This is a genomic window from Enterococcus wangshanyuanii, assembly GCF_002197645.1.
Lineage (GTDB): Bacteria > Bacillota > Bacilli > Lactobacillales > Enterococcaceae > Enterococcus_L > Enterococcus_L wangshanyuanii.
In genome coordinates, this window is record NZ_CP021876.1 from 57,672 (window position 1) to 115,342 (window position 57,671).

A 57,671-nucleotide genomic window follows, 5' to 3' on the forward strand; every position below is an offset into this window, starting at 1 on the left:
TGTGCTGAATACTATTTGTGAGATCAACGGGTATGAAAATTTTGTTTCGTTAGAAGAACAAAAATCATTTGCACTTGCCGAGTCAGAGAAGTTTGTATCTGATCGAAACCACCGAAAAATCATTCAACAATTAGAGCAAGCAAAAGCGAACGGAACTAGTGAATGAGTAAGAAGACGGCAGGGCTAATTATGACTGGGGTGTTCGTTATGCCACATGCGGACACGTATGACGAATACATTGATTACATGGGCAGGTCTGAAGCTGTACGAAATGAAAATTTTAATAAGTTCAATGCGTTCGAAGATGTCGATGGTGTTAACGTGATTGATGGTGCAGGAGAAAGTCAATTTGAGCGATACACTGATTACATGTCTAATCCGGAAAAAACAAAGTCACTATTCAACCAGCGATACGATCGTATGCCAATTGAAGATGTGCAGTACACAAAAAAATATTTCATGGAAGGGCAAGATAATGGTTCACCTTTATGGCAACTTGTCTTTAGCTTTCGTAATGAGTGGTTAGAGGAACAAGGGTTGATGGATCGATCGAAACATGAAGTGAATGAAGCAAAGATTTATGATGCTACTCGTCTTGCTATGAAGCAGTTGATGGATAAAGCGGAACTCAATGCAGAATGGTTAGGCAGTATTCATTTCAACACGAAACATATTCACGTTCATGTTGGTATGGTCGAAAGAAATCCAAGTCGTGAATGGATCTACTACAAGGATGAAAAGAATCCTGAAAATACTGGTTGGCAGTTCAAAGGGAAATTGAAAATCAATCATATTAATTCTGCGAAAAGCAAGTTCGTCAATGAATTATTGAACATGCAGAATGAACTCATAAAGGTAGACGAGCAGATGAAGAACTTAACGACTACTGCAAAAGCAAACGTGCCAAAACTCAAAGAACAACTCTTTCGTCAATCAATCCATGAGTTACAGCTGAAGCTACCAGCGAACAAACGACGGTGGACTTATGGTTATGCCAAAGGACAAAAATTTAAGGCAGAGATTGATCGTGTAGTAACACTATACTTGAACACCTACGCGAAAGAAGAACTAGAATCATTTATTCAACGTGTCCAACCAATCAGTGCTACCTATGAAGAAGCATATGGGAATCCAAAAAATGAACCAACCTATCTAGAAAATAAATTGTATGGAAAAAATGGATTGTATCATACGTTGGGGAATATAGTTCTAAATGAATTGAAAGAACTTTCCCGTCAACAAAACAAACAACAGTCACAAGAACGTTTTACATTAGAGGATCTAAAACAGTTAGAAAAAGAAGAACAATGTGTTCGAAGTGATCTGCCAAGTCCAGAGGATTTGTTTGAAGCAGATGACGTTGATGAATACGAATACTACATGACAAATCTACTACAGGGGGAACCGCCCGAAGTGCAAGATGAATTTATCTCTGATGAACTTTATCAAGCATTGAATCAATACGAATCGTTGGTGCTGGAAGAACCCCTTATGAAAGGTGTGTTAGATAAATTGAAAGCAGATCTTCTTGCAAGAACACCAACCAATGAGGAGATCAGAGAGAAACTATTTGCACTTGATGAAGAAGAAAAACGTTCAATAGAAAAACGTGGTGTTGTTGTTCGTGAAGAGGGGCATGCGGAACCTGTTCAGTTGGTAAAAAATGAAACGATCAAAGGCTATCTTGCAATTCCTGGCTCTTCGGCTGACGTAGTGATTGTCGGTCAGGAAAAAAGCAACTCTGAATCAGCTAGGAAGGAACAAAAAGAAGAACATAATATTAATTCATTTTCTCGAAAAAATAGAGAAGGGATTCTGGAACAAAATCCTAACGCTACGTTTATTTATGGAGAAAATCAATGGCGCCTTGCAGGTAAAAATATCATTGAATCTGAACGATCACGTCCGATAATTATTTATGCTCCAGTATTTGAGGGAGAAGGGGAACAAAAACGATTGACTGGATTCAATCCTGTACCGATGTATGATGTTTCGCAAACGAAAAATGCAGAAAAGAAGACGTTTGTTTATAGCAATCAGGAAGGAGTTCAGATTGAAAAAAATCCATATGTTAGGGGAGGACAAGGTGGAGGTGGGTATTCAGATCCACATGCATTCGATCGTCAATTAAAACAAATGATGAATAAACTAGAAAACGCAACACAGAGATACTTGAATGAAAAAGCATTCAAAGAAATGGAATATCAACAAACTTTATCATAAGGAGGATAATCTTGTAATGTCTAGTGAGTTCTCAAAAAATAGAGAAGAATTAAAACCAAAATATTCGCATTGTGAAAGATGCGGAGAAGTCTTGAAGGAATTTGAAATCACTCAAAATTATTGTATAGATTGCTATGAAATTTTAGCGTAAGAATGGGAAGATCGACTGCTGGATAAGCACACTAGAAAATAAATTAGGATTGAAAAAAATTAAAAAAAGTTATCTATTTTCATTGACTTCCCTCACGATAGGGGTTACAATATAATTAACCCTTAGGAGAGGGAAAACAGTGAGGTGAATAGTTTGGAAAATGACAATCAAGTAAGTAATGTATGTATTTCAATTCTAGGTGAATACAAAGGAAACTTGGCAACGATTCAGAAAGAGACGATTCAATCATTCAAACGATTGACAAGTGATGTTGAGCGTTTAAAAGCACTGCATGATGATAATTACGATCTAGTAGGTGAACGATACAATACACTTCCACGTTTCAGTGAAGAAAGAATGCTTATCGATACTATGACATTATACTTAAGTTATTTGGATGATATGGTTGATGAGTTAAAAAAAGATGCACCTGATTTGCTCGAACAAATCAAGTGCACAGAACGTAACAAAAACCAGTGAGGGTTTTGCTACTGAATAAACTATACCAAATTATTCAGTAGCAAACAATAATGTTTGCTTCATGAAGTAGATAAGGAGCAATAAAAATGACAGGATTAGAAAAATTGGGTTTGATGACATGGTCGGAAGCAAGTGAACGTTGGGGATTCAACAAAACATATTTAAAAGACAAGAATAAATCAAAAGGATCAACTATTTTTCTTGAAAATACAACTTGTAAAGTTGGAAATGAAAAGGCAATTAATCTGATTACTCGTGAAGGTATGGAGTATATAACAGGTATGACGGAAGATGAAGCGAAAAAACGAAAGAAGGAAAAAGAGGATGAAAAAAAAGAATGAGGTCGCATTAACATATTCAAAAAGACCTGATAAACCTTTAGCAGTATATGATGAAGGTAACAAAGGAAAAGAGATTGCATGGATTTATATTGATGGTGAAATCCACTATATTGAAACAGTTTCGGAAGAAGTGGCAACTGCGGTAAAGGATCTTGCCAACCGATGGAAAAATACGGCGCTATTGGAATCATGGAAAAAGTTACACAATGAAGATTATTTTATAACAAGGTCTGATGGAAAAACGTATCTTAGTCGTTCGTTTTATGGATTGGAACCTGAAATTGGCACTCCAATAGAAGATGTTTATTCTTGGTTTGATAGTGAATTTACTGATGGTGGATTAGAAGGATTGTTGCATGTAATGGAAACAATGGAGCGTTATTCTCCACTTATGAAATTGATTTATTGCTAAGAAAGATGAAAGGAGCATTTACAATGACAGAAGCAAAAAATATTTATACAGTGGTGAGAACGAATGATGCAGGAGATGTTGGTGTTACAAATTTCGAGGACAAAAGAGAAGCTGTAATCCATTGCATAGATGGAATAAAGACAGAAGTTTTAGAATTATTTGATAGGGAAGAAGACTATGATTTTGGTATATCAGGTGATTCATTTTGGGTAGGAATTGAAGATAAGGGTACAACGGCTACATTAGATATTGTAACAAATCAAATAAATTAATTTTTTAAAAGGAGGTTTTCTTATGATAGTACCAGTAATAACCAATAGTGAGGTGAAAAATCAAGCATTGCGTAAAATGCTTGATGAAATGAACAAAAGTCATTCAGCCAACGAAGATATGATTCATAATTGGCTATGCAATCAAGATGACGACCAGTTGTTTTCAGGAATTGTAAAAGAAGGAAAATCGATAAATAAGGCATTTAAGTATTGTAGAAATCAAGCGCAAAAATTAAAAGAAGATAATTGCGCTATGGTTGATGATTCCACTGTCTTTGGATGGGTGAGAGACTATTTTCTTTTAGAAGAGGATCACAAAGCACAGGCTTCAGAAACCTCGAAAATTAGGAAAAAAAGTGAAGGAACAAAAAGTAATGTCAAGACAAATAAAAGCGAAGGGGTACAGATGGATCTGTTTGATTGCTTATGAAAAAATCAGAATGGTATATAGAAAATGCATTAAAACCAAGAAAAACTTTTTTCGATTGGTGTTACTCACAAATTCACACGTTTAAATGGTCGAATAAACAGCAAACGATTTTAGCTTCAGATAGAAAAAACTGTGAAGTAATCGAAAAGAGATTGACTAAACGAACGAACCTTACATTTTTTGATAAGTTCTATGCGTTCTGTGTGGTGTTAGTCACTGCTAAAAGAGTAGAAATACAAACGTATTGTTTTTGGTCGAATATAGAAAACGGGAAACAGAAAATCAAAATGGAATTATCTAATTTAGAACGTTTTTCTAATGATGAATATATTCAGATCGGCAAATGGTGGAATGAATATACTACTGGATTGACTCCTATATTACCTATGGGTGGTGCATACACTGGCGTTACTAATTATGAGGATGATTGGAAAGAAAGAATTCAAACAATTTCAGAACTCCGATATATTGATTTTAGCCAAGCACAATATTTTGACCGTCATGATATAGGACATGTTTATAAATACCGTAAAGAAATTGAGTTTCTTCAGAAAATAAAAGCTACAACTATTGCTAGTCAGCTTATGCGTGATCATGAAATAGACTATCGGGTATTTAATCAAAATTGGCTGAAAGCCAACAAGTCTATTTTGAAAAATTCGTCGTTGACCTTTGATGAATTTGAGTTAGAAAGGAGAATTCGCAATCGTAACGGAAAAGTTGTGCAGGGAATAGACCAATACCTTTCATATAAAGATATTAAGCATATTCCAAAAGGTGTCGGAATCGTGAAATTTCAAAATTGGGTAATAAAGAAGGCTATTGACTTCCAGTACTACCATGACTACATTACAATGTTATCTGATATCGGTAAAAAGGCAGACACACTGAAAACGATCATACCGGATGACTTACGTGAAGCGCATGATGAAGCATTAAAAGTCTATCTAATATTAGAGCCTGACATTAAGAAACGTAAAAAAGCATTGAAAGATGCCAAAGAGCGACGGAGATTAGAAAAAGAAGAAAGAGAGAATGAAATCCAATTCAAGAGACGATTACGACAGATCAGAAAATATGAAACGATTATTGATGGTTACGCATTTGTCGTTCCAAAAAAATTAGAAGACATTGTGAATGAAGGGAAGATGTTATCACATTGTGTGGGGAATAGTCGGTACTTATCCGAGCATAGAGACGGAGAAACTACAATCGTTTTTGTTAGGAAAGAACAAGAAAAAGAACGGCCATTATGTACCTTAGAATATAAGGATGGACAAATTGCGCAACTACAAGGATATAAAAATCAAGAAGAAAATGTCCCAGAAGGAGTGAAAAAGGCTTCAGATAAATGGTTAGAGTGGGTCAAACAAAAAAACTCGCCCAATAAAAATCGAGCAAGTCAAAGCAACAAAATAGCCTGACCGCTAAAATTGTTACTTATCAAAGTATACAAAGAAAAACCGTATTAGTAAATAATTTAAAAAAAGAAATAAGTATATGATGTTCTTCTAGCCGAAGGATCATGTACTTATTTCTTTTTTTAAAAAGTATTTTGAGCTGCTCGAACAGTTCAAAGGATTAGAACGTGCCAAAAACCAGTGAGGGTCTTGCTAAGCAACACGATAAGTCATTGATTAATAGAAAAAAGTAAAGACTGGACACGAACTGAAAATTATTTTAAAAGGAGGGGCGAAGAAAACAGTTGCAAAAATGAAAAGATTATGTGAAACTAACATATATAAAAGGATATGATAAGGTGAATCAAATGAGTGAAATTATTACTTTTTTTGAAAAATATTTTTGCTTATTTAATGTGGAATACTTTAAAGGAGCATTACCAGAAACAGTAATAACAGTACAAAGTACACCGAAAAGTTATGGTCACGCAAGTGTTCGCAAAATATGGATCAATGAATCAAGACAATATTATGAACTTAACATGAGCGCAGATCACCTTGATCGATTTGTTGGGAACGTTCTAGCAACACTTTTACATGAGATGGTTCATATTTACTGTAGAGAAAATCATATTTCAGAAGTTAGTAGGGAAGGAACTTATCACAACAAATATTTTAAAAAGGAGTGTGAGTCTAGAGATCTTGCGGTTGAAAAATTAGGACAATATGGGTGGGCTAAAACTGATCCTACTGAGTCATTTATTCAATTTCTTACAGAAAATGGCTTGCTTAATGAAATATCACTAGTCCGAAAGACCTCTACTCCACAGTTGACCAAAGAAAAAAAGAAACAAAGCAGTAGAAAGTATAGTTGTCCAGTCTGTACTAAAACTGTAAGAGCAACTTCAGTAGTAAATATTATTTGTGGAGATTGTTTTGAGACTTATACGTGTGAAATTGAAAGTTAACTTCAAAAAAACTGGAGGATAAAATATTGGCAAATAATGATACAATGAAAGAACTGTACAAGCGAACAGCGAATACAATTACTAGTAATGCAATAGAATGGAAAAAATTTTTAAAATTGACTGGGGCACTACACCGATATTCTTATATTGATAAGTTGATGATATTTGATCAGAATCCAGCTGTAACACAAGTTGCTACTGCGCAAGAATGGAATAAAATTGGGCGTTTAATTAAGCCAGATGGTGAGGGAATTACTCTTTTTGAAGATCAGAGTGATCTATTTAAACTTAAACAAGTCTATGATATTGAACATACTTATGGGGATGATAAAAATTTACCTGATTGGTCTGCAACAGAAGATGTCGCACTAAAAACGATACAAAAGATGTATGAACAAACTTTTGACACAGATATTGCGGTCAATTCAATGAGTACGGCACTTATTGAGTTAATCGATCATGGTGTCTTTCATTATGCACAACAAGAACAAACGATGATTGTGAAAGATCATTTGGAACTTATAGAAGAATCTATTAGTTATGCGATGGGGCAAAAAGCAACGTGGCTAAAACAGTTTACAGATGATGACTTACTAGAGAAAATTTCAACTGTTCGTCCTGGTATTGAATTGAATACGATCGGGTTTGTAACGAACAAGGTGACAGAAAGTTTATTAAATCATTTGCACGCAATCAAATTAGAACTAAGCTTAAAGGAGGAAAAGCAAAATGACAAACAAAAATATTCAGTTCTCGAACAACAAGAAATACGATCAACCACTTCAGGATTACGGAAGGATAGCCAAAGAATACCTAAAAGAGAAACAACCAGTTCGGTACACAACCTTAGTGATGGAGGGAACGTTGATGGAGTATCTTCACAAAATAGAGGATCAGTCAATCGATCACGAGATACAGCTGGAGAAACAAATACTAAACCAACGCCCATATCCAAAAACAGAAAATCCATTAGTGAAAGAAGCACACTTGAAAGTAATTCAAAGTCTAGCGAGAGAGCAAGTGACAGCGGAAATGCTGAAGATGATCGACAACAACTAAATAAAAAGCAAGAGAAGGTAGATGATGATAAAAATCTGCCTTCTCTTTTTGATTATGCAACCCGTGAGGATAAATCAGACAAAATCTATATGAACGAAATTGAAAAAAAGAAATATTTTTTGAGTGTATTAGCAAAAGGAACAAATATCGAAAATGGTAAATTTAGGATCTTTGATATGTACCAAAGAGAAATGAGTACCAAAAAACGAATATCTTTTTTGAAAAAGGAATATGGGGTAGGTGGATATGCTGAATCAAATCAACCTCATGTGTCCTTTGATAGCAAAGGAATAGCAATTAATTTTCCTGATAAGAAAGAATTGTATTCATGGGAAATAATTGAATCGTCATTGCAGCAATTGATCTATGAAGATGAGTATTTATCTGCAGATGAGAAAAAAGGCTTTTCTGTATATCTTGAAGAACTGCCAGTTTCTTTGAAAGATTTAAAAGAAATAGTTAAAGCAGGACCTCTTAAAATAAATGGTAAAGAAACGATCGCTGACTACTTCTTGGAAGAATCCAATCTAGAAAAACGTGCAGAAATGATTTCCAAACTTTATGGAACAGGAGGATTTCTTTCGAGTAAGACCCGATGTACAGTAGAATTTAATTTAGACTCAATGAGTATACAACCAAAAGGTAGACCGTCACCTTATTTTGTTCCGTGGTCTGTAATAGCTAAGCAGATTGAGTTATTGATACAAGATGGATCATATTTAAATAAAAGAAAATTTATTCAAGAAAATCGTCAAGAGATATCCCTATTTGATATTTATGATAGTAACGTTACACAAGATGAATGGAAAAACTCGCTAGTTCATAAATTGAAATCTAAGCCATTTTCAATAGAGTATTTGCATTTGATTTTAGAAGATCTGTCACTGACACTACCGCTAAAAGAACTCGGAACAGAGAATCATGATGAAGTGATTGAGTTTCTTGTACAAGAAAAATTCGCAACCTCAACTAATACAGACGCGAAGGTGAATTTCTCTCAAGAGGGACTAACAATAAAAATTACGCGTGTTGATGATACTCATTTTTTTAATTGGGATAAAATTGCAAAAGAAATGGTATATATTTTACCTTTCAAAGAAACTGATCTGATTCAACAAATAGAAAAAGAAGGTAAGGGAGAGGATATTGAATCTTCTCTTTTTGATTTTTCGTATGAAACTGATAATGGAACAGGTTCAGAAAAAGAACACTCCAATCCAATTTCAAATTATTACAATCAAGAACTGATACAGTATAAGGACAAAAAAAGAGAAAAATGTCGAGAAAATATTCAAGCTATTTCAACATTAAAAAAAATAGAACAGGGTGAGATCCAGTTAACTAAAGAAAGCCAGAAAATATTGGCTAAGTACTCAGGTTGGGGAGGGATTCAAGAAGTATTTGATGAGCGCAACAAATCATGGGCAGATGAATATAATCAACTGAAGTCTGTTTTAACAACTGAAGAATATGATCAAGCTCGTAAATCTGTACTGACTGCATTTTATACACCACCTGAGATTATTCACGAGATGTATCATGTATTAGAATCAATTGGCGATTATAGTGGAAAAAGTATATTAGATGCTGGTATGGGTACAGGAAATTTCTTTATGAACATACCAGATACCTTAAAAACTACAAAAAAAATTGGAGTTGAACTAGATTCCATAACTGGTCGGATAGCGACATGTCTGTTTCCTGAAGCAGAGATTCACAAAAAAGGGTATGAGAAAGTAGAATTAGCTGAAAAAATAGATGTTGTGATTGGGAATATTCCGTTTAATGATATTCGAGTACAGGATAAAAAATATGATAAATACAATTTCGCTATTCATGATTATTTTTTAGCAAAATCTATTGATCTATTAAAAGAAAATGGAATTTTAATGGTGATTACTTCTAGTTCTTCAATGGATAAACGTAATAGTAAAGCGAGGGACTATCTAGCAAAAAGAGCCAAATTTATTGGTGGTGTCAGGTTGCCTAAAACAGCATTTAAGCAATCAGCTGGAACAGAAGTTGTATCAGATATTCTTATCTTTCAAAAGAAATCATATAAAGAAATGATGCAGGAGTACGAAGCACCATATTGGGTAAATGCAATAGATCACCCTGAATATCAAGGATTATGGATGAATAACTATTTTGTACAAAACCCAGATCATATTCTTGGTCAGATCAGTATTAAAAACTTTCATGGGCAAACGCTAGATGTACTCCCTAGTGAAACTCAGACACTGCAAGAACAAATGAGAGCAGTTTTCGATAAACTCGTTAGTCATAAGTCGTTTGAGCAAACTAAAATTAATCCTGTATTGGTTAAGCGAGAAAAAAGTGTAGTGGATAAACCAAAGGAACCAAAAGGAATTGTCATACCTGAAGATGCTAGGAAATTTACCTTTTTGGACATTGACTCAGTTATTGTCTATCACCATAGCAATGGAAAATATGATCAAATACCTTCAGGAAACAAAAGAAATAAAATTCGCTTGATGCTTGAGGTTAAGAGGACATTGAACGATGTTATTCGTCTTCAGCAGCGGTCGTATACTACAACAGAGTTAGAAAAATCTTTAAGGGAATTAAATCGAACGTATGATACATTCACTGCAAAATATGGATATTTTAATGAGAAAAGAAACATACGCGATTTAAGGATGGATGATCAATATCCTTTATTAAGATCAATCGAAAAGGAAGAAAAAAATTCATTTGTAAAACAAGAAATTTTCTTTAAAGCAACGATCAAACCTCAAGAAACGATTACTCAAGTAGATTCTGCTTCTAAAGCATTAGACTTATCTCTAGCAAAATATGCAGCTGTTAATTTTGAATTTATGAGTGAAGTTTATCCTGGGCAATCGATTGATCAAATGATCAAAGAGTTAGATACACAAATTTATTTAAATCCAAGAAAAATCGAGAAAAATGGGTATGAGAATTCTTGGGAATATAGTGATGAATACCTCACAGGTAATGTAAAAGAGAAATTAACGATAGCCACTCTTGCAGAAAAAAGAGAAACAGATCCTACTCGCAAGATGCACTATCAAAATAATGTCAAGGCCCTAGAAAAAGCACAACCTAAACCGTTGCAGGCAGGGGATATCGATTTTCAACTGGGATCACCTTGGATTCCAACGAAATATTATAATCAGTTTCTATATGAATTACTAGAGATACCTGAAAAAAGACAGGGAACTTCTTTTGGACATATTTTTATTGATTACTTGGATCACAATTCCACGTGGAAGATTGTGGGGTATTCAAGGAATACAGGAGATATACGAGCGACAAAAACCTATGGAACTGCTAGAAAAAATGCATATGAAATTATAGAAGCAGCGTTAAACTTGCAAAAAGTAAAAGTGAACGATAAGGTTCGTGATCCAAATACAGGAAATATCAAATATGAACTAAACCCAGAACAAACTATGTTAGCTAGGGAAAAACAAGAAGACATTGAAGATGTATTTCACCAATGGCTATTTTCAGATGCAGAGCGTCGAACAAAACTTGTGACAATATACAACGAGCGATTTAACACCATTACCCCTAGAAAATACTCTGGTGAGAACCTTGTTTTTGATGACATGAATTTGCAGATGGCGCTACGTCCACACCAAAAGAATGTTGTTGCACGGATACTATATTCAGGTAAGGCATTGATGGCACATGAAGTGGGAGCTGGTAAAACGGCTGCAATGTTGTCAGCTGGTATGTATTTAAAGAAAAATGGGCTAATAAATAAACCGTTGTATGTTGTTCCCAACCACTTGACAGAACAATGGGGAAGAGAAATTTTAACATTTTATCCGAGTGCGAACATTTTGATCACGACCAAACGTGACTTTGAAAAAGAAAATAGAAATCAATTCGTTTCAAAAATTGCAACAGGGGACTATGATGCAATCATTATTGGTCACAGTCAATTTGAGCGAATTCCCTTAAGTAAAGAACGACAAGAGAAGATGCTACGTGAGCAGCTAACCGAAGTCACTCAAATAGTCAAAGAACTCAAAGAAAAAGATAATAAAAATTGGACAGTTAAGCAAATGGAAAAATTCAGAGACAATCTGAAGACAAGTCTAAAGAAGCTCGCAAACGAGGAGAAGAAAGACAATTTATTAACATTTGAACAATTAGGTGTTGATTTCTTATTTGTGGATGAAGCACATGTCTATAAAAATCTATTTACTTTTACCAAAATGAACAATGTCGCTGGTGTTGGGAAATCAAATAGCCAACGGGCCACTGATATGTTTAATAAGGTGCGATATATTCAAGAGAAACATGACGGTAAAAATATTGTTTTTGCAACCGGAACACCAATATCTAATTCGATGAGTGAAATGTATGTGATGCAACTTTTCTTACAACCAGAAGAGTTGTTTAGAAGAGGATTAACGTCTTTTGATGCCTGGGCAGCAACGTTCGGCCAAGTCGTTTCTTCTTTAGAAATTACACCTGAAGCAAGTGGTTATCGACTACGGGATCGATTTAAAAAGTTTCACAACTTACCTGAATTGATGAACATGTTTAATTTAGTTGCTGATATTCAAACGTCAGATATGCTGAAATTGCCAGTACCAAAACTGAAAACTGGAAAGGTCCAAACAATTCTGGCAGAAAAGAGTCCTTTTCAAGAAAGAATGATGGAAGAATTCGTTGCTCGTTCAGAAGCGATACGTTCAGGAAGTGTCAATCCTAGCGAGGATAATATGCTTAAGTTAACACATGAAGCAAAATTAATGGCTATCGATAGTCGATTAATAGATCCTAGTCAACCAAGAGATCCAGATTCAAAAATAAGTTTATGTTGCGAAAAAGTACATTCGATTTGGGAACGAACAAAAGAAAATCGGTCAACTCAAATGATTTTTTCCGATGCAGGTACACCTAAGAAAGATGTATTTAATGTTTATGATGAAGTGAAAAACCAATTGGTGGAAAAAGGGGTGCCGGCAAATGAAATAGCTTTTATTCACGATGCAAAGACTGATGTACAAAAGGATACTTTGTTTGAAAAAGTCAGGTCTGGAGAAATTCGAGTTCTATTGGGGAGTACACAAAAAGTTGGTACAGGTACGAATGTTCAAAACAAGTTAATTGCTGCACACCATATTGATTGTCCCTGGAAGCCTTCAGATCTCACACAACGAGAAGGACGAATTTTGAGACAGGGAAATGAAAATGAAGAAGTTGCTATTTACCGCTATATTACCAAAGGAACGTTTGATAGTTATCTTTGGCAGATCCAAGAACAAAAACTGACTTATATTTCACAAGTTATGACAGGAAAAAGTATTTCGAGATCGTGTGAAGACTTAGATGAAACAGTTCTGTCTGCAGGCGAAGTGAAAGCTATTGCAACAGAAAATCCTATGTTGGCAGAGAAAATGACACTTGATAATGAAGTCAGTCGATTACAGTTGCTACGTTCAGAGTGGGAGAATCAACGCAGTAGATTGGATACGGATGTTAGAATAACCTATCCTAATAAGCTTGCCAAGTTAAATGAAGATCTAAAAAAATACAAAATGGATAATGAGAGGTTACAAAAGAATCCGTTATCTGAATTCAAAATGACTATTGGAAGTACAGAATATACAGAGCGACAAAAAGCATTTGATGAATTATATTCTAAATATCAATTAACAGAAACAAACAGTTATGGAAAGGCCGTTATTTGTGGTGGAACGTATAGAGGATTCGAAGTGGAAATAGAGCGAAATGATTATGGACAAGATCAGTTAGTCTTAAAAGGGGAGCAGACATATCGAACGAACTTCACTTTAGATACAGGTATAGGGAATATTACTCGATTAACCAATTTGCCTGATCGAGTACAGGAGTTAGTAAGGATGACACATGAAGAAATTGAGGACACAAAGAAGCAAATTGTGAATGCGGAAGTAGAAGCGAATAAACCATTCACTAAACAAGATGAACTTAATCAAAAACTGAAAAGACAACGTGAATTAACGAAACAAATTGAATTAGATACGTTGAAAATGACACCACAGAAGAATACGCAATTACAAAAAAGTCTATAAAAAAAGGAAGCGAAACTCATAAAGGTTTCGTTCCTTTCAATACGTTTTTACGCTTTCGTTTTCCATAATCTATTGCGTCATTTTTTAGAAAAAGATTAACTTTACTGCGGCCTTCCCCTTTAGAGAAGAAAGCTTCTAAGTGATGACCTCTAACAGACTGTTTTAAACCATGTTCTGATTGATCGGTATACGACAATACTTCATGTTTGGTCAATAAATTGTCACTTAGCCATTTCTGAAATTCTTTTCTATTAGTTTTCATTAGCGAAAAGAGTAAGGAGTCTACTTCTTTTGAAGAGTATCGTTTTTCCGTCATAACCTAGTCTCCAATGATCAAATTTAAGTCATTCTAACATATCCATTCAGGCATGTAAAATTTTATATGGTATATAAAGGAAAATAAGAACCCCAGTAAAGTGGGCTCTTATTTTCTTTTGTTTTGTGCATATTCCTTTAAGTCGTCAACATGATATAGACGAATTGTTGCTCGTTTTCCATGTTTGATTTCAAAGAAGGGTTTGATTGCACCTAGTTTTACAGACTGATCAAATCCACCTTGAGATTGACCTGTAATTTTGGCCCCTTCAGTTTTATCGACTATAAATTCACGAAGATATTCTTGAACAGCTTTTTTCTCTGGAATTGTCATGGAGAATACCTCATTTCATTATTCTAAAGATAGTATACTTTCTTTCAAAATATTAGTCAATATACTATGATTAGCATACTAGATATGGTATAATGAATTAAGGAATTGAGAAGGGAATGTTTGCTATGGCAAATCCAATGAAATTGTTACTATTCATATTCTATGGATTGTTTGTGTATGAATACTGTTGGTCTGTTTTTATGACAAAGGTTATCTTACGACTTTTCTTAAAAAAGTGGGAGGAAGCTTCACGTTATAGCGACAATTTTGATGACATTTTTGCGAAATATGATGAATTAAAACAGGAATATGATTTAAAAATGAATTCTTTCAAAATTTTAGCGAATGGATCATATATTGTTTTATTGTTATTAGTTTTAAAAATTCTATTTAGTTAAAAAGGAGAGAACTGGAATGATTAATAATGTTGTATTAGTTGGACGTTTAACAAAAGATCCTGATTTACGTTACACAAAAGGAGGAGATGCAGTCGCAACCTTTACACTCGCTGTAAACAGAAACTTTACAAATCCGAATGGTAAACGAGAAGCTGATTTTATTAACTGTGTCATTTGGAAAAAGCCGGCAGAAACAGTGGCTACTTATGTAGGCAAAGGAATGATGCTCGGAATTACAGGACGAATTCAAACAAGAAATTATCAAAATCAACAAGGCCAACGTGTGTATGTGACGGAAGTAGTATGTGAGTCCTACCAATTATTTGAGTATCGTTCTGCTTCAGTACAAAAAAATTCAGGAAACAATGATTCTAATCAACCAACTGATCATGGACAACCAAACTTTGACAAAAATGTTGATTTATTCAGTGGGACCGGATCGACAATTGATATCTCAGATGATGACTTACCCTTTTGAAGAAACACATAGAGGGAAATCAGATCCAGAAGCAATATTAGAAGTAGCTAAAAATTTAAAAGACAGGAATAAGAGTTTTCAACCATCGATGGATGGCTTGGACCCAAGAGGTTTTAATCGAAAGTAGAAGGGAGTAAGGAAAGCTCTTTTTAAAAAAAGAAAGGATTGTTGAATGTGACAGATCAAGAAAAAGTAATTTTTAGTGCATACACTGGTATTTATATCTATGAAAATATTTGTGCAATTCATGAGTATATTGAATCAAAGGTTAATAGGACCCTATTTTCTCATGAACTGATTGACCCAATAATTCAAAAAGAAATCAGGGAGAAAGTATCTAGCGATTACAACAAAATCGATGTAACTGAACGAGAGAGAGTAGCACGATCCATTTATGAATAGGCTAATAAGTTAAGGAGGAATGAAAGATGTTTATTTTAAACGAATTATTTTCAAGTGTAGGTTTGTTAATTAAATTAGTAGTTAATTTCGTATTGGCAGCACTTCTATATCCAATCCAAGTGATTAGTTCATTTCTTATGAATGGAGCGATTCAGGGAGATTTTACGGAAGGTGGATCTACGTTCATTATACTCAGTTTACTATTTTTGCTTATTGGTGCATGTCTAAGCCTTATAGGGTATGTCATTAAAGGTGGGTTCCTTTTGTTTATCGTCTCAATCAGTTCAGTTTACGTTTTAGGTTTATTGGTATGTATTTTCCTCTTTACCTGGTTGATCAGCAAAATTTTTAAGAATTTAGATCGATACAAAAGTATCCTCATAGCGGCTTTCAAAGCAAAGGTGCATATCACTAAAAACAATGCGTAAAAGAAGGGATTGATAAGAGTGCATGAAAAACAATGCGTATGCGAAACTTGTCGCAATAGAAAACGAATTGAACAGCAGAACCCAGGAAAAGAAATAGGCATGCAATATGCTTTGTGGGCATTTGCGGAAGGACATACACTTCTAGTAAGTGCAGAGGAGATTGAGTTTCTTGAGGAAGAAGACAATCAGGTCGTTCTAGAGACGAACGGTAAGGATGAAACGAGTATCTACACGATCGCATATGGTGTATTTAGAAGCCAAACGAATTGGCATGATAATTTTTACGATCTAACTCTAGCAAAAGGCGCGTCATATTTTTATTTGGATAGACAATCTAATCAATTAAGAGAAGCTGTTATTATAGATTTCATTGTTATTTCTAGGGATAAGAACTTCGCCAAAGTTTGTTTATTGGTAAAAACCAACAAAAGACTTCAGTTTCCCGAAAATAGTGATGAACTTTCTATCACGCTAACAAAGTTGATGCCAGAGCTGGGGAATCAATTAAACAACTTGATCTTTGCAAGAATAGAGTATGGAACGTTTCGTTTAGATCAAGGTATGGTTATAGAAAATGAAAATAGAGCAGCTTGGAGAAAGTTTGTTGATGAGAGTTGTTTTTTTGAGATTGAGTATGATCGGCTCTTATTTTTTTCGAAAGAGAATAAGTAAACTCGTAGATTAATAAAAATGAATTCAAAGGATGTTCAGTTGATGAAAAAAAGAAGAGAAATTATAGTAGACAACTTCGCCGGTGGTGGCGGTGCCTCTACTGGAATTGAAATGGTTCACGAAGAGTCTTTAAATTGGGAGTCATATGAGAACATGAGTGAGTTGGATAAGATGTATTGGGATCAAGAGCTGTGGTTTGAAAATCACCCTAAAAATCTATGAAAAATTAGTACAAATTAAAACAAATTTGAGTAAGGAGACAGGTAGAGTATGATAAATACAAACTTTGTTTTATCAATAATGTCATTATTGATCCTAGTGATAGGAACTCTTTTTATTGATAATAGTAGTTGGGTTATTTTTGGTTGGGGGATGCAATTCGTGACTTTTGTCAATGCAATGAGTTTAGTGTTTGATCTTTATAAAAAGAAAAAATAAGCAGCATATTTTTGTTGAACAAGTAATGTCACTTTATGAGAGGTGAAACATGAGTAATTATATTAAAAATTTTGAAAACTATTTGAAGGATATAGAAGAACAAGAGGATGTTTTTGATAAGGATACTAGAAAATGCCGTATATACGGTTGTACTCAATTTAATGGATGCCCTGGAGGCTGTTACTGGATCACTGATGATTTGTGTAGTCATTGTTTGAAATACTCTGACACTGACATTGATCCGATGATATCAGAAAAAATGAATGATTAAGTAAAACAAAGTTTTTTTAAATAAAAAGAGAGAAGGAATTTATAATGAAAAATGTATATCTAATTAATGAAACTGACTATATCGTAGCAAACAATAGTCAAGAAGCTGTGAATGCATATGCCGATCAAACAGAAGTGGATATCGATAGTGTAGAGCAATTAGACCCTGAAAAAGAGTGTTTATGGTCAGAGCTAAAAGACTACTCCAAAGAATATATCACTTCTAAATCCATAAGATTAGATTTTAGTAATATAAAAAATTCTAATGCAATCGAACTAGGAACACTGACAGTAGCTGATGGGGTATTAGTGGAATGGAGGAACATGAACGAAGTAATCGAAGAAGAAACAGAAGAACTTCCGTATCTACTAATGTCTAAAGCATAGTCGATTTCTTTCGAGATTGGGAAATACTGTGCTATTCAAATAAAAAAATGACAATTTAAATAGAAAAAATGATATATAAATTGTTGAGAAAAGCTTTATAAATATAGCTGATTTTCATAGACTGGAACAATAAGAGAGGAGGTATTTCTTATGATTTTGATTACGGGTATTCTAACTTTTTTTAGTCTATTAGCTGTTTGGATCATTTATGATGTTGTAAAGGAAATGGTCGACTATCACAAACAATAGTGTTCAACAAAAAATAGTAAATTCTATTTTTGTGTATTTCGACATAGTTATTTGAAGCAACAAGACTATTCTTTTTTAAATAAAAAGACCGGCATTTTCAGTGGTCCACTAAGAAAAGTTAAACAAACGTGTCTTCCTTTGCTTGTAGACCAATTGTAAATCATATAGAATGATGCTAGCGGAACTTTCCGCCACATCATTAATCTGTCTTAGATCAGTCCCAATGTTCTGAGGCGGATTTTTTAACGCCTTATTGTCATACAAAATACACACATATTTATGAATGCCATTTGAGTATAAGTTAAATACAGTTTATACTAGAACTAAGACGAATGTCTGACTTTAAAAGCATGAAGGGACGCTATGATAGAAAAAATCATGGTGTCTTTTCATTTATATTTACATAGTAAAGAAGCTAATAGTGGAAATTTCTCTCATAAATGATTACGTTCAATTAATAAATTGAGAAAAATAATCAGCTTTTTGTGTTAAAATGATAAAGAAACGTATTCAATCAAATTCAAAAGGAGAGATGAATAAAATGGCAGGAGATCGTATTAAATTATCGCCACAAGAACTACGCACGTCCGCAACAAAATACACAGATGGATCAAATCAGGTAAATGATATTCTACAAAAACTTCAATCAGAACAAGACACGATTCAAGGAAATTGGGAAGGCTCAGGGTTTGATAGCTTCAATGATCAATTCGCTGCTTTAAAACCAAAAGTAAGCGAGTTTGCCGAATTATTAGAACAGATCAATAAGCAGTTAAACGAAGTGGCTCAAATCATGGAGGAAACGGATCAAAACATTTCTTCTGCGATAGGTAGAGGGCTATAACAACAAATAAACAGGAACCCTTAGGAAGGTTCCTGTTTTTCTCTAAACTGTGATTTCAAATTGAGGAATAGCTAGGAGCGGTTGAAATGAAAAAGAAGCATAAAATTTCTTTAGTAGTAGGAATTGCAGTGCTTGCAATATTAGCTGTAGGAGGAAAAATATATATGGATAATAAATCATTTAATGATGAAATGGTGGATATTGTACATACACACAAATCGATAGTAGAAAAAGAACTAAGAAGTGAAGATCCTTCTAATAGAATAAAAAAAATTGAGATTGATGACTCTACGATAAAACATAATCCCATGGGGGGCATAATGTTTGAAGGGTTTGTTAATGGTCAAAGAGAGTTATCATTCTCAACAGGATTTAGGAAATATAATATGTCTGATAATGGTGAATATAGTGATATTGAATCTACAGGAATAGATATAACCGCAGAATTGTCTGATTATTTGTCAGGAGGTAGTAGTGGTGACAAGTAATTTCACAGATAAAGACAGAGAAAATATAGCTTGGAAACAGTATTCTGATTATAAAGAAGGTCAATCTGTCAATATTCCGGATAAAGGAACGATTGGATATGTGTCAAAGGTTGTAAATAATAAGGAGACTGGAGAACAGTCCTATATTATTACAGATATACGATTACCTGAAAATCCCACACAAGCGCAATTAGAAAGTGTAAAAAACGTTACGGTTCTTTATAGAGGGTCTACAGCACCTTTTAGTGGAGACGATTGGACGACAGACTGGTTTAAAAATGATATACCTATAGCAAAGCAAATCGTAACAAACGATTTTACAGGACCAACCTCACAATTAAAATCAGCAGCTGAAACGCTTAACCAACAGATGGGACGCTATCCAAATGCTTATTTTGATATATATGGTCATTCTCTAGGATCAATGAATGGCCAATATGCTCTTGCAGAAAGTGATTTTCCTGAGCGTATACGTAGTGCCTATCTATACCAAGGACCAAATATCTATGGTTTATTGACAAAGGAACAAAAGCTACAAGCAGATAAATTGAGAGACCAGGTTTTTAATTATGTAGATTTTCAAGATATGATCCCAATCGGCTATGACCTGAAAGGAATAGGAATCATTATACCAGTAAACTCTAAAGATGATGTAGGGTTCACAGATCGTCATATGTGGGGCGGGTATCAGTATGATAAAAATGGAAATTTAAATGTACCTGAAGGGAAAATGATCGCAATAAGAACCGCTCAAACAAAGATTTTTATCAATGATCAATTGAATACTTTGAATAAGCTAGCGGCTAAATTGAAAGCAAGTGGTGGCGGATTGTCTTCTTCTGAAGAAATCTTTTTAGATAGTCAACGCGTCTTGGCTATTGCTAATGGTGTCTATCAACTAGTGGAACAAGCAATCCAAGATTTATCAAAAGAATATGATTCAATAATTGAAGAAATTGGAGAGTTATGGAATAAAACACTGGATACAGCTAGAAATACGGGAGCACATTTGAATGAAAGTGAAGTTATTGCTGCATTGTCAGCTGGTGGATGTACAAAGCAAACACTAGTCACTCAGCCAGTTAACGATCTTAAAGACAAGCTTTCTGAAATTAAGAATATTGGTGCAGATTATGTTTCGTTAGTGGATCAAATCAAAGCAGGCGTTGCAGAACAGTTGGCAGCTGATCAAGATCTTGCAAGGCAGGTGGCCAATATATGACTAAAGATATAGAGAGAGTTAAACTTGAAAAAACATTAGAAACTCTAGAATCAGACTTTCTGAAGAGAAAAAGAACGTATGAAGAACAAGAAGAAGAGTTGATGTATGGATGTGATCAGACCAATCGACTATTTGATGATCTTGCAGACTCAACGATATACTATTTAAGAAAGTTTGAAGTAGAAGATTATGAATTTAGAAGTGCAATGTCTATTATAGAACAAAACAAAGAAGAGCTTCTAGTAGAAATCAAGCAAGAGCAAAGAAAGCGTGAATCAGCCTTTGAAGAGCAAAATTATGCCTATCAGAAGCAACGTAATGAGTTAGAAGACAAGATACTTAGCGTTAGGAGTGAATAAAGATGGATCTAGGGGTACTAGTTGGCGGTGCAGCGTTAGATACATTGCTAAAAGAAAGACAAAAACAAGCAGAGAAAGCAATTATTCAGGCTTCAGTTGCGAGTGCTGCGCTTTCAAAAATGCAGGGGAAAGTAAACAAAATAGAGCAAAGTACAAAAGATACGATGAATGTTACTAAATCAAGTGTCAATAATGTAACAACAGATATGTCTAGTTCCCTTAAAGGTTCCTGGGGAGATAGAGCAAAAGAAAGTTTTGCGAAAAACAGTGAGAAACTAGATAGTATTTAATCAGATGAGTGAGTTGATCTTCCCTAATATAAATAGAAAGAGAGTAAAAATAGGATACCAGATCAAGGTATCTTATTTTTGTAGATAATGTTCAATAGGGTATAGGCAATTGACCGTTTTGTGAACGCTGCTCTTACAAGGTTATTCAGTGTTTAATAGAGTTGCTCAATAAAGAAAAGAAAAACCATCAATTTTTTTGTCTATGGTATAATAAAAAAGTAGAAAGTTTATGGCGGTGGCACTTCTTCTAAAAAAGGGGGAGAGGCCTATGTTTTTCATTGTTTTCTTTTTCCCTGGAAAGGGATAAACATTGTCTGTTTATGAAGCGTTGATGTTTGCGATAGCTTTCGCAACATTGATACTGAAGATCAGTAACAAAAACAATAAAAAATAGAACCGTCATAATCTTCAGCATGGATTAACGGTTCTATTTCTATTATTCGGCTGCCGCTTTAAACGGGCTACATAAGAGGGATATGTTGAAGCATATCTCTCTTTTCATTTGTATTATAACATAAATCATACGTATAAACCAAACGTATGATTTATACGTATGAAAATGTATTGATTTAGATAATGTATTACATAGAAACTATCAATCAATTAATTTGAAAGTCGCTTAGAATCGTTCTCTGAAGCACTAAGATCAAGCTTTCGCTTGATTTTATAGACTGTTTCTCTTGATACATGATTTTTTTTAGCGATATGGACCACCGGATCACCAGCTGCAAGCATTGAAACAATATTATGATAGATAATTTGTTTTTGTGGATCGGGAGAATCTTCAGTATAAACGGTTGGCCGTCCTTTGTAGATTCCTTTTGCTTTAGCTGCTGCAATTCCTTGTCGTTGTCGGTCTCTAATTTTTTCACGTTCATTTTGAGCAATATAGCTGAGTAGAGATAAAAACATATCAAACATGGCTTTGTCTAGTAAATTATTGCCGGTGTTGAAATTTAAAAATGGTGCGTCTAAGAAGTTTACTTCTATATTATTGTTTCTGAAATAAAGAACTGTTTCTTTGATGTCGTCGTAATCTCTTCCCAAGCGATCAAGAGAGTCAAAAAAGAGAATATCCCCTTCCCTGGCGTAACTTAATAATTTTTGGAACTCTGGTCTGTTTGTATTCTTTCCACTGATCTTTTCTTGGAAGATTTTTTCAACTTGGAGTTTTTCCATTTCAATAATTTGCCGATCAAAATTTTGATCGATCGATGAGACACGAATATAACCAATTTTAGTCATTTTTTTCTCCTTTTTGAAACTGAATAATAGGCATGTATAATGGACAGTCGTAAATAGTGTAACATAGCGTTTTTAGGAAGTCCATTTTAAGTATACTCAAAAATGACAATAAATAATGTTTCTTTAATTAAAACAATAAATATTGTCTAATAGTAGTAGACAATATTTATTGTTTTTCGGAGGTGAGAAAGTAAAGTGATCAATTTAACAGAATTAGAAATAATGACGTTTCCTGAAGCAAGTGAACGATGGAATCGAGAGCGGACGTATGTCTTTCAAAAATATTTTAGTTCTCAAGATAAATTCCTACCAGGATCAGTTGATGTCATTGGGAATGGTAAAGGAACTTGGATCATTACGAAAGAAGGAATGGAACATTTAACGGGTCAAACCGAGAAGGAAGCAAATACAGGCTTATGGCGTGTAATCGTAGAGTTTGATTTCAGGATATTAGAGGAACACAGCTGCGACTCTGAAGGAGAAGCAAAAAGTCTTCTTAAAACGTTAACTAGAAAAGAATTAATGAAACGATCACCGGAGCTGCTTGATAAAGTTGAGTTCTCCTACTTAGATAAGCAGAAGCGAAATTATGGTGTTAGGATTGCTGGTAATACACTAATCTATTCAAAAAAGGTCAGCAAGAAATAAAAAATTGGAGGAGTAGAAAATGGCAAGAAAAGCATATGATCAATGGAAAATAGAACATACTCAATTTAATCGATCAGAAGTATTCTATGTAGAATGCGATTGTGGTGAATTAGCCCAAAGTGCCTTTCCAAAGAACTATTTTGAATGTTCAGAATGTGGGAAAAGATACGCACTGCATTATGGTGATTATGTTGAAATTGAGCAAAAAAAATGAGAGCGATGGAACTATTAACTATCCTGTCAGTCGATTTTCAGCATGATGTTGTCCAGGACATCAAGGTGGAACTTCAGAACAAAATAGCTCCAATTGGCAAAGTAGAGCAGCAAGAAGGTTGCCTGGTATTAATGGCCACTGATGGGAACATGAAACCGTTGACAACTAAAGAGATAGTGACAACTTTGATGTTAAACAAATCACTGCAACTGGTTAAAAAGGCTGAAATTAGTGAACCAATATACGGTTGTAGGGTTGTTGATCGTTCGCTAATATTGTAAACTAAATCTAACGGACTAGCTTAATGCGTCAGACTGGAGGAACGAGTGGAGAAAATCCCACCACAGTTACCGAAAACTTATTTTGTTCGGAGCGGTTATTTCAAAGGTTGGTTGAAAATTGATCCTAATTGGACGAAAAAAGAATTTAAAGCAGTGAAAGAGTATCTAAGTTCTAAAGAAGAAAAGATTAAAAAATAAATTAAAATTTTATAGACCACTAAGTTAGTTCGCGTGTAGAGAAGATTTTTTCATTCTAAAAAACAAAAAAGAGTATGGCTCCTATGTCAATACTCCGAACAAAAAAAGGCGAAAGAATTGCTTAATGCTCATTAAAAATAATAAATAAAAGAGACGTGTGAACCAATGCCTCTAAATTAGACGGCACATTTCTCTACTGATCAAAAGAAGACGCACTTAAATAACCCCTTCAATCGTCTTTTTTTGAAAAAAGGGGACGTTACTAAGCAACAAGAGAAATTCGATCTGTATTGTACCAACGAATGTAACTGTCAATGCCAACGATGGCTTCCTCAAGTGTTTTAAAGGATTGGAAATTCACATATTCGCGTTTCAAAATAGAGTGGAAGCTCTCTATTCTTGCGTTGTCCCCTGGACAACCTTTTCTTGAATAAGAATGCTTTATTTTTTTATTCGTTAATGTCTGATTAAATAAGTCGCTTGTGTATTGGCTTCCCATGTCGCTGTGTACTATTTCTATTCCTTGTGCCTGTAAATTTACTTTTTCTAGCACGCTTGTTGCTAATTCTTTCGTCATGTGGGCACCAACTTTATGAGCAATAACCCGACGGGTTTCTGGATGATAGAGACTGGCTAAATACGCCCACTTTCCTCTCACTGGAATATACGTGATATCCGTTAAAAGAACCTTAGACCAATCACTCTTTTTTCTGATTAGATTAGGTAATTGAGCGACTTCAGTATAAGATTTAGGTTTTTTCATTTTCTTTATCATCCGAGAGTGAATCCCTAATTCACGCATTAAACGATAAATTAGGTAACGACTGACAGGGATATTCAGTTCTTCTTTAAAATATTTTGTCATTCTTGGATATCCATACATCGGATAGGCTAACCAGGATTTCAATACCTTTTCTTTTATCTGTTGGCGTCTGCGCATTCGATCGCTAGGCATCCAGTTTAAATACGCATAATAGGTGGTTCTTGGGATTTTAAGAACCCTTAAAATACGAGTAATGCGGTGCTTTGCTTCTAAATTGACACGAACGACTCGTAAGACAGTCGCTCGTCCTTTGGCCATCAACTCTTTGCCAAAAGCACCGCCGCTCGCTTTAAAATAGCATTTTCTTCTTTCAAGCGTTTATTTTCTTTTAGCAATTCTTGCTCTTTTATTGAAAGAACATTTCGATCCAATGGATCTGCCTGCCGTATCCATTTCGTAAGTGTAGAGACACTTACATTGTATTCTTTCGATAGTGAGTTCGCAGACCGACCGGTCTGACTTAATGAAATCATGGATTCTCTAAACTCTTTTGAATATCTTGTAGCTGTGTTTTTTGTCTGCATAATAAAAACTCCTTTAATAGATTATAGCGAACAACTTGTCCGTATTTCTAGTATAGGAGCCTAAATCTCTTAAACGCAATCCCGTTCAACAATTGGTAAAAAAGGTTCAATCAACAGAAACACCCGAAGATGATATTCATGTTGCTTGGTATGTCATTTCGGGATCAGGATCACGTATAGAAGAGGCAGAAATTGCCTTTATTAAATGGTTGCAAGAGAAAAAAGTACCTGTGATTATTGTTCTAACAAAATCTTATGATTTAAATGAAGCAATTTTATTAAAAGATCAAATTGAACAACTGCTTTCAATAGTAAAAGGAGTAGTTATAGTGCTTGCAAAAGAGACAGAGACACAATCAGTTTTTGGGATTGAAGACTTAATTCAGACAACTGTCAATTGTTTACCAGAAGGACTACAGGCGTCTTTTATTCATTCACAAGAAGCTTCGATTGGTGTCAAACATAAAGAAGCTATTAAGATTGTAACTACTACGATGGCAGCTAATTTTGGAACAGGGTTTACTCCAGTACCAGGAACAGATGCTCCTATAATGATGACCTCTCAGTCAGTGATGATCACGAAAATAACATCAATTTATGGTATCGATATTGATAAGCAAAAAATTGAAACGGCGCTTGCGGGAATGTTAGGTGTTTATACGGCAATGATTTCTGGAAAAGCAATTGCTGGGGGTATTGCTAAAATGGTACCCGGAATTGGTACTATTGGTGGTGGATTGATTTCTGGCGGAGTAGGAATGGTTATCACTGGAGCATTAGGATTTGCTTATATAGAATTAATGGAATTAGTTTTGAAAGGACAAGTAGATTTAAGTACGATCACACCAGATGCGCTAACAGATGTTTTAGTGGAGTTACTACCTAAATATTTACCAAACAATCAATAGAAGCAATTCAATATTTTTTGTTTGTAAGTTAGAAAGAAACGTTTAAAGGAAGGGAAAAAATGAATAGAGATTGGCAAAAATTGAAAAAATCTTCAAATCAAATTCCTACGAATGAATCATTACTTCCCTACATTTTGGAAGTACTAAAAAATGGCGAAGAAGTAACAAATCAAGTGGTCATTAAAAGAGTGAACGAGTTTTTAAAAATTCCAGAATCAATCTCGGCAATCAAATATCCCAAATATCCAGACAGTGAGGGTATATTGACGAACAGGTTTAGTTTTGCATTGAGTACATTATACAAGGCTAAGGCAATTGAACGTCCCAACCGAGGTATTTATAAGATTACTGAAGAAGGCTTATCTTTGTTAAACCAATTTGGGGAGAATTTAACGAAGAAAATAGTAGAACAACAACCGTCTTATAAAGAATATATGGAGGAACTAGCAGTTAGAAACGAGCGTTCAGGGAATAGATTAATTTTAAAAAATGACTCTAAGACAATAAATAATGAAGTTGAGGCGCTCATTACTACTCAAAATAATGAAGTAGCTATTGAACTTTTGGATAAAGTACGCTTAGTAGAACCTTATTTCTTCGAGAAACTTGTAGTTGATTTACTTGTTTCAATGGGTTACAGTGGCGAAAATGGTGAGGCAAAAGTAACAAGTCGAACAAATGATGGTGGGATCGATGGCATTATAAATCAAGATCCTTTAGGAACAAGTACTGTATATATTCAAGCAAAAAGATATAAAGAATCGAATACAGTCAGCCGTCCAGATATTCAGTCTTTTTATGGGGCACTTGCAGGAGTTAATGCAGATAGAGGGGTTTTTATTACAACGTCTAAATTTTCTATCGGAGCACAAGAATTTGCAAAAAATCAAGGAATTGTTCTAATTGATGGAATAAAGCTTACAGAATTAATGATGCAGTACAGCGTCGGTATTGAGGAAGCAAAAGTTTATAAACAGTTTCGCATTAATAACGACTATTTTGAAGAGAATACTTGAAGGAATTTTAAAAATAATTATTATACCGCAGCAGCATGCAATAAGTGCATGTTGTTTTTTTGTCTTCAAGGAAAATATCTCATGCTAGACAAGGGGAACGTAAGTTTGTATACTGTTTGTATTAAATCATTCGAAAAAGGTGAGGTTAATGAAATTTGACTACGAAAAAGAACCAAGCAGAGATATCCTTTGTATCGACTGTAAATCATTTTATTCTAGTGTAGAATGTGTGGAACGTGGTCTACACCCTCTTAAAACGATGCTAATTGTAATGAGCGGTGCAGAAAATGCTGGAGGCTTAGTGTTAGCGGCCTCTCCCCTCGCAAAAAAAGTATTAGGAATATCCAATGTGACTCGCTCAAACGAAGTGCCTTATCACAAGGATTTATTGATTGTCCCTCCCCGTATGTCCTATTATATGGCTAAAAATGTAGAGATCAATCAGATTTATAAATCGTTTGTTGCAGATGATGATCACGCTGTTTTTAGCGTTGATGAATCGTTTCTTGATGTGACCAATTCTCTTAAATTATTTGGCTGTAAAAATGCGTATGAAATGGCTCAGTTGATCCAGCACAAAGTAAAGGATCAAACAGGCATTTATGTAACGGTAGGAATTGGGGAAAATCCGCTTTTGGCGAAGCTTGCTTTAGATAACGACGCAAAGCATAGCAAGGACTTTATCGCAGAGTGGCGTTATGAGAACGTGCAGGAAAAAGTTTGGGGTATCCACCCTATGACTGAGTTTTGCGGTATCGGTAATCGCACAGTTAGGAGACTTAATTGGTTGGGAATTAGGACTATCAAAGAAATTACTGAAGCCGATCCCTACCGATTAAAACGAGAATTTGGTGTAATGGGTTTACAGCTGTATGCACATGCTCATGGGATCGATCGCAGTTTTTTAGGTCAACGAAAACCAGCTGCTAAAATGGATAAATCTATAGGCAATAGCCAGGTACTCCCTAGAGATTATACTCGACAAGATCAGTTAGAACTCGTGTTAAGAGAAATCGCTGATCAAGTTGCTACCAGGTTACGCAGCAGTCACTTAAAAACGGGCTGTGTCGCTGTATCAGTGGGCTACTCTAAAGGATATATTGACAAGCAAGGAAGATCAGGATGGCGAAAACAAATGAAAATACAGCTCTCTAATAATACAAGGATCCTATCGGAATATGTCATTCAGTTATTCCGGTCTGAATACAACGGCCAAGATGTACGACACGTTGGTATCTCGTACTCAAAATTAGAAAAAACGGACTCCCTTCAGTTGGATTTATTTTCAGATCCTGAAGAAGAATTTAGTGAGCAGCGCTTAGACTTTTTAATCGATGCTATCCGGAAGAAATATGGCTTTAAATCGCTAATACATGCCTCTTCCCTGCTTGACGGAGCGACGGCCGTTTCAAGATCAGGTTTAATTTCGGGTCATGCTGGAGGAAATGTCGGGGTGCAATCATGAAACGGACTAAGAAGGAGTTTTTTGACTACAATGAATATCGTGATCGTGGGATGGCGTATAAATGGGATACAGCATTTGCTATAGGTGAGCTTCAAGAAGGAATTAAGGAGTCTTCTGCAGAATCAAGTAGAGATTTAGAACGTCTCCCCCAACAGGACAGAAAATATATTGAATACTGCCTAGAACGTTCGATGAAGCATAACAAGATACTAGAGGTACAATTGAACGAATTGGATGAATTAGGACGTGTAAAGGAGCCTATATGGGGAAATTTTAGAGGTTTTTGTGATCTGGATGTTCTTTTGATTGGTGATCAATATGTAGATTATGGAAATATCCGATATATCAAGATACACGACTTTAGGAAATGGTTAGCTGATCCGGAAGATGCCAATACCTCCCCTTTTGAAGATCAGTATACAGAGACTAAAATCTCTGAACAAGTAAAGATAGATGCTGCATTTACGGAATATTTTACTGACAATGAATGGATTGAATAAGAGGTTTAAGTTTAGAAAAAGCCACTTTCTATAAAAATAGAAGTGGCTTTTTTTATATAATTCAAAGATATTTGCTGATATTCAGTTGGTTAGATTCAATTATAAGAGTAACTTAACTACATTTCTACAGAACAATACACCTCCATAGACTATTTTTTTAAAAAAATAGTTTTGTGGCTTTACGTTTTTATTGATATAGTGTATAATCACATTATCAAAGTTAATAACAATCATACTAACGTTAACAATAACATTAATGCTAATATGTTTGTTAGCAATCATATTAGCATTAGAAAGGGAGAGATTTATGGAGGATATTTTAAAAAAAATAAAATGGATTGTTGGTTCGGAACTAACGACGTATGAGATTGAGCGACAAACTGGTATTTCGCGAGCTACCATAGCAAACATGAGAAAGAAAAAAGATACATATGACTATTCAAAAATGTCATTACAAAATGCAATAACTTTGAGTAAATATTATGACTCGATACGAGAATCTTCTCAAATCTTCCAGGATCAAGGTGGATTTATCTCTTTTACAACTTCTTTGGATCGATGGCTTACTAAGGCAGCAAGCATGGAGAATGAATCTGATGAAATGAGAATTATCATTACGAAGCTTAAGGACCTGACACTAAAAGATATGGATTTACTACAAGATTTATACAGTTTGTACAAAGATTCAATTGTTAGAGACAGCAGTACTAATTCAGATAATAAGGAGTGATACAATGAATAACGAAGAATCAATGATTCCCGTCTATAACGCAAAAACAATCGCACCGAGCACCAACAAAGGTGGCGTGCTTAAAACAACAATAGCGGTTAATGCAGCTGGATATTTGGCTAAACAAAACAATAAAATCCAACCTTGGAGGAAAAATAAAGTACTTTTGATCGATATCGATAGTCAAGGAAATGTATCGTTATCTTTTGGTTTAAATCCTGATAGGTATGAAAATTCAATTTATGATGTTTTAGTAAATAATTTATCTCCAGAAAAAGCAATTGTTTCAGTTCATGAAAATATTGATATTTTACCTGCAAATGATGACATGGCTTTTTTTGAGTTAGATGTTTTAACCAGTACAACCCCACCGGAGGTTGTTAAAAATAATGAAAAAACAATAGAAATCATAAGAAAGACAATTGCTTCATTGAAAGAATTGAAGAAAAGATCTAAAAAAGAAAATCTTGATCAATTTACTGATTTAGTTGCACAAATTGAAAAAGACATACAACAACAACTAACAGAATTAACCAACATGTTATCCCAAGATAACAAGAGAGTAGGGGATTTCTATACACTTCTAAGAACTGCTATAGAGCCTTTGAAACAGAAATATGATTTTATAATTATTGATACGCCTCCACAATTAGGTGTAACAGCAGCGAATGTGTTTACGGCAGTTGATGATGTATTGATTCCTTTTCACCCTGAAAAGTACTCATTTAGAAGTATGATTAAGACGATTAGAGCTATTGATAATTGGAAGGAATCCAATCCAGCTCTTACAATAAAAGCGATAATACCTGTTAAAGTAAAGGAAAAAACAATTACTCATTCTGTTTTCTTAGAAAACTCAGAACAGATTATTACTAGCAGTGACCCAATCGAAATAACAAAAACATATATTCCTGAATCAATTAAACCAGCTGAAGCAATAGCGAAGTATAACTTACCTTTTGAACTAATTGATGAAAAAGATTTGAAAACAAAAAAAGATAAGGAGCAGGTTCTTCCAATTCAGAATATTTTTGATAAGCTGTTTGAAGAACTTGGCTACTAATTTAAGGAGTTGAAACTTTCATGGCCAGACAGTCAAATAGTAACAGGAAGGGTTTCAGCCCACAGAACTTATTAGCAGGTCTAGATACAGAGCTGGATAATGATATCTCCCCTACTGACAAGCCTTCAGATAATGATGAATTAAAGGAAACAATAGATGATCAATCAAAAAATGATATGGATAAAAAAGAAAAAGACGATAACCTTACTGATCTCAATAGCTTAACTGAAGAACAAATATCGGAAAACAATGCTGATACAGTGGAAGAATTAGATCATGAGAATGAAGCTCGTACAGATAAAATACAATCACAAAGACCTTCTGAAACGACCAATATCGAAGAACCAACGAGACCATCGTTAGATGACTTAGTGAACAAAGTTGAGTCCAAAAAAGCCCAAGAGAATGTCTATTTACATGAAGATGTTAAGGATGATTTAGAGGTATTTGGAAAGCTTATTGGGAAAAATAACGGTGGGAAATCTTTTGTTGTTGAGACCGCCCTGCTAGAATATTTTGAACGAAATAGTGACTATTTAGAAATTGCTCGGAGTAAATATGGTAAGAAAAAGAAGAGATAAAATACGATAGACCCAAGGAATGTAAAGTTCTTAGGGTCTTTTTTTCACTAGCATAAACATTAGCGTACATATTCTCAACGTCAATCACATTAACGTTATCGATATTGACTATAATAATGTAGTTGTTAATATTAATGTTATTGTTAACGTTAATATTAATGCTAGCAACAGTAATATCATTAATAAGGATAATTATAACGTTGATAACAATATAGTTAATGTTATTGTCATTGAAAATATAAATGATAGTGATAACAATAATGACAATATTATCCATAGCGTTTAATCGTTAAACGAATAAAACATAATAAAAGATAATCACTTTACGATTATTCGGAAACGTGGTATCATTAGTCAGTATAAAAACGACTAAAATGACATACGAACAAACGAAATTTTAATTAAGTTCAGTATTTACAAAATATATGAACTAGGTTAATGTATATTCGAACAATAAAAAAAAGAGACCTAAAATTAATTTGATTGGAGTCAAACTAATTTTTAGAAATCACATACCCAAACTATGTGTTCCACTTGTCTCAATTTGTGTAAGTATATAAGTGTTTTAACCGGCACTTTTATTGATATTATTATACCAAATTTTGACAAAAAATACAATAGATTTAGGCTTATTTGTTGCGCAAAAATGGCTATTTTGCTAGTTTTTGGTAATAAATTTATTAAATCCAGTATTCGTGAGGACACAAGGGTTACTTTGTGTCCTCTTTTTTTGGAAAGGAAACCAAAATGAGCGTACTGAAGCAAGACCTAAATCTTATTTATGCTGCCATTCTAAAGGGTGGATTAAGACAATATAAATATAAAAATAGCAACTTGCGCTCATTTGTTCAGCAACCAGAGGGAAAAAAGGGTGCTATATTTGGTTTCCGATCAAAAGAAGCAATGAATATGGCTCGTGGTGTAGTGTTAACCTCTGAAGAAGCTCTTTGGGAAAATGAAAACTCGTTTACTCATTGGACGCCAAACGTGTTTAGATATGGTACCTACACAGACGATCGTAGACTCTTTGTAACAGGGCACAAGGATCAAAACTTAAAACAGATAAACACGTTCATGATCGATATCGATGTGAAAATTGGCCAATCATGCTCCGGCCAAGATATTATGGATCGCAGCATGGACTTAGGGTTTATACCCACTATGATTTTGGAAACTCCAGGAGGTTACCAGGTATATTATGTGCTGGAAAATCCCTGGTTTATTTCGAGTGCAAATGGCTATAACTCAGTAAAAATTGCAAGAAACGTTTCGAATAATTTAAGACGATATTTCGCTGAAGAACTGCCGGTTGATATGGGCTGTAATCATTTTGGAATCGCTCGAATACCTAGACACGACAACATTTTACAGTACAATCCTGAAATGACTTATGATATGCAAACTTTGATTGACTGGTCATTTAAATACTCAGCAGATAACCAAATTGACATAGAAAGACCTAAGCTATTTCTGTTGCCTAAAAAAAGTAAGCAAAAGGATGCAGCTTGGGTTGATCAGCTGCTTAATAACACACAAATCGAAGGAGATAAGGGTCTACTAGGACGTAATAGTGCTATTTTCACGATGGCATTGGCTTATTATTCTTCCGGAGAATCACTAGAAAATTGTTACGACGATATGGATCAATTCAACACTAATTTAGGCAATAAAGCTTTGAAAGATTCTGAAGTTAGACGTGCGGTTGAATCAGCATACTCAGGAAGATATCACCAAGCAGAACAAGAAAAAATCGATTTACTTATCGAAAGTTGGGGTGCAGAGAAGGCTTCTAAGGCTCCATTTAGCAAAAGAAAAGGGGACAGTGGGTATAGAAGTCACCCAAGTACCTGGTATAAATTCAAAAAAGATCGATCAGAGAGAAAATACTCTCACAAACATGAGTGGAAAGCTGATTTGTTGGCTTTTTTGAAGGAAAAAAGTTATACGTATAAACCGTATTTCGTGACGACCAAAAGAGAAATTACTGAAGAACTGAAGATCCCTAGTCGATCATTGGACAAAGTACTTAAAGAGTTGCAGCAAGAAGGACGTATTTTTTTCACTGTGAAAGCTGGTAGAGGTGGTGGAATTAGGATGGCTACAAGAAATGCCTTGATCCAAACAATACTGCACGTAAAAAAAGAAGTACAAGCAGCATATGTAGAGTCCATTTTAAGCGTCTTTCCCTGGGCAGGTAACTTAGTTAATCAATATTTTAACCAACCAAAAAGCAGAGAAAAACGCTATATACAGCTGGAATTAGGAGGCTTGGACACAGGTTAAAATAAAACGCGCAAATTGCCTATTACTTTATATCTATGATACGTTTTCTTCTTGTGGTACGATTATGTCTGTTCTTTCTGTATTTGTTGTTTATGATTTTGTTAGTGCTATTTATTTTACTCATAAAAATTAAAGGTTTAGAGGATGTGACAAGACGGGTTCCTATTTAATGTATCTGTAAGTAGCTCTATGGTATTTTTTATGTTTGAATGTAATTACCCATTGTTAGTGTATTAAGAAAACTATTATTATTTGAGGAGAAATTAAATGGAAAATGTTGTCAATATTTTTGATGAAGAGAAACAAATTATTCTGATTGGTACTAATCATGTGGAACAAAGTAGTGTTGAACTTGTTCAACAAATAATTGAGCAGGAGCAGCCGGATACAGTTTGTATAGAGTTGGATGAAAAACGTTTTGAAAAATACACTCAGCCTAAAATGTGGGCGGAGATGGACATTATTAAAGTTATAAAATCAGGAAAATTACCTGTGCTGTTTTTCGAAGTTTTGTATTCTGCATTTCAACGGAAATTGGCTTCAAATGTTGGTACCAAAGCAGGTGGAGAAATGTCTCAGGCAATTACTAGTGCGAATAAAATCGATGCGAAAATAGAACTAATTGATCGAGATTCTCAAATTACATTTAAACGTTTGTGGCGGAACCTTTCATTTTGGCAAAAGCCGAAGTTATTCGGTGCATTTGGAAACGAATTTGACATGGCTGAACAGGATAATTTAGCTGATTTACTAGAGTCTGAAAATTTTGAGAATGTATTTGTTAACATACGAGAAAAGTTTCCTAGTGTATATAAAGATATGATTAGTGACAGAGATCAGTATATGGCAAGCAGACTCACTGATTCAAAAGGGAAAAAGATTGTTGCGGTTGTCGGTAGAGCACACTTAGAAGGGATAAAAAATAATTTTGGTAATAGAATTAACATTTCTGAGTTGAACACAATCCCACCTAAAAGACTGAGCAGTAAAGTTTTAGAATGGGTATTTCCAATGTTAATAATTGCATTATTAGGTGTGTCATTTTTATCTGGTACTACGGTTGGTATTCAACAGTTAATCCGATGGTTTATGTGGAATGGTGGATTAGCAGCACTTTTTACATTACTAGCTTTAGGTCATCCATTAACTATATTGACTGCATTAATTACAGCACCTATAGGAGCGTTAAGTCCTGTTCTTTCTGTTGGTGTTTTTACTGCTATTGTTGAAGCTACTGTAAGAAAGCCACGTGTTAATGATTTTTTAAAAGTTCAAGATGATTTAAAGAAAATTTCTACGGTTTATAAAAATAGAGTTTTAAGGGTTATTTTAGTGTTCTTTTTTGCTAATATTGGTGGAGCAATAGGCAATATTGTTGGTGGATTAGACATTATAAAAAGTTTATTAAATTGAGGGGATATGTTATGAAAAAGAGTATTTCAATAATTATAACTATTTTTTTAGGCAGTTTGTTAGTTGGTTGTAGTAAGGAAAATCAAAAAAATTCAACGGATTATCAAGTTATGAAAAGGGCGGAAGCTACTGAACTGTTATCTGTGGATATTTCTTTAGCAACTGATACAGTTAGCCATACTGCATTGTATAATACGTATGAAGGGTTATATCGGTTAGGAAGTTCAAACGAAGTGATCCCTGCAGGTGCAACCAAACTACCACAAGTTAGTGAAGATGGACGAAAGTATACAATCGAATTGAATAAAAAATCTAAATGGTCTGATGACAAGCCTGTAACAGCAAAAGATTATGTTTTTTCTTGGCAAAGAACAATTGATCCTCAAACAGAATCACAATATGCACAACTATTTTCAAACATAAAAAACGCAAAAAAAATTATGACTAAAGAATTAAAACCTACCGAATTGGGAATTAAAGCTATTGACGATTATAAGTTAGAGATAGAACTAGAATCAGCAACGCCCTACTTTCAAAATCTTTTAGCATTTCCTAATTTTTTTCCACAGCGAGAAGATATAGTAAAAAAATATGGTTCTGAGTATGCTACAACCTCGCAAAAAGCTGTTTATAACGGTGCTTTCACTTTAACTAATTATGATGCAAGTTCAGGTGGAGCAACAAAGTGGACATATAAAAAAAATCAGAACTATTGGGATAGATCAAAAGTTAAACTTGATAAAATTGAAAACACAGTGGTTAAAGATGCAGGAACTGCCTTTGCTATGTATGAGTCAGGAAAACTAGATGAAACTTATCTTTTAGGAGAGTATGTAAATCAAAATAAAGGTGAAAAAGAAGTGATAACCATTTTGAAACCTTCAACATACTATTTACAATTTAATATGATTGATAAAGATTCTTTTTTGTCAAACAAAGAAGTTAGACAAGCAATGTCCAGTATTACAAACAGAAAAGAAATAGTTGAAAATGTATTAAATAATGGCTCAAGAGAAGCGATCTCATTTGTACCTAAAGGCGTATATTATAATCCTGATACTGGAGAAGATTTCTCTGAAACATATGAGCCCAAAATGGAATATAATGTTAAAAATGGAGTAGACACTTGGAACAAGGTTTTTAACAATCAAAAAATGGAAATTAAATTATTAATCCCTGATGATGACGGAATAAAAAAAGTAGCAGAGTATTTACAAGAGTCGGGGTTCACGTATCAATGGAACGAAATTTTACTCTAAGATTTCTTACATGAATTTGTAAACCCTATAAAATCAACGTTTCTAAATTTAATTATGAGAACTTACTCATTTTACAGAGGTTTTCTCTCGGAACAATGGAACGAAATTTTACGGTAGGGGTTAAAACACGAACAATAAAAAGAGCTATCTATCTTTTTTAGATAAATAGCTGTGTGATTATTGTCCTAAGGGACGAAATTCTCCTTCGTTTAATTGCTCATTATATTTGAAAGAATATTTCCCCATGAAATTAATGTGTTCTGATACTAGAGGGGAAGAGAATTGAAGAACTTCTTCTTGTATTTGGTTCTCTGAATTAGCTTCCTGAAGTTGTTCTATAGCTTTTTCCATATAAAGCGTGTTCCAATAAATAATTATATTTGCAACAAGTCCTAAAGCGTTTAATTGGTTTTCCATACCATCAAAATAGCTTTGATAGATTCGTCCATTTTTACCATAGCATATTTTTCTATACAAGCTATGGCGAGATTCTCCTTTATTCAGTTGTTCTAGAATATTTCGTGCGTATTCTTCATCAGATAGATATCTGAGTTGATGTTTTGTTTTAAATATTTTTCCAACTTCAATTAATGCACGCCCCAATGGAGTAGGATTTCCTTGATGTTGGAGAGCACGAATAAGATAGCTGGCTTGGACGGTTCCTGATTTTAGAGAACCTGCAATTCGTAAGATATCATCCCACTCTTGCTCTATAATTGTTGTATTTATAGTATTTTTTGAATGTTCGTTCAGAATTTTGTAATTAGCATTTTTGTCTATTCTCCATATTTTTGTTTCGTTTGCTTTAGCTATTCGGGGGCTAAATTGAAAACCTAGTATTCCAAATAATCCAAATACAAGATCACTGTATCCAGCAGTATCAGTCATTATCTGACTAGGTGTTAATGTACTTGTTTGATTTAACAGTCCTTCAAGCAAATAGACTGAATCTCTAATCGTCCCAGAAATAACCATACCATGAAATCCAACATAGGAATCAGATAGAAAGTTATAGTATGTGATCCCTTTACCTCGACCAAAATATTTAGGGTTCCGTCCTGAATGTAGAGATTTCTTTGGTGTAGTAAAGCGTATACCGTCCGCTGAAGCCATATCTCCTGTTCCCCATATATAAGGTAAAGCAAGTTTCTGATAGGCGTCTACGACCTTATTATTGGCTGCTGTTAAAGTATCTAATCGTATATAGTTTTGATTGACGTAGGATAAGCGGTCATTTTTTAAACTTTCTGTACTCTTCTTAGCAACGGGTGACAGCCCTATATTGCACGCTTCAGCTAATAACACTGCTAAGATACTTATATCCAGCTCTTTCATACGCGATCGATTTTCATTTAAATGTGAAAAACACTCTGTAAGCCTTAGTCGCTGATTTACCTCTAATAATATTTCAGGAAGGTCAACAATGGGAAGATTTCTATGAATTTCCTCAATAAGACGTGGTTTAGATAAACTTTGTCTTTTTAGCGGACTAATAATCAATTCTGTTTGTCCATTTTTTTCCTCTATCCTAGCCATGTTGCTATTATTCCAGTTTTTTAGTGTTTCTCTATAAGACATTTCTAAACTGATTTTAAAATCTTCTACAGCAATAGCTCCGTCCTCTGCAAGACCTAACTGATTTACAAAGGATTTTCTTTGCTCATTCCATACATTTTTAGGTATTAGATTTTGCAATGGATCATTATATCTATGACTATAAGGGACATAAACAGTATGTGTCTTTATGCCTTTTATAAAAAGTTCCATAGCAGCAATTATGATTCCTTTATTAGCATATGCTTGATTTTTATCGATAAAATTATGCCACTTGGTTGGCAGATAGTCTTGTATTTTTTCAAAATCTTGATATCGAAGAAATAGATCTCCTTTATCTCTTAAAAAAGACCAAATATAAGCTACTGGACTATCTTTATCACTAACTAAAAAAGGAATATGAGCAAGAATATCCGGAAGTAACCTTTTAAATTTTGAAAATGAGTTTAATAATTCTTTGATTGCCACAGGTTCTTTATCCGAACTCACAATACGTTTTACTTTTGACACAGCTGCTACTATCTCTTGTTTCTCGCGTAGCTCTAAAACATAATCTAACAGCTTCTCAGGTGGAGTTTGTTCGTCAATCAGATCCTCTACAATATGAGACAGCATGGCTGCTGCATTGTCCAAATCTTTTAGTGATCGGAGTCGTTCTTGCTGTTCCTTTTTCTTTGCAAGGTTGATAATACTAGTAAAATACTTTTCTAATGCTAATAATAATTCGTCCATAGCAACTGATCGATACTCTGCAATAAATGAAACTAGGTAAGCTAAACGTCTACTTTCAGGCATACGCTGAATACTTTGCGATTTGGCTTTAGCTGTATACTCAGCATATAATTTTATCTTCCCTTTAGGAATCTGGCTGAAATCCCAAAAATCAACTGAAAAAGAAGCAAATTCTTTTATTCTTTGAAATCCACGTTTAATCTCATAATAAGACGGTTCTTTTAGAGGTTCTCTTAAAGCGTCCAACTTTACTGTAAACAAAGACGTTTTTCCTTCCATAAAAAACAGCGTCAATTGATTGATTCGTTCAATTTCCTTCTTACTAGGAATATTTACAATTGCTTGCTCTATATCTTTGGTTACAGCGTCTATAATGCGCGATATAAACCGTTCGAATGTAGTAAGACCTGGGAGAATTATTTTTTCGTTTATACACTTATTCAAGAAACGATCAGCAAGAAGAGTTGTTTGCTCTGTAGAATACCAAGCACCTTCATATATCCACTGCTCTAAATAATCTAAAACGGCTTGGTCATGGAACTGCCTGTAAGAGTATAGTTCCTGAATCATGAGTGCATGCTGCTTGATTGTAGGAATTCTTGTATAGTAAGAGAACATACGACTTTCAATAGACAACTGCTCTGCCATGTACTCTATTACTTCATTAGGAACATTTGTTAAATCAGAAAGAAATGTTCCTAAAAATCGTACAGTCCCTAACTGTACTGCAAAACCAATTTTAGTACTATCGTTTCGCAAAGTTTTAATAATTGATTTGTCATAATCGTCCAAATGAAAGTATTTCACTAATTGTTCATCGGAAGGAAGGCCCGCATAAGATCCAAAAGACTGTTTTTGTTCTTTACTCATTATCTGTACAGGCATTTAGTCACCTGCCATTTCTTGTTCGAACTCTTTTACTCGACGATAAAATGTGCTTGGGGACAATTCTAGTTTATTTATAGTATCAGTTGCTGTTTGCTCCCCATTTTTCCAACTAAAATACTGTCTTTTGAATTCTTCTGTTATTGCCAATTTAGGTCTACCAAAGACCGTACCAGCAGATTTTGCAATTTCAATCCCTTCAGTTTGACGCAGTTTGCTCTTCTTTCGTTCCTGATCTGCTACATAAGAAAGCATGCTCAAAAACTGATCTTCTAATAAAAGACCAATGTCCCCCATAGTTTTAAACTTTCTACTATCAAATAATTCTGAATTTTCTAGAACAATAATATCTGCTTTTATCTTTCTTGTAATATACTTCCATTCTTCAATTACACCAGAATAGTTTCTCCCTAAACGATCTAAAGAGTCTAAGTAAACAATATCTCCAGAACGAAGCATATGAAGTAATAGTTGATACTGTGGACGATCAAACTCAGCACCTGATTGTTTATCGACAAATATATAACGAGATTCAATACCTAAATCATTAAACTTCTGTATTTGTCGATCTAAATTTTGTTCTTTAGTGGAAACTCTAGCATAGCCAAAAAGCATGTTTATTTTCTCCTTTCATATATCAAAATGTCATTAATAATTATGACACATATCAAAAGTGAAAAACATAGGTTTTGACACATGGTTTTGCATAAGAAAAGACTTTATCAAAAAGTATACTTTTTGACAGACCAAATTTAGAAAAACAAACATTATTATAGAGAAGAACCAAAACATTCGACTTTATACCGTAAAGTTTCGTTCCACTGATACCTGAACCCCTGTTACTGGATATAAAAGGCCTTTTTTCTAGCTATATCAAAGAAATCCCAAAAATAGATTCCAAAGACTTAAAACAAATAAAAAAAATTATCAGTAAGAAGAAATACTTCACTTTTTATGATTACAAACTCGTTAGTAATCACATTATGAATTTTTCAAAAAAAGATATTGAGTTCTTTGTAGAAACTATGTTTCCAGTCGAAAATATACATCTACGAGACATAGAAACTCGAAATGTAATCAGCCAATTTTTTGTAAATTTAGTAACAAAATTCATGTATAGCAATGATCGCAGTGAAGCTAAAAAGTATCTAAACTTAGCTAGAGAAAACAACAAAGAATACAGAAATTATTATTTCTCAATTCAGATCCAATATTTTGAATATATAGTTGCCTACCTAGAAACCTCTGAACCAGACTATTTAACCAAAGCAGACTACCTTATGAAAGCTGTTGAAGATATAGGCGATGTCAACACTGCTAAAACAATGAGACTAGAGTTCAAAGAATTATTAAAAGAGGAGAAGATAGATATTCCAATAGGCTCATTTCCCACAGTAATTACAAAAGACTCATAGTTGCAATAGAGCACTGAACAAGTGCTTTTTTTCGTGCAACGTATCACAGATATAAAGTAATTGGCAATTTGCAGGTTTAATTTTAACCTGTGTCCAAGTCTCCTAAATCTAGCTGCTGATAGCGATTTTCGGTGTTTTTAGAGGTGTTGAAATATTGATTAACTAAGTTACCTGCCCAGGGAAAGACGCTTAAAATGGACTCTACATATGCTGCTTGTACTTCTTTTTTTACTTGCAATATTGTTTGGATCAAGGCATTTCTTGTGGCCAACCTAATTCCACCACCTCTACCGGCTTTAACAGAGTAAAAGAGTCTGCCTTCTTCTTGTAGTTCCTTCAGGATTTTGTCCAATGATCGACTAGGGATCTTCAATTCTTCGACAATTTCCCTTTTAGTTGTCACAAAATATGGTTTGTACGTGTAACTTTTATCTTTAAGGAATGCTAATAAATCAGCCTTCCACTCATGCTTGTGAGAATATTTTCTCTCAGATCGATCTTTTTTAAATTTATACCAGGTACTTGGGTGACTTCTATACCCACTACTGCCTTTTCTTTTGCTAAACGGAGCCTTAGAAGCCTTCTCTGTACCCCAACTTTCGATAAGTAAATCGATTTTTTCTTGTTCTGCTTGGTGATATCTACCTGAGTATGCTGATTCAACCGCACGTCTAACTTCAGAATCTTTCAAAGCTTTATTGCCTAAATTAGTGTTGAATTGATCCATATCGTCGTAACAATTTTCTAGTGATTCTCCGGAAGAATAATAAGCCAATGCCATCGTGTAAATAGCACTATTACGTCCTAGTAGGCCTTTATCTCCTTCGATTTGTGTGTTATTAAGCAGCTGATCAACCCAAGCTGCATCCTTTTGCTTACTTTTTTTAGGCAACAGAAATAGCTTAGGTCTTTCTATGTCAATTTGGTTATCTGCTGAGTATTCAAATGACCAGTCAATCAAAGTTTGCATATCATAAGTCATTTCAGGATTGTACTGTAAAATGTTGTCGTGTCTAGGTATTCGAGCGATTCCAAAATGATTACAGCCCATATCAACCGGCAGTTCTTCAGCGAAATATCGTCTTAAATTATTCGAAACGTTTCTTGCAATTTTTACTGAGTTATAGCCATTTGCACTCGAAATAAACCAGGGATTTTCCAGCACATAATATACCTGGTAACCTCCTGGAGTTTCCAAAATCATAGTGGGTATAAACCCTAAGTCCATGCTGCGGTCCATTATGTCTTGTCCAGAGCATGATTGGCCAACTTTAACATCGATATCAATCATGAACGTGTTGATCTGTTTTAAGTTTTGATCCTTATGACCTGTTACAAAAAGTCGGCGATCGTCCGTATAGGTACCATATCTAAACACGTTAGGGGTCCAATGAGTAAATGAGTTTTCATTTTCCCAAAGAGCTTCTTCAGAAGTTAACACCACCCCATGGGCCACACCCATTGCTTCCTTCGAGCGGAAACCAAATATAGCACCCTTTTTTCCCTCTGGTTGCTGAACAAATGGACGCAAGTTGCTATTTTTATATTTATATTGTCTTAATCCACCCTTTAAAATGGCAGCATAAATAAGATTTAGATTTTGTTCCAGTACGTTCATTTTGGTTTCCTTTCCAAAAAAAGAAGAACACAAAGATACCCTTGTGTCCTTACGAATACTGGATTTAATAAATTTACTACTAAAACTAGCAAAATCGCCAGTTTTGCGCACCAAATAAGCCTAAATCTATTGTATTTTTTGTCAAAATTTGCTATAATGTATTTAATAAAGTGACTCGAAAACACTTATCAAATTTATAGAAATTGAGACTACGGAACACATAGTTTGGGTATGTGATTTCTAATGAGTTAATTTGACTACCAATCAAATTAACTTTTAGGTCTCTTTTTTTTATTTTAAAATTAGATTAACTTATCTCTAAAATTTTGTAAACTGTTTTTTTATTTTATAATTCCAACATTTCATCGATTCTATTTCTAAGATCCTGCAATTCTTCATCCGTTTTGATACTTAGGATAGTTGTTCTTGCTTGTTCTAAAGCGTATTCGTGTTTTGATAAAATAAGCTCATATTTAGCTGTAATCATTTCCTCTAATCGATCTAATGCTTCATTTCCGAAACTCCGCGTTCCATTATCAAATTCTCTGACATAACTTGGAGAAAGTCCTATTGCTTTTGAAAGCTCAACTCTACTTACATAATAGTTTTTGACCAGAAATTTTAGTAAAAATCGATCATATTCGTTTCTAAACTGCTTACTCCCCTCTTCCATATCTTTCCTCCTTTTGTTGTTACAAACAACAACAATTTACATGATAAGATTACCATAAAAACTAGTTTTAATCAATTCTAAATCATCACCAAATTTTTATTGCTTACAAGAATGTATTGTTAATAGGCTTTATTATCATTATCAATATATTACTAATATATTACTAATATATTCTATTTAGTAATATTTTTAGTAATAGTAACTATAAATGCTGTTGTTTTTGCTTTTCTTTCTTAACTTTATCTTTGTTGTTGTTTTTAACAACGAATTATGGTATTCTATTTTTGTTAGTAATACAGTCTATTTTTAATAGTAATATTTTATATTTAAACAAAATTACTTTTAGCATTAATCTATAAGAAAGAAGGAGAAAAACATGGCAGTAGGAATTACCGTTGCAGCAAACAAAGGCGGAGTTGGAAAGACTCTTATCACTATTAACATCACTGGCGCTCTTAGAAAGGCATTTCCAAATGCAAGAATACTTGTTGTTGATACTGACGCCCAAGGAAATACTACTAAATCTTTTAGAGTAAAAGTAGCCAATGATCAAAATACAATTTATGATGTATTTATGGGGACTGCATCAGTTGAAGATACGATTGTTGGTACATATGATAGTAACATTGACGTTCTACCGGCAAACTCTGATAACAACTACCTAGAGTTTGATAAAATGGAAGAATTTCGAGATACGATCTTGGAATGGTTCGTCGCATTAGTAAAGAAATTTAAAAATAATATCTCTGAACTAATGACTATAGAAGGTCTTAAAAAGAAAATGACAAACATCATCGATCCTAGTTCTAACTATTTCAATGCATTAGCTGGATCATTTGATAAGGTTCAAGAAGAATATGACTTCATTATTTATGATACACCGCCTGAGCTGAAGCAAGTTACTTCTTCTGTACTTTCCATTGCAGACGTGGTAATAGTGCCTTATGAACCTGACTTGAATGGTGTTGACGGAGTTACACACCTAATATCAAGGGTGCTGACACTTAAAGAAAAATACAATCCAAATCTTAGGATTGGCGGTGTTTTAGCGAATAAGGTCTACAATACTAATCTACATGCAAAAATGATTAATTCAATGATGAAATATACTAATAGGAACAATTATCATTATTTTGATACTGAAATACCTAGATCTATTACTTTTGCTGACAAATTAGTTAGAAATGGTCTTCCGATTACAATGAATGACCCAAACAACAAGTTTGCTCAAAATTTTTACAAGCTAATTAATGAAATGAACAGGCTAGGTTTATTGAGTAAAGACGGAAAAATATTAGAGATACCTGTACAATTATATCAAGAAAGCGAGGTTGAAGAATAATGGCTAGAAGAAAAAGAGCAGCTGGAAACTTTAACTCTGCATTTGATGAAGAACTAGAGAATGTAAAGACTCCAGAAGACGATCTTCAAAATGATTCTCTACTGAATTTATCCAATGAAACAGTCTCTGTTGAAGAAAAATTATCTACAAATGAAGAACCGTCTACACACGAGACGACATCCGAAACCGTGCCCTCTTCAGAAAGTTCAAATAAATTTGGGTTGGTTAGAGAAACTCAAAAACATCTCTCGGAAATGATACCTAGAACTTATAAGTTACGCCAGGACACTGTTGATTCCCTAGAAAGCCTTGTTTACAAAGATAAAAAACGTAGTAGAAAGATACCTGGTACAAAAGGTTTTATCTCAGATTTTGTCGATAACGCAATATGGCAACATTTTCTTCAATTAGGACTTATTACAGAAGAAGAAGCTAATAAACACGTTAAAGATTACAGTAAATACCCAATTAATATTGACAATTTTAATGACTATATGAATGAAATTGAAGAAGACTATTAATAGTCTTCTTTTTCATTATATTTATAAAGGTAATACATTAGTAATATATTACCTTTATAAATATAATATATTAGAAATGTATTGTTTCTAAAAATATATTTAAATACTGGAGTTGTCCTATGTTTATCATATTTAGTACTAGCTGTTTCTGCAGTGAGTTACATTCAAATTACAATCCTCTTGAAAGATAATATATTTATAAAGGTAATACATTAGTAATGTATTACCTTTATAAATATATTATCTTGACAATCATTTCGTATTCTTACTCTATCCATTCATTATTATCATCGAAAGGGAAGTGTCAGGATCATGCTTAGGACTATTCGTATTTCCCATTAGGATAATTTCTACCCCGAACATTTTTACTCCTACACCATGTCCAGATACAGCTAAACAAACTTATATTATTTGCCCATTGAGCAAGAAATTCTAATCTAAGACCACGTAACCCTTGTATATCTTATAACTGGATCATACCTTGTATTTCCCATATAGAGTTTGGATCAAACTCGCCATATGCAAATAATGAAAACAATCCGCTTGCTGCTTTCATCATTTGTGCTGATACACACCTAAGGATTGACAAAATACTATTGATCCTCCTGATTTATCCCTTATATAACTCCTACTTGCTTGGTTAAAATGTAACACTCAGCAATTCCTTGGGGGGATAACAAGAGTATACATATATCTCATTTAGAAGCGTGGTTGGGAGAGGGTATCGACGTTTAGCTATCTTGGATACTTAATTATTGTTTAAAGGTAAATTGACATAAGTGAGGATTATTTTAAGTGATTGTCGCAGCAGGGATTTCAAGCACCTAAATTGTAAAATGTGATTGGTCTACCTACGAACTCCTTGTCATTAAGGGCTTTGCGGTAGCAATCTTCGTAATTTACTAGAAGAGTGTTTTGTTGGGTTTGTTTTTTAGATAGGAGTTCATAGAATGTTATATAATCGTTTATCAGCTGAAAAGCGCGAGCAAATCGAAGAGTATCTGAGAGAAGGAGTTTCTCAGGCTGAGACAGCTCTATAACTGGATCAACATAGGCCAACGATCTTTAAAGTGATCTGGAGAAACAGTGAAGGAAGAACAGGAAACTTTGGAACGACTACAAAGGCGACCGTGCATAATACAAAGACTACTTTGAATTACTCTCCAGAACAAATCGCTCATGGTGTACGTAGCATTAATGTATCGACAAATACCATCTATAACTGGATTTATTCTGGTTTGATCAAATTTCCAATAAAGAAGCTACGATTGAAAGGGAAGAGATACCGGAGAAAATATAACAGTAGATTACTGATCGGTCTGAAGCAACTATTCTAAGAACTGATTTTGGTCATTGGGAAGCTAATACAGTACTTTCTAAGCGCGATATAGAAACTTCTCTAGCTACATTCGTAGAACGTAAATCACGGCATTATGTGCCCCTTAAAATGACTCGAAAAGACGGGGCGTATTTGTTGGCAGCTATGGAACGCTTAGTTGAAACGTACACACTGGTGCAAAATCAATTACATGTGATCGCGGAGTTGAGTTCGTGAACTTTCATAATGTAAAACACATGGAGAATACTTACAGTTTTAACATGTATTATGTACACCTTATATGCCACAATAACGCGCTTCAAACGAATATCACAATGGGTATTTTCCAAAACCTACAGACTTCAATAAGGTATCTCATATAAAGATCAATCAACGATCGGCCAAGAAAGCTATTCAAATGGAAGTCAGCAAACCATAAATTCCATTTAGAGTACGCTAAAACCTGAAAGTAATGTTATTCGATAGAAAACGTTTCCAATGCAAAACATTTAAAAAAGCAGAATAAAATTGTATAATGAAAAATATTAAGAATGTTGTTTTGAAGGAATTCGTTTATCGCATTTGATACTGAAATTCAGCCAATCGAGACTACTTTGTATAATATATCTTATGTTAACTAAAGAATGAATAAGACAAATAGACCTTAGATTAACTACCTCTCTATGGATTCAAATACTATCACGGTTTTTTGGTAACTTTTATTCCGTTGACCTATTGAACTGATTAGCTGCAATCAAAAGTTTTTCTACTCATTACACATCCCTTATCATTTGAGGAGGTCTCTTATATGAACGTTATTGATTAACTCTGGCATTAGTTCTTTTAAATAATCTTCAGCAAACTGATCATCAAACAACCAGCGATCAATCGTTTCTTTTTCTAAAATAACCGGCACACGATTATGTATCGCTTCGATTGACTTATTGGCTGCTGTTGTCAAAATAATGCTACGGTTTCCATCTTCAAATTTCTTATAGAATCCTGCCAAATAGAGAATTTCAGAGTCTTTTTCCCTGAAGAGAAATTTTCTTTTCTCCTGGTCCCTCTCGTAAAACCCAGAAGTGGGTAAGACACAACGGGTGCTGCTGAATGCTTTAGCAAACATTTTCTTTTCAGTGACCGTCTCTGATCGAGCATTTATGATCGATTGGGACTTTTTAAACCCATGAAAGCTCCAAGCCATCGCTTCAACATCGATATCGTGATCAGACGTGCCAACTAGTAGAGGGACGGTGTTCGTTGGAAATATTTCTCCGGTCTTGATCTCCTGGTTCTTAGCTTCGATTTTCCTGATAATCTCCTCGATCTCTTTCGAGTCTGTCGGATCTAACAAAAACCTTCCGCACATACGAAAACCCTCCTGTCTGTAGAATAACTTACCATCATTCTACAAGCAGAAGGGGAGATTTGCTAAAATATTGATTTACTAAAAGAACTCTACATCAAGGACAAAACCAATATTCCTTTTTGAATAAGAAATAAGTTGATAATGTAATGAGTTATCCGTTTGATTCGTTGTGTAAAATGTGACGTGAGGATACTCTAAAAAAAAGACAAGTTTCATGAACAGTTGTTTTATATCCTCTTTTTCAAGATCATTTGTGGTAACTTTTAGAATAAAAACATCATTTTCTCTATCAAATGATAGATTCGAATCAATTATATCTTTTTCTTGGTACTCAATAAAGGATCTGATTTCAGCACCTATACCAGGTTCATATTCATGGTTAATCTCATCTGCTATCTTCTTAAAAAAATCTTTCATATTTCTCCTACTTTCTATTTAGGTATATATATCCCTTTAGGTCCAGAAGAATGAACTGAGATAATTCCTCCTCGATCATTCGTAACTACTTTATTACCTCTAGGATCAACATATTCCCAAGTTTTTCTCCCCAATTCGTCAATTTTTGATTTCCTTGTTTTCGTATTATTATCAATAATAGCATCGATTCTTTCCGGAGAAAACCCTCTCTCATTCGCTCTTTCCGCGCCATGTTTTGACATTGATCGCCCGCCAGGAGTAACATCACCTGTATCAAGATCATACCCCTCACCGAAACTGCTAAATGCATTCCAAATCGTTCCAACTCCATGAGTCATTGCAGCCGCACCACTTGCAGTAACTGCTGGACTTAGTGTTGCAGTTGCTCCACCTGTAAACGGCGTACCTGCAAGTGAAGCAGCATTACCACCTACTAGCCAAGAAAAACCACCAATAAACTCAGCTGCACCACCTGCGACTGAAAGAAGGTCTCCCACAAACTGTGCAACGGCATACGGCTTAGTTCCTACAGAATCAGTATCAAGTGTACGTTCTCCCATTAAGGCACTCAGTCCGAAGTTTTCATAAATTTTATCTGCAATCCCTACACCAAAAGCCTTTAATGCATTCCAATTATTTGTTGCGATTGCTTCCTGGACTGCTATAGTCATTTTAGGATCGAATATACCATCCACATAGACACCTGTTACGTTTCCAAATTCATCAAAAGTATAAGTAATCTCTTGATTTTCTAATCGGTGAGTTTCTACTTTTGCATCGATCTTTTTCTGTCTCTTGTCCCAAGCACGGCTGATCGGCTTTGCCCAAGACATATTCATTCTTCCTAGATCAAATGTTCCGGAAGAAGCATTCCATGCGGCACCTTTTTCGACTTCGGCTAATCCAGCATCAAAGTTGGCCAACTGTGCTTCAAAATCAGCGAAAAGACCTGGAGAACTGGCATGAAAAGCATAGAGCTTCTGAAGCTTTTCTTCACTTTCTCTGATAGCTGCCTGTACATGCATGTAACGTTGTTCTAGTCCTTGATTGGGTTCTTTCTCTTTATCCATTCGTTGGGCCATACTTTGTAAAGTCAAATTGCCTTGTGCGATCACTGCCTTCAGCTGCTCCTCGATCACATCGCAGGTATCGACTTGTGATTGAAACTCTTCAGGAAACTTACTGTGTGCTTCAATCAATGCTTCACATACCAGGATAAATCCACTGGCTAAAGTTGGATAAACTGCAGAAAAATATTGCTTCGCAGAATCATACGTTTTACCGGATAAAGGCGCACTCATAAAATGACTGACACTATCTTTTAGAACACCACTAAACTGGACATACTGAACGGCCATCTGTTTCGCAGCAGCACTTTGACTGTTGACTTCGCCAACAAAAAAATCTACTCCCATTCGTCCGCACCCACTTCCTGATCAAGCAGCTGCTTTCTTTCCAAATACAGTTGATCTTCTTGGTCCATAAGGTTCTTCTTCTCTGCCAAAAGTTCTTCTGATCGTTCCTCGACTTGCAAGCGTTGTTTTTGTTGTAGTGAGCGTGCTTCAGCTTCTAACTCAACAAAGTAATGTTGCTTTTCTGCTCCTTGATTCGCTTCCATCAATTCCTGGTAAAAGCGCTGTTCCAAGTTTTGGATCTCACCATAGTCATATTCAGCTTCAGCCAGCTTTCTCAGTTCTCTTTGATTGCTTTCTTGTTCTAAATCCAGTTGTGTGAGTTCCAGCTGGATCATCGCTTCTCTATCTACCTGTTTCATTTGAACGTCACTCCATTAAAAAGGTTCGTCATACTGGCATTTATCTTTTGATCGATTGCCGCAAACTCTTTGGCCACGGAATGAATATTATTTCCATCACGAGCAATTGCATTTGATAACCGTTGCCCTCTACTATGTACGCTTGTTAAGCTATTCTTTGCGTTCGTGTTGCCACTGACAGACGTGCGCTCTGCCAACGACGTTACCGCATTGACCGAAGACAATCCGCTTGCTGCTTTACTCATTTGTGCTGATACACCACCAGCGATCGATAAACTACTATTGATCCCCATAATTTTCTCCTTTTTGTCTAGTTTCCACTAGTTTAACACAAAAAGAGGAGTATTTTTTCCATTAATAACAGGATTACATTTCAAATATAGAAAAAATCTGTCTAATTTCTCGAATAAAGAATCAGACAGATTAATGATGTGGCGGAAAGATCCGCTGAATTTAGTTTAACTCATTCATCATGAATCAACAACTCTATTACAAAACTAAAGAGCTACCTACGACCCTACATCCATAAATTGGCTCTAGCTTGTCTCCAAATTTGTATAGATTTAAAGATTTGTTCAACATAAAGGTGGTCAGTAGTTGATTCGCTTCAATGGTGATACTTTCTGCAGCATATAGAACCAATTTGTTTTGCTCTTTTTCTATTCGACCAACGCCGAATAACTGATCATTCAATTCAATTTTGAAATCATACATCACATTGTTTTGCATATCTACTGACAGAATGGTCAAAATATCTGTTGCTCTCACCAAATCCCCCTTTTCCTTTTTGTCTATGAATGAAATGCATTTCATATACCATTCGTTCTATAATTGTGCTATAATAAGAATGAAAAGAGAGATATGCTCTAACATATCTCTCTAATGTAGAACCGTTTAAGACGGTAGCAGAATTTAATTAGTTATAAAAATAACCGTTATCCGGCCAAATGAACCACTCCCTGTCAAGTAGACAGTGGAAATAAAAAAATATCACATTTACTTCTAGTTAAATTTGACTAGAAGTTTTTTATATAGCTAATTCTCTATATTCTGCTGGAGTTAAGCCATCGAATTTAGGAACATACCTTTTGTTCATGTAGAAATTAATATACGTATCAATTCCAGCTTTTAATTGATTAAATGAATCAAAATTTTTATGATAATAATATTCTGACTTTAAAGTTCCCCAAAAAGATTCAATTGGTTGATTGTCTAAGCATTTTCCAGGTCGTGACATACTTGTTTGAAAACCATAACGATCCTTCATATTGCTATATTCTCTTGAGGTATATTGATACCCTCTGTCGGTGTGGATAGTTAATTGATTATTTGAATTACCTTTTAGTCCCTGTTTTAAAGTACTCATTACCAATTCATTATCATTTCTCTTACTGATAACGTAAGAAACAACACTCATATCATATGTATCGATAATTGCACTCAAATAAGCCTTCTCATGATTGCCATAAAATAGATAACTAACGTCTGTAAACCATTTTTCGTTCGGTTTTGACGCATGAAAATTACGATTAATTAGATTTTCAGCAGTATGAACTGGAGTATTCTTAACCCAATTAGGGCGTTTTCTTCTAATTTCAGGAGTTAGTGACATGTTCCTCATCAGTCTACGTATAGCTTTTATATTTATATTCCAATTAAGCTCACGTTTAAGAGCGTAGTGCATGCGAACAACACCAAATATTCTATCAGATTCTAAAAATATTCTCTTTATCTCTTTTGCAATTTTTTCTGTTGTTAGTTCGAGGGCAGAAGGTTCGTTTTTTAGCCATTTATAATATCCACTACGGCTAACGCCAATAACTTTACAAAGCTTGGCAATACTGTGTCCTTGTTCTTTATGCAGTTCATAGACAACAACGTAACAATTTTCCTTCCTTGATAAAGAAAACGGTCGTCTTTTCTTTACCTGTGCCCTTGTAACTTTTTTACAATAGCATTTTCAACCTCCAAATAATCATTCCTTGCTCGCAATTGCTTATTCTCTAAGCGTAAACGATCTAACTCCGTTAATTCTTCATTCTTTTCTTTATTTTTCCCACGACGATCACGTAGACCATCAAATCCTAGACGATTATATTTTTGTATCCATGAGTATATTTGTTGATAGGAGACATCATACCGTTTAACTGCTGCTTGGTAGTCATTATCTAATGATAACACGTACTGAACAATTTCAATTCTTTGAGTATATGTTGTTTTAGTTTGCTTAGACATTGTGGAAAGACCAGCTCTTTTCTGTTTGAATTGTTTTCCACTAGTATAGCTGCTAACCCAAGATCTAAGAACCCCTGTATCAGTAATTCTATATTTTCTTAGTACCTCTATTTGATTCAAACCTTTATACAAGAAATCCTCAACAGCTGCCAATTTAACTTCACGTGAGTATTTTAAACTTCTACTGTAAGCATTTAACCCTTCTACTCCCCATGAATTGTATTTCCTAATCCAATCGTTTATTGTTGATTTTGAGATATTATATTTTTTACTAGCAGAACTTGAAGTTTCTTTTTTCTCTTTGATTTCACGAACGATTTCTATTTTTTTATCATTTGGCACTCTTTTTCTATACAAAAAAACACTCCCCTTGTCACTAGTTTTGTTTTTTCTAGTGTCTACTCTATGGGGAGTGTATCAAAAGATAAGACGGTTATTTTTTTTTGTCGTTTTTAAGCATGTCCACAATCAATTTAATCAAAGCAATGGTAAACATACCAAAACTTAGAATCAATTGTATTGTTTCTAATGCGGACAAAAGGCTTTCTCCTTTCATAGATTTCAGTACTTACTTTCATAAGCACCACCACCCTCCGGAAGTAGCCACCGTCATAACTTTTCTACATTGATTAGTATATCACACTTGATATTTTTCTTTTTACTTTTTTCTAAAGACTAATCAATTTCTTTTGGAGAATCTATCTCCAATTTCTAACATAAGGTTTCCTGCTATTGTATTTACTTTGTTCAATTCTGTCGGCTATTGTTTTTTCGTTTAGTTCAGCTGCCGACCATACTTTATCAACCACTTCTTTTTTTTCTGTAATTGTTAGTATTAGCATAATAAATTGAAGAACCAATAAAGCAATGAGAATACCAATACATACATTAATTATTATCATAAGCAACTTCCTTTCTAATCCTTTTTGGGAATCATTCAATTCGTTTAGAAAAATATCTGTTTTTGAAATAATCCAAACGATCACTACTGACCTCATTACATATGAAATGTAATTCATGCTCCATTTCATTGTATAAATCTTTTAAGCTGCTGTTGACTGCTTCAACATCGCCCTTGTCTTCAGCATTTCTAAAGTCACTTATAATTTCAGGAATGTTTACAAAATTCACATCCATTTATATCACTTCTTTCTGATCCTTTTTGATACTTTTCTCTTTTTCAATTAATTCAGCAATTTTTTCTAGTTCATAAATATAACTAGGTTCTTGAAAATTAAATGATATGTTAAACAAGGTTCCTCTTATAGTACTTAGGCTTTTAAAAGCAAAATCAAATAAATACAGAACATCTGATAAATAAATTGGATTTGACTGTATCAAATTTTCTCGACTTTCCTCATTTGATATACGTTTATCTAAATGTGCCAAATCTCTGTTTCGAATTTTTTTTAAATGTGATATCGGTTTTTCTAAACTATCCAATTCTTCTTCCATTTGAACAAGTTCAGACTTTAATTTCTCATATGTTGTGTGTTGATTATAGCCAGTCTTTTTGTAGTAATCTTCCGTAAATAAATCATTTGAAATCCTGATAATCTTAGGTACTGAATGAGAATCTTTATTATCTACAAAAAATTTGGAAAGCTGTAATAGAACATCTCCAACCATAACGTTTTGTGTATAAGCAAAATAATCTCCATATTCACTAAGAGCATTATTTTTTTTTGTTACTTCAGACACAGCTAATATCGCTGCGTAGGTTTTTTTTGTTCCTAATATTTGTTTAAATATCCATTTAATACTTCTTTCTAGCTTTTCTAGTTGATTTTTTTGATTCATAATTTTCACTTCCTCATTTTTAGATCTTTTTTGAGAATTACGAAAAAATCACTTGAACGTAAAATTCACGATTTATGTTTACATACCATCTAATAGATTCAAACTTCAGTATGTTGTGTGATTTTAGTATTTCTCTGTAAAATGGTCCTTTAAAATTCATATTACTCACTTCACTTGGAACTTTGGCAAACACCACTTTTTTTCCTTTATCATCAATGAAGTCTTGATCAATATTTGGCCATAGAAAATCTTCCAACTTGCAACATTTGGATTCCTTCTCTAGCACTTCAGAATCTGTATAACTATCCTTTAAGTTTACTAGTCCTTTTTCTGTCACATCACCATAAAAAGTTAACCCTGGTATATTCTTCTTTTGAAAATCTTTAAACTCCATTTATTCGCCTTCTTTCTGATCCTTTTTGACGTATAGTTCGCTATTATGAGTTTGGCCATTGTCCTGGCATCAACGATCGTTCGTTTCTAGTTGTTGTTTACCTGGTAGATCTCGCACTGCAGCTGGCAGAAATCAACTACTTTTACGAACGATCCTTTTTAAGACTTTTAGTGATCTTTCTACATAAGTTGCCATTCATTTTATTATTTTCTTTAAAAAAACCAGCCAGTTCTTGGTTTTTACGTTCTATAGCTTGAGCTTCAATCGTTTTATTTTTGAGCAACCCATAAAGATAGGCTGCTTCTTCTTCTGTCATTTCGATACTGATCAATTCTCTTACCTTCTTTCTAATCCTTTTTGAGAATATCCTCATTTACTTTTGCGTATTCAAATAATTCAATTATTTTTCCAAGAGGAACATTGTTCAGATCATAATCGCCTTTTCTTATCTTACTTATCGTACTTCTTGACACGCTAGTATCTTCACCTATCCTATATCCAGTGATAACGTAGTTACCTTTTGAGTCTTTCTTGCTTATTAACAGCTTGATTAAATCCAAATCTATACTCATAGTTACCTCCAAAGACTTGCTACTAAGTCTGTTTTTTGTATAATATACTTAGTAGCAAGTTTTAGCTAGTCAGGCTATTTTGTTACAGAGGTTTGTTCTGTATCAGCAGAGTAAACCTCTTTTTGTTTCTTGTTGAAATAGTCAATTTCTGAGAAGGTAGCTTCGCGACACTCAATTTGAAGTTGAGTATTTGTCACATAAGATTCATTAAAATTTTCTAAATAAATAGATTTGATTTTGTAGAAGATCCCTTCTTTATCAACTATTTTAAAAATTCCAAAATTCACACCTGCATAGTAATTGTTTATCTTTTCCATAAAATTACACTTCCTTTCTTTATATACTTATTATATAGTATATTTATATATACGTCAATATAAATATACTGGTTTGGGGATATTTTTTACAAAAAAAAGAAGTGCCCTAGACACCTCTTTTACTGATCCTTTTTAGGAGAAAATGATATTGTCTGTCTTTCCCCATTTTTTCGAAAAATTATGTACCCACCTTCAAAATCCCCGTTTGATTCTATTACATTGCTTTCATCAATACCTAATTCATTACAACGATCTGCAAAGATTAGTTTTGCTGTTTCTTTATTTGGTAATACTGTTTTAGAAACTCCTTGATTTGTTTCTAGTACTATTTCATATTTCATAATACTCTCCTTTTACAATCTTTTTTAGGAATATAGCCAATTCATTACATATAGAACGTATTTTATTGTACATATCTCTCAAATCGTTATTGACTTTTTCAACATAGATTTAATCTTTAATTGTTGACCGCTTCTTTAACAAATTCAATCGTCTCATCTAAACAATTTTTTGCTTCTGAGGTTGTGTAATCAAATTGATAATCATGCGTTATTGTTTTTTCAACATCCTTGTAAAAAAGTGATTTTACAGGAACTGATAGTTCTTTTAGTCTATTTGCAAAAGTAATCCCTTGATCTTGGAAAGAATATGAATTGCCATCAGAAATATAGGTTGGTGGAAAATCGTTGGTAAGTTTATCTACTAATGATGCCTGCTTCAGCTCTGAGCTATCTTTCCAGTCCTTTGTTCCTAGTAAAGACCATGCAACCGTGTTAACAAAGAACTTCATGACCCATTCATCAGATGATTGCTGCTTAATCTCTTCTAAATCTACGGGACCACAATAAGAGATAAATCCACTTATATTATCTTCTGGAATCACTTTTTTCATCCCCATGCTCTTTGCATACTTTGAATTGGTCTGAATGGATAAAAATTGTCCTGCAATTTGAGAACCTGCTGAGTCACCTCCGAAAATGATTTTATTAAAATTCAACATTGGGTACTGCTTTGTCATTTTTTTTATCGAATTATAGGCAGCCTCGACTTGTTTCACTTGGCCTGGGTAATTTAAGCTTGGAGCCCACTCATAATTCAATGAAACTACTGCTACTTGGGCACGATCAGCTAAGTATGTCGCATATTCTTTTACACCTTCTTTGTCACCACCAACATATCCACCACCATGTACCCAAAAAACAATTGGAACTGATTTGTGAATTTCTTTTGGATAATATAAATCAAATGTACTTTTTTTATATTCTGATTGGTAAACAAGGCCTTTTTTAACTGTGATATTAGTATTACTTTTTTCATAGGATACTTTATCCGTAATTTTCACGTCTCCATTAAACACATACCCAATCAAAAAGGCACCCGGACGCGGCGACACTTGGAAAGCGATTAATATAATCACTCCAAAGATTACTAAGAAGCCCATTAACCATAAAAAAAACTGTTTTATTTTTCCCATAAAGCTACCTCTTTTTCCTTAGAATAGTTCATGACACATTTATTCACTGAGCTCAATTCAATTTAATATTCAACATTATACAATCATGAACCTTTAGTTATTGATCACTATTTGTAATTGTATTCAGTATATCTCTCATAACAATAACTAACTTCAACCCATTTTAAAATTGACAATGTTATTTCGTTCATTTAACATTACATGTAAAGGAACAAGCTTTTATACTAAAAACGAGCGTTTTCGATAATTTATCTACTCACTGATTTAATAAACATAAAATACTGATATTGCTGGAAGTTGTCTTAGTTTTGGGGCAGCTTTTTTATTTTGTCAAAAACGCCGTTTTTGACAATCCTCAGAGCGCTCATTCAAGATAGTACCTCAGTTTAAAAATTGAAACGGCCTTAGAATCTCTCTGTCATTAACGTAGATTTATGATAAATAGAATTTGACATAAGTTTTGGTAATATTTTGACCTGTTTACTGTTTATAAGTCTTCAGTATTATATTCTGTGTATCCTTCGTAGTAATAACTAACATCGATACCTTTCATATATGTTTCACGATCGTTTACTAAAGAAGTTAAGGCATGCTTGATTAAATGAGAAATTTCCAAATCATTAATTGGACTACGTTCCATTGCAGAAAGATAGTCTTCTTTATTAATCAGATTCCAATCAATTACTTTGCTGAGTTCTTGTTTAAGAATCAGATCCAGCCATATTCTTGTACTACGACCAT

Annotated in this window: 65 protein-coding genes and 1 pseudogene (2 of these 66 cut by a window edge); 40 read left to right on the forward strand and 26 right to left on the reverse strand. The window is 34.2% G+C overall.

Going from position 1 to position 57,671, the window contains the following annotated elements; translation table 11 throughout:
* From CC204_RS19705 to CC204_RS21955, 10 genes are all read left to right on the forward strand, one after another.
* On the forward strand, positions 1 to 166 hold the 3' end of the coding sequence (locus CC204_RS19705) for a hypothetical protein (protein ID WP_088271838.1). 230 nt of this gene lie to the left of the window's left edge; the window shows 166 of its 396 coding nt (coding positions 231-396); its start codon lies beyond the left edge, outside the window; it ends in the stop codon at positions 164 to 166.
* Positions 163 to 2,223: a MobP2 family relaxase gene (mobP2, locus tag CC204_RS19710; RefSeq protein WP_088271839.1), complete on the forward strand. Its 2,061-nt coding sequence runs from the start codon at positions 163 to 165 to the stop codon at positions 2,221 to 2,223. The genes CC204_RS19705 and mobP2 overlap by 4 nt, the downstream gene beginning before the upstream one ends.
* 304 nt (positions 2,224 to 2,527) lie before the next feature.
* Positions 2,528 to 2,854, forward strand: coding sequence for a hypothetical protein (locus CC204_RS19715; RefSeq protein ID WP_162288383.1), 327 nt, complete (start codon positions 2,528 to 2,530; stop codon positions 2,852 to 2,854).
* Positions 2,855 to 2,940: 86 nt separating this feature from the next.
* Positions 2,941 to 3,195, forward strand: a complete 255-nt coding sequence (locus CC204_RS19720) for a helix-turn-helix domain-containing protein (RefSeq protein ID WP_088271841.1) — start codon at positions 2,941 to 2,943, stop codon at positions 3,193 to 3,195.
* A complete protein-coding gene (locus tag CC204_RS19725) occupies positions 3,179 to 3,607 on the forward strand; it encodes a hypothetical protein (RefSeq protein WP_088271842.1) in 429 nt (142 codons plus the stop codon). The genes CC204_RS19720 and CC204_RS19725 overlap by 17 nt, the downstream gene beginning before the upstream one ends.
* Before the next feature lie 23 nt (positions 3,608 to 3,630).
* Positions 3,631 to 3,879, forward strand: a complete 249-nt coding sequence (locus CC204_RS19730; RefSeq protein ID WP_088271843.1) for a hypothetical protein — start codon at positions 3,631 to 3,633, stop codon at positions 3,877 to 3,879.
* Between the two features lie 22 nt (positions 3,880 to 3,901).
* Positions 3,902 to 4,309: a Cas9 inhibitor AcrIIA9 family protein gene (locus CC204_RS19735; protein WP_088271844.1), complete on the forward strand. Its 408-nt coding sequence runs from the start codon at positions 3,902 to 3,904 to the stop codon at positions 4,307 to 4,309.
* Positions 4,306 to 5,733 carry a PcfJ domain-containing protein gene (locus tag CC204_RS19740; RefSeq protein ID WP_088271845.1) on the forward strand — a complete coding sequence of 476 codons (1,428 nt, stop codon included), beginning with the start codon at positions 4,306 to 4,308 and terminating at the stop codon, positions 5,731 to 5,733. Before CC204_RS19735 ends, CC204_RS19740 begins: the two co-directional genes overlap by 4 nt.
* 344 nt (positions 5,734 to 6,077) lie before the next feature.
* Positions 6,078 to 6,677, forward strand: a complete 600-nt coding sequence (locus tag CC204_RS19745; protein ID WP_088271846.1) for a SprT-like domain-containing protein — start codon at positions 6,078 to 6,080, stop codon at positions 6,675 to 6,677.
* Between the two features lie 26 nt (positions 6,678 to 6,703).
* A complete protein-coding gene (locus CC204_RS21955) occupies positions 6,704 to 13,795 on the forward strand; it encodes an Eco57I restriction-modification methylase domain-containing protein (protein ID WP_229677513.1) in 7,092 nt (2,363 codons plus the stop codon).
* Positions 13,796 to 13,811: 16 nt separating this feature from the next.
* Here the strand turns inward: CC204_RS21955 and CC204_RS19760 are convergent, their stop codons facing one another.
* Both CC204_RS19760 and CC204_RS19765 read right to left on the reverse strand, forming a co-directional pair.
* A complete protein-coding gene (locus CC204_RS19760) occupies positions 13,812 to 14,111 on the reverse strand; it encodes a hypothetical protein (RefSeq protein ID WP_088271849.1) in 300 nt (99 codons plus the stop codon).
* A 108-nt stretch (positions 14,112 to 14,219) separates the two neighbouring features.
* Positions 14,220 to 14,444: a hypothetical protein gene (locus CC204_RS19765; RefSeq protein WP_088271850.1), complete on the reverse strand. Its 225-nt coding sequence runs from the start codon at positions 14,442 to 14,444 to the stop codon at positions 14,220 to 14,222.
* Between the two features lie 125 nt (positions 14,445 to 14,569).
* Between CC204_RS19765 and CC204_RS19770 the strand changes: the two genes are divergently transcribed.
* The 13 genes from CC204_RS19770 to CC204_RS19830 all read left to right on the forward strand — a co-directional run bounded on the left by CC204_RS19770 (position 14,570) and on the right by CC204_RS19830 (position 21,369).
* Positions 14,570 to 14,842: a hypothetical protein gene (locus CC204_RS19770; RefSeq protein ID WP_157894340.1), complete on the forward strand. Its 273-nt coding sequence runs from the start codon at positions 14,570 to 14,572 to the stop codon at positions 14,840 to 14,842.
* A gap of 16 nt (positions 14,843 to 14,858) precedes the next feature.
* Positions 14,859 to 15,320: a single-stranded DNA-binding protein gene (gene ssb, locus CC204_RS19775; RefSeq protein ID WP_088271852.1), complete on the forward strand. Its 462-nt coding sequence runs from the start codon at positions 14,859 to 14,861 to the stop codon at positions 15,318 to 15,320.
* Positions 15,321 to 15,494: 174 nt separating this feature from the next.
* The gene (locus CC204_RS19780) at positions 15,495 to 15,722 is read left to right on the forward strand and encodes a DUF7736 domain-containing protein (protein WP_088271853.1); all 228 of its coding nucleotides are present in this window, start codon (positions 15,495 to 15,497) and stop codon (positions 15,720 to 15,722) included.
* 26 nt (positions 15,723 to 15,748) lie between these two features.
* A complete protein-coding gene (locus CC204_RS19785) occupies positions 15,749 to 16,150 on the forward strand; it encodes a hypothetical protein (protein ID WP_088271854.1) in 402 nt (133 codons plus the stop codon).
* A gap of 18 nt (positions 16,151 to 16,168) precedes the next feature.
* Positions 16,169 to 16,822: a hypothetical protein gene (locus CC204_RS19790; protein ID WP_088271855.1), complete on the forward strand. Its 654-nt coding sequence runs from the start codon at positions 16,169 to 16,171 to the stop codon at positions 16,820 to 16,822.
* 18 nt (positions 16,823 to 16,840) lie between these two features.
* Positions 16,841 to 17,044, forward strand: a complete 204-nt coding sequence (locus tag CC204_RS19795) for a hypothetical protein (protein WP_157894341.1) — start codon at positions 16,841 to 16,843, stop codon at positions 17,042 to 17,044.
* Between the two features lie 265 nt (positions 17,045 to 17,309).
* A complete protein-coding gene (locus tag CC204_RS19800; protein WP_088271857.1) occupies positions 17,310 to 17,531 on the forward strand; it encodes a hypothetical protein in 222 nt (73 codons plus the stop codon).
* A gap of 44 nt (positions 17,532 to 17,575) precedes the next feature.
* Positions 17,576 to 17,917: a hypothetical protein gene (locus CC204_RS19805; RefSeq protein ID WP_088271858.1), complete on the forward strand. Its 342-nt coding sequence runs from the start codon at positions 17,576 to 17,578 to the stop codon at positions 17,915 to 17,917.
* A gap of 790 nt (positions 17,918 to 18,707) precedes the next feature.
* The gene (locus tag CC204_RS19810) at positions 18,708 to 19,010 is read left to right on the forward strand and encodes a WXG100 family type VII secretion target (protein WP_088271859.1); all 303 of its coding nucleotides are present in this window, start codon (positions 18,708 to 18,710) and stop codon (positions 19,008 to 19,010) included.
* 86 nt (positions 19,011 to 19,096) lie between these two features.
* Positions 19,097 to 19,498 (forward strand): DUF1310 family protein, encoded by a 402-nt coding sequence (locus CC204_RS19815; protein ID WP_088271860.1) that lies wholly within the window; start codon positions 19,097 to 19,099, stop codon positions 19,496 to 19,498.
* Positions 19,488 to 20,720 (forward strand): hypothetical protein, encoded by a 1,233-nt coding sequence (locus CC204_RS19820; protein ID WP_088271861.1) that lies wholly within the window; start codon positions 19,488 to 19,490, stop codon positions 20,718 to 20,720. The genes CC204_RS19815 and CC204_RS19820 overlap by 11 nt, the downstream gene beginning before the upstream one ends.
* Positions 20,717 to 21,079, forward strand: coding sequence for a hypothetical protein (locus tag CC204_RS19825; protein WP_088271862.1), 363 nt, complete (start codon positions 20,717 to 20,719; stop codon positions 21,077 to 21,079). The genes CC204_RS19820 and CC204_RS19825 overlap by 4 nt, the downstream gene beginning before the upstream one ends.
* Positions 21,080 to 21,081: 2 nt before the next feature.
* Positions 21,082 to 21,369 (forward strand): hypothetical protein, encoded by a 288-nt coding sequence (locus CC204_RS19830; protein ID WP_088271863.1) that lies wholly within the window; start codon positions 21,082 to 21,084, stop codon positions 21,367 to 21,369.
* Positions 21,370 to 21,972: 603 nt separating this feature from the next.
* On the opposite strand, the gene CC204_RS19835 is transcribed toward CC204_RS19830, so the two are convergent.
* The gene (locus CC204_RS19835) at positions 21,973 to 22,614 is read right to left on the reverse strand and encodes a recombinase family protein (protein ID WP_088271809.1); all 642 of its coding nucleotides are present in this window, start codon (positions 22,612 to 22,614) and stop codon (positions 21,973 to 21,975) included.
* Between the two features lie 195 nt (positions 22,615 to 22,809).
* On the opposite strand from CC204_RS19835, the gene CC204_RS19840 reads away from it, so the two are divergent.
* Genes CC204_RS19840 through CC204_RS21275 form a run of 4 tightly spaced genes read left to right on the forward strand, consistent with a single transcriptional unit; the run spans position 22,810 to position 23,955 of the window.
* Positions 22,810 to 23,262, forward strand: a complete 453-nt coding sequence (locus tag CC204_RS19840) for a helix-turn-helix domain-containing protein (protein ID WP_088271810.1) — start codon at positions 22,810 to 22,812, stop codon at positions 23,260 to 23,262.
* A gap of 19 nt (positions 23,263 to 23,281) precedes the next feature.
* Positions 23,282 to 23,476 (forward strand): transcriptional regulator, encoded by a 195-nt coding sequence (locus tag CC204_RS19845; RefSeq protein WP_088271811.1) that lies wholly within the window; start codon positions 23,282 to 23,284, stop codon positions 23,474 to 23,476.
* Positions 23,473 to 23,757: a hypothetical protein gene (locus CC204_RS19850; protein ID WP_088271812.1), complete on the forward strand. Its 285-nt coding sequence runs from the start codon at positions 23,473 to 23,475 to the stop codon at positions 23,755 to 23,757. The genes CC204_RS19845 and CC204_RS19850 overlap by 4 nt, the downstream gene beginning before the upstream one ends.
* 45 nt (positions 23,758 to 23,802) lie before the next feature.
* On the forward strand, positions 23,803 to 23,955 hold the full coding sequence (locus CC204_RS21275; protein WP_157894335.1) for a hypothetical protein: 153 nt from the start codon (positions 23,803 to 23,805) through the stop codon (positions 23,953 to 23,955).
* 262 nt (positions 23,956 to 24,217) lie between these two features.
* Here CC204_RS21275 and CC204_RS19855 read toward each other — a convergent pair.
* Positions 24,218 to 25,302 (reverse strand): IS3 family transposase gene (locus tag CC204_RS19855; protein WP_120308903.1). Its coding sequence is split into 2 segments (ribosomal slippage): positions 24,218 to 25,065 and positions 25,065 to 25,302, totalling 1,086 coding nucleotides; the frame shifts between segments, so codons are not numbered across the junction.
* Positions 25,303 to 25,394: 92 nt separating this feature from the next.
* Between CC204_RS19855 and CC204_RS19865 the strand changes: the two genes are divergently transcribed.
* The 10 genes from CC204_RS19865 (at position 25,395) to CC204_RS19910 (ending at position 36,520) form a co-directional block, all read left to right on the forward strand.
* A complete protein-coding gene (locus tag CC204_RS19865; RefSeq protein WP_088271813.1) occupies positions 25,395 to 26,210 on the forward strand; it encodes a hypothetical protein in 816 nt (271 codons plus the stop codon).
* A 59-nt stretch (positions 26,211 to 26,269) separates the two neighbouring features.
* Positions 26,270 to 27,226: a restriction endonuclease gene (locus tag CC204_RS19870; protein ID WP_088271864.1), complete on the forward strand. Its 957-nt coding sequence runs from the start codon at positions 26,270 to 26,272 to the stop codon at positions 27,224 to 27,226.
* A 148-nt stretch (positions 27,227 to 27,374) separates the two neighbouring features.
* Positions 27,375 to 28,691, forward strand: coding sequence for a Y-family DNA polymerase (locus CC204_RS19875; protein ID WP_088271865.1), 1,317 nt, complete (start codon positions 27,375 to 27,377; stop codon positions 28,689 to 28,691).
* The gene (locus CC204_RS19880) at positions 28,688 to 29,191 is read left to right on the forward strand and encodes a hypothetical protein (protein ID WP_088271814.1); all 504 of its coding nucleotides are present in this window, start codon (positions 28,688 to 28,690) and stop codon (positions 29,189 to 29,191) included. The genes CC204_RS19875 and CC204_RS19880 overlap by 4 nt, the downstream gene beginning before the upstream one ends.
* A gap of 307 nt (positions 29,192 to 29,498) precedes the next feature.
* Complete coding sequence (locus CC204_RS19885) at positions 29,499 to 29,921, forward strand: hypothetical protein (protein ID WP_088271815.1); 423 nt, start codon at positions 29,499 to 29,501, stop codon at positions 29,919 to 29,921.
* 4 nt (positions 29,922 to 29,925) lie between these two features.
* Complete coding sequence (locus CC204_RS19890) at positions 29,926 to 30,984, forward strand: ParA family protein (RefSeq protein ID WP_088271816.1); 1,059 nt, start codon at positions 29,926 to 29,928, stop codon at positions 30,982 to 30,984.
* 20 nt (positions 30,985 to 31,004) lie between these two features.
* Positions 31,005 to 31,565: a hypothetical protein gene (locus tag CC204_RS19895; protein ID WP_088271817.1), complete on the forward strand. Its 561-nt coding sequence runs from the start codon at positions 31,005 to 31,007 to the stop codon at positions 31,563 to 31,565.
* A gap of 747 nt (positions 31,566 to 32,312) precedes the next feature.
* Positions 32,313 to 33,848: a primase C-terminal domain-containing protein gene (locus CC204_RS19900; RefSeq protein WP_088271818.1), complete on the forward strand. Its 1,536-nt coding sequence runs from the start codon at positions 32,313 to 32,315 to the stop codon at positions 33,846 to 33,848.
* A 267-nt stretch (positions 33,849 to 34,115) separates the two neighbouring features.
* Entirely contained in the window at positions 34,116 to 35,261 is a 1,146-nt protein-coding gene (locus CC204_RS19905; RefSeq protein WP_088271819.1) for a TraB/GumN family protein, read from the forward strand.
* Positions 35,262 to 35,272: 11 nt separating this feature from the next.
* Complete coding sequence (locus CC204_RS19910) at positions 35,273 to 36,520, forward strand: peptide ABC transporter substrate-binding protein (protein ID WP_088271820.1); 1,248 nt, start codon at positions 35,273 to 35,275, stop codon at positions 36,518 to 36,520.
* A 177-nt stretch (positions 36,521 to 36,697) separates the two neighbouring features.
* On the opposite strand, the gene CC204_RS19915 is transcribed toward CC204_RS19910, so the two are convergent.
* Together CC204_RS19915 and CC204_RS19920 are read right to left on the reverse strand one after the other, a co-directional pair.
* Positions 36,698 to 39,691 (reverse strand): Tn3 family transposase, encoded by a 2,994-nt coding sequence (locus CC204_RS19915; protein WP_227011273.1) that lies wholly within the window; start codon positions 39,689 to 39,691, stop codon positions 36,698 to 36,700.
* Positions 39,692 to 40,306 carry a recombinase family protein gene (locus CC204_RS19920; protein ID WP_088271783.1) on the reverse strand — a complete coding sequence of 205 codons (615 nt, stop codon included), beginning with the start codon at positions 40,304 to 40,306 and terminating at the stop codon, positions 39,692 to 39,694.
* Between the two features lie 368 nt (positions 40,307 to 40,674).
* On the opposite strand from CC204_RS19920, the gene CC204_RS19925 reads away from it, so the two are divergent.
* On the forward strand, positions 40,675 to 41,106 hold the full coding sequence (locus CC204_RS19925; protein WP_088271866.1) for a hypothetical protein: 432 nt from the start codon (positions 40,675 to 40,677) through the stop codon (positions 41,104 to 41,106).
* 82 nt (positions 41,107 to 41,188) lie between these two features.
* On the opposite strand, the gene CC204_RS19930 is transcribed toward CC204_RS19925, so the two are convergent.
* Entirely contained in the window at positions 41,189 to 42,724 is a 1,536-nt protein-coding gene (locus CC204_RS19930; RefSeq protein ID WP_088271867.1) for a primase C-terminal domain-containing protein, read from the reverse strand.
* A gap of 346 nt (positions 42,725 to 43,070) precedes the next feature.
* Complete coding sequence (locus tag CC204_RS19935) at positions 43,071 to 43,397, reverse strand: helix-turn-helix domain-containing protein (protein WP_088271868.1); 327 nt, start codon at positions 43,395 to 43,397, stop codon at positions 43,071 to 43,073.
* Positions 43,398 to 43,773: 376 nt separating this feature from the next.
* Here CC204_RS19935 and CC204_RS19940 point away from each other — a divergent pair, with 376 nt between their 5' ends.
* Together CC204_RS19940 and CC204_RS19945 are read left to right on the forward strand one after the other, a co-directional pair.
* The gene (locus tag CC204_RS19940) at positions 43,774 to 44,739 is read left to right on the forward strand and encodes a ParA family protein (RefSeq protein WP_088271869.1); all 966 of its coding nucleotides are present in this window, start codon (positions 43,774 to 43,776) and stop codon (positions 44,737 to 44,739) included.
* Positions 44,739 to 45,260 carry a hypothetical protein gene (locus CC204_RS19945; protein WP_088271870.1) on the forward strand — a complete coding sequence of 174 codons (522 nt, stop codon included), beginning with the start codon at positions 44,739 to 44,741 and terminating at the stop codon, positions 45,258 to 45,260. Before CC204_RS19940 ends, CC204_RS19945 begins: the two co-directional genes overlap by 1 nt.
* 2,105 nt (positions 45,261 to 47,365) lie before the next feature.
* Here the strand turns inward: CC204_RS19945 and CC204_RS19955 are convergent.
* The 18 genes and pseudogenes from CC204_RS19955 to fic all read right to left on the reverse strand — a co-directional run.
* Positions 47,366 to 47,947 carry an SOS response-associated peptidase gene (locus CC204_RS19955; protein WP_088271871.1) on the reverse strand — a complete coding sequence of 194 codons (582 nt, stop codon included), beginning with the start codon at positions 47,945 to 47,947 and terminating at the stop codon, positions 47,366 to 47,368.
* 78 nt (positions 47,948 to 48,025) lie between these two features.
* On the reverse strand, positions 48,026 to 48,364 hold the full coding sequence (locus CC204_RS19960) for a hypothetical protein (protein WP_088271872.1): 339 nt from the start codon (positions 48,362 to 48,364) through the stop codon (positions 48,026 to 48,028).
* A 14-nt stretch (positions 48,365 to 48,378) separates the two neighbouring features.
* Positions 48,379 to 49,779: a T7SS effector LXG polymorphic toxin gene (locus CC204_RS19965; protein ID WP_088271873.1), complete on the reverse strand. Its 1,401-nt coding sequence runs from the start codon at positions 49,777 to 49,779 to the stop codon at positions 48,379 to 48,381.
* On the reverse strand, positions 49,770 to 50,138 hold the full coding sequence (locus CC204_RS19970) for a DUF3958 family protein (RefSeq protein WP_088271874.1): 369 nt from the start codon (positions 50,136 to 50,138) through the stop codon (positions 49,770 to 49,772). Before CC204_RS19970 ends, CC204_RS19965 begins: the two co-directional genes overlap by 10 nt.
* Positions 50,135 to 50,431: a TIGR04197 family type VII secretion effector gene (locus tag CC204_RS19975; protein WP_088271875.1), complete on the reverse strand. Its 297-nt coding sequence runs from the start codon at positions 50,429 to 50,431 to the stop codon at positions 50,135 to 50,137. Before CC204_RS19975 ends, CC204_RS19970 begins: the two co-directional genes overlap by 4 nt.
* Before the next feature lie 196 nt (positions 50,432 to 50,627).
* Entirely contained in the window at positions 50,628 to 50,906 is a 279-nt protein-coding gene (locus CC204_RS19980; RefSeq protein WP_088271876.1) for a hypothetical protein, read from the reverse strand.
* A 259-nt stretch (positions 50,907 to 51,165) separates the two neighbouring features.
* Positions 51,166 to 52,026: pseudogene (locus CC204_RS19985) on the reverse strand (IS3 family transposase); the annotation flags it as partial.
* Positions 52,027 to 52,061: 35 nt separating this feature from the next.
* A complete protein-coding gene (locus CC204_RS19990) occupies positions 52,062 to 52,730 on the reverse strand; it encodes a helix-turn-helix domain-containing protein (RefSeq protein ID WP_088271877.1) in 669 nt (222 codons plus the stop codon).
* A gap of 76 nt (positions 52,731 to 52,806) precedes the next feature.
* Positions 52,807 to 52,929 (reverse strand): putative holin-like toxin, encoded by a 123-nt coding sequence (locus CC204_RS21775; protein ID WP_088271878.1) that lies wholly within the window; start codon positions 52,927 to 52,929, stop codon positions 52,807 to 52,809.
* Positions 52,930 to 53,306: 377 nt separating this feature from the next.
* The gene (locus CC204_RS20005; RefSeq protein ID WP_088271880.1) at positions 53,307 to 53,510 is read right to left on the reverse strand and encodes a hypothetical protein; all 204 of its coding nucleotides are present in this window, start codon (positions 53,508 to 53,510) and stop codon (positions 53,307 to 53,309) included.
* Positions 53,511 to 54,173 (reverse strand): AbiU2 domain-containing protein, encoded by a 663-nt coding sequence (locus tag CC204_RS20010; protein ID WP_088271881.1) that lies wholly within the window; start codon positions 54,171 to 54,173, stop codon positions 53,511 to 53,513.
* A gap of 37 nt (positions 54,174 to 54,210) precedes the next feature.
* The gene (locus CC204_RS20015) at positions 54,211 to 54,567 is read right to left on the reverse strand and encodes a hypothetical protein (RefSeq protein ID WP_088271882.1); all 357 of its coding nucleotides are present in this window, start codon (positions 54,565 to 54,567) and stop codon (positions 54,211 to 54,213) included.
* Positions 54,568 to 54,709: 142 nt separating this feature from the next.
* Entirely contained in the window at positions 54,710 to 54,898 is a 189-nt protein-coding gene (locus tag CC204_RS20020) for a hypothetical protein (protein WP_088271883.1), read from the reverse strand.
* Positions 54,899 to 54,914: 16 nt separating this feature from the next.
* Positions 54,915 to 55,139 carry a hypothetical protein gene (locus tag CC204_RS20025; RefSeq protein WP_088271884.1) on the reverse strand — a complete coding sequence of 75 codons (225 nt, stop codon included), beginning with the start codon at positions 55,137 to 55,139 and terminating at the stop codon, positions 54,915 to 54,917.
* A 74-nt stretch (positions 55,140 to 55,213) separates the two neighbouring features.
* The gene (locus tag CC204_RS20030; protein ID WP_088271885.1) at positions 55,214 to 55,456 is read right to left on the reverse strand and encodes a hypothetical protein; all 243 of its coding nucleotides are present in this window, start codon (positions 55,454 to 55,456) and stop codon (positions 55,214 to 55,216) included.
* Positions 55,457 to 55,575: 119 nt separating this feature from the next.
* Entirely contained in the window at positions 55,576 to 55,797 is a 222-nt protein-coding gene (locus tag CC204_RS20035; RefSeq protein ID WP_088271886.1) for a hypothetical protein, read from the reverse strand.
* Between the two features lie 116 nt (positions 55,798 to 55,913).
* On the reverse strand, positions 55,914 to 56,930 hold the full coding sequence (locus CC204_RS20040) for an alpha/beta hydrolase (RefSeq protein WP_088271887.1): 1,017 nt from the start codon (positions 56,928 to 56,930) through the stop codon (positions 55,914 to 55,916).
* A 487-nt stretch (positions 56,931 to 57,417) separates the two neighbouring features.
* A protein-coding gene (fic, locus tag CC204_RS20045; protein ID WP_088271888.1) for a protein adenylyltransferase Fic crosses the window boundary here: on the reverse strand, positions 57,418 to 57,671 show its end. Its footprint extends 349 nt past the window's final position; only the last 254 of its 603 coding nucleotides appear in the window; the start codon falls outside the window, past its right edge; it ends in the stop codon at positions 57,418 to 57,420.

Excerpts from the sequence above, each read along its gene's own strand:
- mobP2 (WP_088271839.1), top strand. The coding sequence starts at position 163 with ATGAGTAAGAAGACGGCAGGGCTAATTATGACTGGGGTGTTCGTTATG.
- CC204_RS19720 (WP_088271841.1), top strand. The coding sequence starts at position 2,941 with ATGACAGGATTAGAAAAATTGGGTTTGATGACATGGTCGGAAGCAAGT.
- CC204_RS19725 (WP_088271842.1), top strand. The coding sequence starts at position 3,179 with ATGAAAAAAAAGAATGAGGTCGCATTAACATATTCAAAAAGACCTGAT.
- CC204_RS19730 (WP_088271843.1), top strand. The coding sequence starts at position 3,631 with ATGACAGAAGCAAAAAATATTTATACAGTGGTGAGAACGAATGATGCA.
- CC204_RS19735 (WP_088271844.1), top strand. The coding sequence starts at position 3,902 with ATGATAGTACCAGTAATAACCAATAGTGAGGTGAAAAATCAAGCATTG.
- CC204_RS19740 (WP_088271845.1), top strand. The coding sequence starts at position 4,306 with ATGAAAAAATCAGAATGGTATATAGAAAATGCATTAAAACCAAGAAAA.
- CC204_RS19745 (WP_088271846.1), top strand. The coding sequence starts at position 6,078 with ATGAGTGAAATTATTACTTTTTTTGAAAAATATTTTTGCTTATTTAAT.
- CC204_RS19760 (WP_088271849.1), bottom strand. The coding sequence starts at position 14,111 with ATGACGGAAAAACGATACTCTTCAAAAGAAGTAGACTCCTTACTCTTT.
- CC204_RS19765 (WP_088271850.1), bottom strand. The coding sequence starts at position 14,444 with ATGACAATTCCAGAGAAAAAAGCTGTTCAAGAATATCTTCGTGAATTT.
- CC204_RS19770 (WP_157894340.1), top strand. The coding sequence starts at position 14,570 with ATGGCAAATCCAATGAAATTGTTACTATTCATATTCTATGGATTGTTT.
- ssb (WP_088271852.1), top strand. The coding sequence starts at position 14,859 with ATGATTAATAATGTTGTATTAGTTGGACGTTTAACAAAAGATCCTGAT.
- CC204_RS19785 (WP_088271854.1), top strand. The coding sequence starts at position 15,749 with ATGTTTATTTTAAACGAATTATTTTCAAGTGTAGGTTTGTTAATTAAA.
- CC204_RS19795 (WP_157894341.1), top strand. The coding sequence starts at position 16,841 with ATGAATTCAAAGGATGTTCAGTTGATGAAAAAAAGAAGAGAAATTATA.
- CC204_RS19800 (WP_088271857.1), top strand. The coding sequence starts at position 17,310 with ATGAGTAATTATATTAAAAATTTTGAAAACTATTTGAAGGATATAGAA.
- CC204_RS19805 (WP_088271858.1), top strand. The coding sequence starts at position 17,576 with ATGAAAAATGTATATCTAATTAATGAAACTGACTATATCGTAGCAAAC.
- CC204_RS19810 (WP_088271859.1), top strand. The coding sequence starts at position 18,708 with ATGGCAGGAGATCGTATTAAATTATCGCCACAAGAACTACGCACGTCC.
- CC204_RS19815 (WP_088271860.1), top strand. The coding sequence starts at position 19,097 with ATGAAAAAGAAGCATAAAATTTCTTTAGTAGTAGGAATTGCAGTGCTT.
- CC204_RS19825 (WP_088271862.1), top strand. The coding sequence starts at position 20,717 with ATGACTAAAGATATAGAGAGAGTTAAACTTGAAAAAACATTAGAAACT.
- CC204_RS19830 (WP_088271863.1), top strand. The coding sequence starts at position 21,082 with ATGGATCTAGGGGTACTAGTTGGCGGTGCAGCGTTAGATACATTGCTA.
- CC204_RS19835 (WP_088271809.1), bottom strand. The coding sequence starts at position 22,614 with ATGACTAAAATTGGTTATATTCGTGTCTCATCGATCGATCAAAATTTT.
- CC204_RS19845 (WP_088271811.1), top strand. The coding sequence starts at position 23,282 with ATGGCAAGAAAAGCATATGATCAATGGAAAATAGAACATACTCAATTT.
- CC204_RS19850 (WP_088271812.1), top strand. The coding sequence starts at position 23,473 with ATGAGAGCGATGGAACTATTAACTATCCTGTCAGTCGATTTTCAGCAT.
- CC204_RS19870 (WP_088271864.1), top strand. The coding sequence starts at position 26,270 with ATGAATAGAGATTGGCAAAAATTGAAAAAATCTTCAAATCAAATTCCT.
- CC204_RS19875 (WP_088271865.1), top strand. The coding sequence starts at position 27,375 with ATGAAATTTGACTACGAAAAAGAACCAAGCAGAGATATCCTTTGTATC.
- CC204_RS19880 (WP_088271814.1), top strand. The coding sequence starts at position 28,688 with ATGAAACGGACTAAGAAGGAGTTTTTTGACTACAATGAATATCGTGAT.
- CC204_RS19885 (WP_088271815.1), top strand. The coding sequence starts at position 29,499 with ATGGAGGATATTTTAAAAAAAATAAAATGGATTGTTGGTTCGGAACTA.
- CC204_RS19890 (WP_088271816.1), top strand. The coding sequence starts at position 29,926 with ATGAATAACGAAGAATCAATGATTCCCGTCTATAACGCAAAAACAATC.
- CC204_RS19895 (WP_088271817.1), top strand. The coding sequence starts at position 31,005 with ATGGCCAGACAGTCAAATAGTAACAGGAAGGGTTTCAGCCCACAGAAC.
- CC204_RS19900 (WP_088271818.1), top strand. The coding sequence starts at position 32,313 with ATGAGCGTACTGAAGCAAGACCTAAATCTTATTTATGCTGCCATTCTA.
- CC204_RS19905 (WP_088271819.1), top strand. The coding sequence starts at position 34,116 with ATGGAAAATGTTGTCAATATTTTTGATGAAGAGAAACAAATTATTCTG.
- CC204_RS19910 (WP_088271820.1), top strand. The coding sequence starts at position 35,273 with ATGAAAAAGAGTATTTCAATAATTATAACTATTTTTTTAGGCAGTTTG.
- CC204_RS19915 (WP_227011273.1), bottom strand. The coding sequence starts at position 39,691 with ATGCCTGTACAGATAATGAGTAAAGAACAAAAACAGTCTTTTGGATCT.
- CC204_RS19920 (WP_088271783.1), bottom strand. The coding sequence starts at position 40,306 with ATGCTTTTTGGCTATGCTAGAGTTTCCACTAAAGAACAAAATTTAGAT.
- CC204_RS19925 (WP_088271866.1), top strand. The coding sequence starts at position 40,675 with ATGAATTTTTCAAAAAAAGATATTGAGTTCTTTGTAGAAACTATGTTT.
- CC204_RS19930 (WP_088271867.1), bottom strand. The coding sequence starts at position 42,724 with ATGAACGTACTGGAACAAAATCTAAATCTTATTTATGCTGCCATTTTA.
- CC204_RS19935 (WP_088271868.1), bottom strand. The coding sequence starts at position 43,397 with ATGGAAGAGGGGAGTAAGCAGTTTAGAAACGAATATGATCGATTTTTA.
- CC204_RS19940 (WP_088271869.1), top strand. The coding sequence starts at position 43,774 with ATGGCAGTAGGAATTACCGTTGCAGCAAACAAAGGCGGAGTTGGAAAG.
- CC204_RS19945 (WP_088271870.1), top strand. The coding sequence starts at position 44,739 with ATGGCTAGAAGAAAAAGAGCAGCTGGAAACTTTAACTCTGCATTTGAT.
- CC204_RS19955 (WP_088271871.1), bottom strand. The coding sequence starts at position 47,947 with ATGTGCGGAAGGTTTTTGTTAGATCCGACAGACTCGAAAGAGATCGAG.
- CC204_RS19960 (WP_088271872.1), bottom strand. The coding sequence starts at position 48,364 with ATGAAAGATTTTTTTAAGAAGATAGCAGATGAGATTAACCATGAATAT.
- CC204_RS19965 (WP_088271873.1), bottom strand. The coding sequence starts at position 49,779 with ATGGGAGTAGATTTTTTTGTTGGCGAAGTCAACAGTCAAAGTGCTGCT.
- CC204_RS19970 (WP_088271874.1), bottom strand. The coding sequence starts at position 50,138 with ATGAAACAGGTAGATAGAGAAGCGATGATCCAGCTGGAACTCACACAA.
- CC204_RS19975 (WP_088271875.1), bottom strand. The coding sequence starts at position 50,431 with ATGGGGATCAATAGTAGTTTATCGATCGCTGGTGGTGTATCAGCACAA.
- CC204_RS21775 (WP_088271878.1), bottom strand. The coding sequence starts at position 52,929 with ATGAAAGGAGAAAGCCTTTTGTCCGCATTAGAAACAATACAATTGATT.
- CC204_RS20005 (WP_088271880.1), bottom strand. The coding sequence starts at position 53,510 with ATGGATGTGAATTTTGTAAACATTCCTGAAATTATAAGTGACTTTAGA.
- CC204_RS20010 (WP_088271881.1), bottom strand. The coding sequence starts at position 54,173 with ATGAATCAAAAAAATCAACTAGAAAAGCTAGAAAGAAGTATTAAATGG.
- CC204_RS20015 (WP_088271882.1), bottom strand. The coding sequence starts at position 54,567 with ATGGAGTTTAAAGATTTTCAAAAGAAGAATATACCAGGGTTAACTTTT.
- CC204_RS20025 (WP_088271884.1), bottom strand. The coding sequence starts at position 55,139 with ATGAGTATAGATTTGGATTTAATCAAGCTGTTAATAAGCAAGAAAGAC.
- CC204_RS20030 (WP_088271885.1), bottom strand. The coding sequence starts at position 55,456 with ATGGAAAAGATAAACAATTACTATGCAGGTGTGAATTTTGGAATTTTT.
- CC204_RS20035 (WP_088271886.1), bottom strand. The coding sequence starts at position 55,797 with ATGAAATATGAAATAGTACTAGAAACAAATCAAGGAGTTTCTAAAACA.
- CC204_RS20040 (WP_088271887.1), bottom strand. The coding sequence starts at position 56,930 with ATGGGAAAAATAAAACAGTTTTTTTTATGGTTAATGGGCTTCTTAGTA.